This window comes from Pantoea sp. 18069, assembly GCF_902706035.1.
Lineage (GTDB): Bacteria > Pseudomonadota > Gammaproteobacteria > Burkholderiales > Burkholderiaceae_C > Comamonas.
In genome coordinates, this window is sequence record NZ_CACSJA010000015.1 from 56,369 (window position 1) to 113,051 (window position 56,683).

Annotated in this window: 49 protein-coding genes (2 of these 49 cut by a window edge); 23 read left to right on the plus strand and 26 right to left on the minus strand. The window is 66.5% G+C overall.

What is annotated here, in order from left to right; genetic code table 11:
• The 5 genes from GVL12_RS13615 to GVL12_RS13635 all read left to right on the plus strand — a co-directional run.
• Positions 1-666 carry the 3' portion of a glucarate dehydratase family protein gene (locus tag GVL12_RS13615; protein WP_159914832.1) on the plus strand. Its footprint begins 609 nt before the window's first position, so the window shows 666 of its 1,275 coding nt (coding positions 610-1,275); the start codon falls outside the window, past its left edge; it ends in the stop codon at positions 664-666.
• A gap of 994 nt (positions 667-1,660) precedes the next feature.
• Positions 1,661-2,647 (plus strand): tripartite tricarboxylate transporter substrate binding protein, encoded by a 987-nt coding sequence (locus tag GVL12_RS13620; protein WP_159914834.1) that lies wholly within the window; start codon positions 1,661-1,663, stop codon positions 2,645-2,647.
• Between the two features lie 5 nt (positions 2,648-2,652).
• Positions 2,653-2,817: a hypothetical protein gene (locus GVL12_RS13625; RefSeq protein WP_159914836.1), complete on the plus strand. Its 165-nt coding sequence runs from the start codon at positions 2,653-2,655 to the stop codon at positions 2,815-2,817.
• A 77-nt stretch (positions 2,818-2,894) separates the two neighbouring features.
• Complete coding sequence (locus GVL12_RS13630) at positions 2,895-3,662, plus strand: 2OG-Fe dioxygenase family protein (RefSeq protein ID WP_159914838.1); 768 nt, start codon at positions 2,895-2,897, stop codon at positions 3,660-3,662.
• A gap of 96 nt (positions 3,663-3,758) precedes the next feature.
• The gene (locus tag GVL12_RS13635) at positions 3,759-4,196 is read left to right on the plus strand and encodes a universal stress protein (RefSeq protein WP_159914840.1); all 438 of its coding nucleotides are present in this window, start codon (positions 3,759-3,761) and stop codon (positions 4,194-4,196) included.
• Positions 4,197-4,249: 53 nt separating this feature from the next.
• Here the strand turns inward: GVL12_RS13635 and GVL12_RS13640 are convergent, their stop codons facing one another.
• The 3 genes from GVL12_RS13640 to GVL12_RS13650 are packed head-to-tail and all read right to left on the minus strand — an operon-like array spanning position 4,250 to position 7,479.
• Positions 4,250-5,311: a porin gene (locus tag GVL12_RS13640; protein ID WP_159914842.1), complete on the minus strand. Its 1,062-nt coding sequence runs from the start codon at positions 5,309-5,311 to the stop codon at positions 4,250-4,252.
• Positions 5,312-5,353: 42 nt separating this feature from the next.
• A complete protein-coding gene (locus GVL12_RS13645) occupies positions 5,354-6,349 on the minus strand; it encodes a tripartite tricarboxylate transporter substrate binding protein (RefSeq protein ID WP_159914844.1) in 996 nt (331 codons plus the stop codon).
• A 38-nt stretch (positions 6,350-6,387) separates the two neighbouring features.
• On the minus strand, positions 6,388-7,479 hold the full coding sequence (locus GVL12_RS13650) for a 4-oxalomesaconate tautomerase (RefSeq protein WP_159914846.1): 1,092 nt from the start codon (positions 7,477-7,479) through the stop codon (positions 6,388-6,390).
• Positions 7,480-7,657: 178 nt separating this feature from the next.
• Between GVL12_RS13650 and GVL12_RS13655 the strand changes: the two genes are divergently transcribed.
• Positions 7,658-8,584 carry a LysR family transcriptional regulator gene (locus GVL12_RS13655; protein ID WP_159914848.1) on the plus strand — a complete coding sequence of 309 codons (927 nt, stop codon included), beginning with the start codon at positions 7,658-7,660 and terminating at the stop codon, positions 8,582-8,584.
• Between the two features lie 139 nt (positions 8,585-8,723).
• Here GVL12_RS13655 and GVL12_RS13660 read toward each other — a convergent pair whose 3' ends face one another.
• Complete coding sequence (locus GVL12_RS13660; RefSeq protein ID WP_159914850.1) at positions 8,724-9,443, minus strand: pirin family protein; 720 nt, start codon at positions 9,441-9,443, stop codon at positions 8,724-8,726.
• Positions 9,444-9,591: 148 nt separating this feature from the next.
• On the opposite strand from GVL12_RS13660, the gene GVL12_RS13665 reads away from it, so the two are divergent.
• The 4 genes from GVL12_RS13665 (at position 9,592) to GVL12_RS13680 (ending at position 13,400) form a co-directional block, all read left to right on the plus strand.
• Complete coding sequence (locus tag GVL12_RS13665; RefSeq protein ID WP_159914852.1) at positions 9,592-10,494, plus strand: LysR family transcriptional regulator; 903 nt, start codon at positions 9,592-9,594, stop codon at positions 10,492-10,494.
• Positions 10,495-10,642: 148 nt separating this feature from the next.
• Positions 10,643-10,966 (plus strand): helix-turn-helix transcriptional regulator, encoded by a 324-nt coding sequence (locus GVL12_RS13670; RefSeq protein ID WP_200843740.1) that lies wholly within the window; start codon positions 10,643-10,645, stop codon positions 10,964-10,966.
• A 17-nt stretch (positions 10,967-10,983) separates the two neighbouring features.
• Entirely contained in the window at positions 10,984-12,081 is a 1,098-nt protein-coding gene (locus GVL12_RS13675) for a carboxynorspermidine decarboxylase (protein WP_159914856.1), read from the plus strand.
• A 44-nt stretch (positions 12,082-12,125) separates the two neighbouring features.
• A complete protein-coding gene (locus GVL12_RS13680) occupies positions 12,126-13,400 on the plus strand; it encodes a saccharopine dehydrogenase family protein (RefSeq protein ID WP_159914858.1) in 1,275 nt (424 codons plus the stop codon).
• A gap of 104 nt (positions 13,401-13,504) precedes the next feature.
• Here GVL12_RS13680 and GVL12_RS13685 read toward each other — a convergent pair whose 3' ends face one another.
• The 12 genes from GVL12_RS13685 to gcvT all read right to left on the minus strand — a co-directional run bounded on the left by GVL12_RS13685 (position 13,505) and on the right by gcvT (position 28,381).
• Entirely contained in the window at positions 13,505-14,488 is a 984-nt protein-coding gene (locus GVL12_RS13685; RefSeq protein ID WP_159914860.1) for a tripartite tricarboxylate transporter substrate binding protein, read from the minus strand.
• 384 nt (positions 14,489-14,872) lie between these two features.
• Positions 14,873-15,631 (minus strand): SDR family NAD(P)-dependent oxidoreductase, encoded by a 759-nt coding sequence (locus GVL12_RS13690; protein ID WP_159914862.1) that lies wholly within the window; start codon positions 15,629-15,631, stop codon positions 14,873-14,875.
• 55 nt (positions 15,632-15,686) lie between these two features.
• A complete protein-coding gene (locus GVL12_RS13695) occupies positions 15,687-16,388 on the minus strand; it encodes an ABC transporter ATP-binding protein (RefSeq protein ID WP_159914864.1) in 702 nt (233 codons plus the stop codon).
• Positions 16,389-16,396: 8 nt separating this feature from the next.
• Positions 16,397-17,164, minus strand: a complete 768-nt coding sequence (livG, locus tag GVL12_RS13700; protein ID WP_159914866.1) for a high-affinity branched-chain amino acid ABC transporter ATP-binding protein LivG — start codon at positions 17,162-17,164, stop codon at positions 16,397-16,399.
• A complete protein-coding gene (locus GVL12_RS13705; protein ID WP_159914868.1) occupies positions 17,161-18,414 on the minus strand; it encodes a high-affinity branched-chain amino acid ABC transporter permease LivM in 1,254 nt (417 codons plus the stop codon). Before GVL12_RS13705 ends, livG begins: the two co-directional genes overlap by 4 nt.
• Positions 18,414-19,343: a high-affinity branched-chain amino acid ABC transporter permease LivH gene (livH, locus tag GVL12_RS13710; RefSeq protein WP_159914870.1), complete on the minus strand. Its 930-nt coding sequence runs from the start codon at positions 19,341-19,343 to the stop codon at positions 18,414-18,416. The genes GVL12_RS13705 and livH overlap by 1 nt, the downstream gene beginning before the upstream one ends.
• 84 nt (positions 19,344-19,427) lie before the next feature.
• Positions 19,428-20,552 carry a high-affinity branched-chain amino acid ABC transporter substrate-binding protein gene (locus tag GVL12_RS13715; RefSeq protein ID WP_159914872.1) on the minus strand — a complete coding sequence of 375 codons (1,125 nt, stop codon included), beginning with the start codon at positions 20,550-20,552 and terminating at the stop codon, positions 19,428-19,430.
• A gap of 152 nt (positions 20,553-20,704) precedes the next feature.
• Positions 20,705-21,367: an RluA family pseudouridine synthase gene (locus GVL12_RS13720; protein WP_200843741.1), complete on the minus strand. Its 663-nt coding sequence runs from the start codon at positions 21,365-21,367 to the stop codon at positions 20,705-20,707.
• 4 nt (positions 21,368-21,371) lie between these two features.
• Positions 21,372-23,567 (minus strand): PAS domain-containing sensor histidine kinase, encoded by a 2,196-nt coding sequence (locus GVL12_RS13725; protein WP_159914876.1) that lies wholly within the window; start codon positions 23,565-23,567, stop codon positions 21,372-21,374.
• A gap of 192 nt (positions 23,568-23,759) precedes the next feature.
• The gene (gene gcvP, locus GVL12_RS13730; RefSeq protein ID WP_200843745.1) at positions 23,760-26,660 is read right to left on the minus strand and encodes an aminomethyl-transferring glycine dehydrogenase; all 2,901 of its coding nucleotides are present in this window, start codon (positions 26,658-26,660) and stop codon (positions 23,760-23,762) included.
• Positions 26,661-26,751: 91 nt separating this feature from the next.
• A complete protein-coding gene (gene gcvH / locus GVL12_RS13735; protein ID WP_159914880.1) occupies positions 26,752-27,126 on the minus strand; it encodes a glycine cleavage system protein GcvH in 375 nt (124 codons plus the stop codon).
• Between the two features lie 91 nt (positions 27,127-27,217).
• Positions 27,218-28,381 carry a glycine cleavage system aminomethyltransferase GcvT gene (gene gcvT / locus GVL12_RS13740; protein ID WP_159914882.1) on the minus strand — a complete coding sequence of 388 codons (1,164 nt, stop codon included), beginning with the start codon at positions 28,379-28,381 and terminating at the stop codon, positions 27,218-27,220.
• 113 nt (positions 28,382-28,494) lie between these two features.
• Here gcvT and GVL12_RS13745 point away from each other — a divergent pair, with 113 nt between their 5' ends.
• Both GVL12_RS13745 and GVL12_RS13750 read left to right on the plus strand, forming a co-directional pair.
• Positions 28,495-30,084, plus strand: a complete 1,590-nt coding sequence (locus GVL12_RS13745) for a long-chain-fatty-acid--CoA ligase (protein ID WP_159914884.1) — start codon at positions 28,495-28,497, stop codon at positions 30,082-30,084.
• Between the two features lie 99 nt (positions 30,085-30,183).
• Positions 30,184-31,719, plus strand: a complete 1,536-nt coding sequence (locus tag GVL12_RS13750; RefSeq protein ID WP_159914886.1) for an amidohydrolase family protein — start codon at positions 30,184-30,186, stop codon at positions 31,717-31,719.
• 2 nt (positions 31,720-31,721) lie between these two features.
• Here GVL12_RS13750 and GVL12_RS13755 read toward each other — a convergent pair whose 3' ends face one another.
• The 7 genes from GVL12_RS13755 to GVL12_RS13785 all read right to left on the minus strand — a co-directional run bounded on the left by GVL12_RS13755 (position 31,722) and on the right by GVL12_RS13785 (position 42,182).
• A complete protein-coding gene (locus GVL12_RS13755) occupies positions 31,722-33,209 on the minus strand; it encodes an amino acid permease (protein ID WP_159914888.1) in 1,488 nt (495 codons plus the stop codon).
• A 266-nt stretch (positions 33,210-33,475) separates the two neighbouring features.
• A complete protein-coding gene (locus GVL12_RS13760) occupies positions 33,476-34,270 on the minus strand; it encodes an ABC transporter ATP-binding protein (RefSeq protein WP_159914890.1) in 795 nt (264 codons plus the stop codon).
• A gap of 16 nt (positions 34,271-34,286) precedes the next feature.
• Positions 34,287-35,177: an ABC transporter permease gene (locus GVL12_RS13765; protein ID WP_159914892.1), complete on the minus strand. Its 891-nt coding sequence runs from the start codon at positions 35,175-35,177 to the stop codon at positions 34,287-34,289.
• A 109-nt stretch (positions 35,178-35,286) separates the two neighbouring features.
• Positions 35,287-36,252 (minus strand): ABC transporter substrate-binding protein, encoded by a 966-nt coding sequence (locus GVL12_RS13770; protein ID WP_159914894.1) that lies wholly within the window; start codon positions 36,250-36,252, stop codon positions 35,287-35,289.
• A gap of 232 nt (positions 36,253-36,484) precedes the next feature.
• A complete protein-coding gene (locus GVL12_RS13775) occupies positions 36,485-37,573 on the minus strand; it encodes a PepSY domain-containing protein (RefSeq protein ID WP_159914896.1) in 1,089 nt (362 codons plus the stop codon).
• Between the two features lie 187 nt (positions 37,574-37,760).
• Positions 37,761-39,998 (minus strand): TonB-dependent siderophore receptor, encoded by a 2,238-nt coding sequence (locus GVL12_RS13780; protein WP_159914898.1) that lies wholly within the window; start codon positions 39,996-39,998, stop codon positions 37,761-37,763.
• A gap of 477 nt (positions 39,999-40,475) precedes the next feature.
• Positions 40,476-42,182 carry an electron transfer flavoprotein-ubiquinone oxidoreductase gene (locus GVL12_RS13785; protein ID WP_159914900.1) on the minus strand — a complete coding sequence of 569 codons (1,707 nt, stop codon included), beginning with the start codon at positions 42,180-42,182 and terminating at the stop codon, positions 40,476-40,478.
• Positions 42,183-42,383: 201 nt separating this feature from the next.
• Between GVL12_RS13785 and GVL12_RS13790 the strand changes: the two genes are divergently transcribed.
• Entirely contained in the window at positions 42,384-42,806 is a 423-nt protein-coding gene (locus tag GVL12_RS13790; RefSeq protein WP_159914902.1) for a thioesterase family protein, read from the plus strand.
• 41 nt (positions 42,807-42,847) lie between these two features.
• Here GVL12_RS13790 and GVL12_RS13795 read toward each other — a convergent pair whose 3' ends face one another.
• Complete coding sequence (locus tag GVL12_RS13795; RefSeq protein ID WP_159914904.1) at positions 42,848-43,852, minus strand: LysR family transcriptional regulator; 1,005 nt, start codon at positions 43,850-43,852, stop codon at positions 42,848-42,850.
• 143 nt (positions 43,853-43,995) lie between these two features.
• Between GVL12_RS13795 and GVL12_RS13800 the strand changes: the two genes are divergently transcribed.
• From GVL12_RS13800 to GVL12_RS13845, 10 genes are all read left to right on the plus strand, one after another.
• Complete coding sequence (locus GVL12_RS13800) at positions 43,996-45,183, plus strand: muconate/chloromuconate family cycloisomerase (protein ID WP_159914906.1); 1,188 nt, start codon at positions 43,996-43,998, stop codon at positions 45,181-45,183.
• A 58-nt stretch (positions 45,184-45,241) separates the two neighbouring features.
• Entirely contained in the window at positions 45,242-46,177 is a 936-nt protein-coding gene (gene catA / locus GVL12_RS13805) for a catechol 1,2-dioxygenase (protein WP_159914908.1), read from the plus strand.
• Between the two features lie 94 nt (positions 46,178-46,271).
• Entirely contained in the window at positions 46,272-47,636 is a 1,365-nt protein-coding gene (locus GVL12_RS13810) for a Rieske 2Fe-2S domain-containing protein (protein WP_159914910.1), read from the plus strand.
• Positions 47,633-48,124, plus strand: a complete 492-nt coding sequence (gene benB / locus GVL12_RS13815; RefSeq protein WP_159914912.1) for a benzoate 1,2-dioxygenase small subunit — start codon at positions 47,633-47,635, stop codon at positions 48,122-48,124. The genes GVL12_RS13810 and benB overlap by 4 nt, the downstream gene beginning before the upstream one ends.
• Before the next feature lie 16 nt (positions 48,125-48,140).
• The gene (benC, locus tag GVL12_RS13820; RefSeq protein WP_159914914.1) at positions 48,141-49,160 is read left to right on the plus strand and encodes a benzoate 1,2-dioxygenase electron transfer component BenC; all 1,020 of its coding nucleotides are present in this window, start codon (positions 48,141-48,143) and stop codon (positions 49,158-49,160) included.
• A gap of 12 nt (positions 49,161-49,172) precedes the next feature.
• Complete coding sequence (locus GVL12_RS13825) at positions 49,173-49,946, plus strand: 1,6-dihydroxycyclohexa-2,4-diene-1-carboxylate dehydrogenase (RefSeq protein ID WP_159914916.1); 774 nt, start codon at positions 49,173-49,175, stop codon at positions 49,944-49,946.
• A 46-nt stretch (positions 49,947-49,992) separates the two neighbouring features.
• Complete coding sequence (locus GVL12_RS13830; protein ID WP_159914918.1) at positions 49,993-51,354, plus strand: MFS transporter; 1,362 nt, start codon at positions 49,993-49,995, stop codon at positions 51,352-51,354.
• A gap of 21 nt (positions 51,355-51,375) precedes the next feature.
• Positions 51,376-52,575 carry a benzoate/H(+) symporter BenE family transporter gene (locus tag GVL12_RS13835; RefSeq protein ID WP_159914920.1) on the plus strand — a complete coding sequence of 400 codons (1,200 nt, stop codon included), beginning with the start codon at positions 51,376-51,378 and terminating at the stop codon, positions 52,573-52,575.
• Positions 52,572-53,843, plus strand: a complete 1,272-nt coding sequence (locus tag GVL12_RS13840) for a GTPase (RefSeq protein ID WP_159914922.1) — start codon at positions 52,572-52,574, stop codon at positions 53,841-53,843. Before GVL12_RS13835 ends, GVL12_RS13840 begins: the two co-directional genes overlap by 4 nt.
• Entirely contained in the window at positions 53,840-55,426 is a 1,587-nt protein-coding gene (locus GVL12_RS13845; RefSeq protein WP_159914924.1) for a GTPase, read from the plus strand. The genes GVL12_RS13840 and GVL12_RS13845 overlap by 4 nt, the downstream gene beginning before the upstream one ends.
• A 54-nt stretch (positions 55,427-55,480) precedes the next feature.
• On the opposite strand, the gene GVL12_RS13850 is transcribed toward GVL12_RS13845, so the two are convergent.
• Both GVL12_RS13850 and GVL12_RS13855 read right to left on the minus strand, forming a co-directional pair.
• A complete protein-coding gene (locus GVL12_RS13850) occupies positions 55,481-56,071 on the minus strand; it encodes a peroxidase-related enzyme (protein ID WP_159914926.1) in 591 nt (196 codons plus the stop codon).
• A gap of 149 nt (positions 56,072-56,220) precedes the next feature.
• Positions 56,221-56,683: the final stretch of a catalase gene (locus tag GVL12_RS13855; RefSeq protein WP_159914928.1), read on the minus strand. It continues 983 nt past the right edge of the window; only the last 463 of its 1,446 coding nucleotides appear in the window; its start codon lies off the right edge, out of view; its stop codon occupies positions 56,221-56,223.

Below are 56,683 nucleotides of genomic sequence, written 5' to 3' on the forward strand. Positions count from 1 at the left end.
GAGGTGGCCTGCATGCAGGCGCTGGCCAAGGCCTTTCCCGGCCTGCCACTGCGCCTGGACCCGAACGCCAACTGGTCGCTGGCCGCGAGCATCGCGGCCGCGCCCGCGCTCGACGAAATCCTCGAGTACTACGAGGACCCGACGCCTGGGCTCGAAGGCATGGCGGAACTGGCAAAGCACACCCGCCTGCCCCTGGCGACCAACATGGTGATCACCACCATGGAGGATTTCCGCAAGGGCTGCGAGATGGGCTCGGTCAAGGTGTTGCTGTCCGACCACCACTACTGGGGCGGCCTGCGCGCGACCCAGACGCTGGCGCGCATGTGCCGGCTCTGGGGGCTGGGCATGTCCATGCATTCGAACTCGCACCTGGGCATCAGCCTGATGGCCATGACCCATGTCGCGGCCAGCGTGCCCAATCTGACCTATGCCTGCGATACCCATTACCCGTGGCAGGAGGAAGAGGTGGTCAAGGGCGGCCGTATCCGCTTTGAGCAGGGCGCGGTGGCCGTGCCGACCACGCCTGGCCTGGGCGTGGAGCTGGACCGCGAGGCGCTGGCCAGGCTGCACGCCCAGCACCTTGAATGCGGCGTGCGCAACCGCGACGACCTCACGCAGATGCGCCGCTACGACCCGTCGTTCACGGGCAGGACGCCGCGCTTCTGATCTGGCGCTGGCGTTGCGCGCTCGGGCTTGCACACTGTGGGCACTTGCGTTGGCGCTGGCGCAAAAGCATTAACTCATGGGGAAAGCCAGCGCGCTGGCGCGTGCAAGCGCGTTCTTTGCGGGCGCTGCGCAAAATCAATGATTATTTGCGTGGTGGATAATCGACGGCAATGGGTGCGCTATTCTGTTTCCAGAAAAATGCTGCATTGCAGGGGGGCGTGCATTTTTGCGCAAATGATATTCTTTGATGCGTTGAGACTTCTCAAGCCCATGGCATTGGCGCGAGGAGTGGTTCATCTGCAAAAGCAATGGCGGGCTGAAAATGGCAATCAGGCGGCCGGGAGATTTGACGACGGACCAGGGAAAATGTCCGGCGTGGCCTGCCGGGCAGCTATGGACCGACGGCCATGGCTGCGGGCCGGATGACCGACTGTTGTTTTGACAGCGAGGGCGGTTTGTGGAGGGCGCGGGTGCGCGCCGCTGCCATTGCGCGTCTCGACGGGCAGGGGCGGCAGCCCTCCAGGATCGAACTGCCGCTCGCGCCTCCGAGCGCCCTGTGCCGCCTGCCCTCGAGAGCCTCTGCATCAACCGCCCGAGCCCTTGCTGCCAACGGGCGCCCACCGCGCTGGCACGCAATCGCCGTCGGGAATACTGCAATTTTCGCAGTTCATATCTGCGATATTCTAAGTACTGAATTCTGGTGGTACCACTAGAATTTGATGGTCCTTTTGGCAGATATTTTGCGAAAAAGGCATGAACTCCATGGGGATTCGATTTTCTTGCAAAGCATGCGGTGATTTTGCGTGCGTATTGTTTTGTCGACTCCTTTGGCTTGTGAATATCCGGAAATAGTCGGGTCATGCAGGCTGGATTATTCATTTTCTCTGATGGGGTTTTGCGGGCCATCAAGTGTTTGTCCGCCAGCGCAGCGGTTCCAGTCATTTGTGTGGGTCTGATACTTTCGATTTATAAAGAATAGAAACAGGAGACATATATGAACGAGATCTTGCTCAAGCGCCGCACTGTCTTGATGAGCAGCTTGTTGCTGGGCTCGGGCGTCAAGGCCCAGGCCGCGCTCGACAACTGGCCTGCGCGTTCGATCCGCATCGTGGTCGCCGGATCGGCGGGTGCCGGTGGCGATATCTTTGCCCGGCTGATCGCCGCGCCATTGCAGGAAATTCTCAAGCAGCCGGTGGTGGTGGAGCCCAAGCCCGGAGCCAACGGGCTGATCGCCTGCGATACCGTGGCCAAGGCGGCGGGTGATGGCTATACGTTGTTGTTTGCGCCGTCCTCGGCCATTCTCATCAACCCGGTCATTCACGACAAGATGCCTTACAACACGGAAAAGGATCTGACCCCCATCATCCAGGTCGGCGCCGCAGGGATACTGCTGGTGGCCAATCCTGCGACCGGGTTCAAGAACCTTGCCGACATGGTGGCCTATGCCAGGGCCCACCCGGGAAAGCTCGCCTACGGCTCCTGGGGCAATGGATCTTCCGGCCACTTGACCATGGAAGGCATCAAGGCCCATTACGGCCTGGATATGCCGCATGTGCCCTACAGGGCGCTGTCTACCGAAGTGTCCGACCTGCTGGGCAACAACATCAGCGTGGGATTTACCGACATCGCTTCACCTATTCCCCATATGCGCAACGGCAAGCTGGTCGCGCTGGGCACCACCGGCTCGCAGCGCTGGCCGGCCACGCAGGACGTGGCGAGCTTGACGGAGCAGGGCTACAAGTTCGATGCCGATGGCTGGTATGGCGTGTTTGCCCCCTCGAGCACGCCGCGCAAGATCATCGACTACCTCAATGAAGAGATCAACCGCGTGCAGAAAACCACGGAAGTGCGCCAGAAGATCGAAGGCCAGAACATGAACGTCCCGGTGGGCCAAAGCGCCAGGCAGTTTGCCGAAGCGATCAAGGCCGATGCCGCCATCTGGCAGGGCCTGGCCAATACGACCAATCTGAAAAGCAAATAAGCGGCTTGCTGCGCGCGCATGCGCGCGTCCAAGGCCGGCGCATCGGCTACCCGACGGACATCGTGAATACCGTGGTCTTTCTGGCCCGCGATGCGTTCGCTTGCGTCAACGGGCAGGACAGCGTTGTGGGTGGCGTATTTCTGAACGCCTCGCTGGCCAACCTGTACTGACGCCAGCCGGAGGCGTTTGCAAAAAAGTGCGCGGCCTGGGCCTTCGGGGCCAGGCCGCGGCGTTAAGCTTGGAATCTATGACGCACGTCACTTTTTCACCCCCGTATATCCACCCCGACCAGGCCGCAAGCCAGCTGCGCAGCCAGGGGTATGCCGTTTTATCGCCTGCCGACGTGGCAGCCTGGATAGGTGCGACGCCCGCGCAATTGCGCACGCTCGCCGACGACTGGTCCGACCTGCCGCCCGACGAGCACCTCAAGGACGGCGGCCGCTACCGGCGCCGGCGGCATTCGTGCTTCATCGCCGAGGACGGGAACTTGCAGCAGGTCGCGCACCGCGCGCACTGGCAGCCCGTGGAGTACAACGCGCTGCACGGCGGCATGCTGCGGCTGTTCGCACCCATGCACGACCATGTCGTGGCCCAGCCTGCGTGGCGCAAGCTGTTGATCCAGCTGGGTCATCTGTCCGACCAGGTGTTCCGGTTGCATGCGCCGCCCGCGCCCTGGTTCATCGAATCGCACCAGTTCCGCATCGACACCAAGCAGGGCATTGGCCGACCGACGCCCGAAGGCGCGCACCGCGATGGCGTCGATCTGGTGGCCGTGTTTCTGGTCGGGCGCGAGAATGTGAAGGGCGGCGAAACGCGCGTGTTCGAAGCTTCGGGCCCGCAGGGACAACGCTTCACGCTGACCGAGCCGTGGTCGCTGATGCTGCTTGACGACGCGCGCATGATCCACGAAACCACGCCCATCCAGCCCGTGGCCGAAGGCGGCTACCGTGATACGCTGGTGGTCACCTGCCGCCGCAATGGTTTTCAGGGCGCGGAATTCGACGAGCCCGCATAACTTGACAACTATCAAGGCCTGCGGCCGTGTGGCGTGCCACACTGCAGTCATGGGGCCCCAATGCGGCCTGTCGTGTTCATCTAGAGGAGAGACATCATGTTCAAGCACATTCTGGTTCCGGTCGATGGCTCGTCCACATCGCTGCTCGCGGTATCCAAGGCCGCCGAACTGGCCAAGGTCTTCGGCAGCAGCGTGACGGCGGTCTATGTGGTCGACCCCTATCCTTTCACCGGCGTCGGCGCCGACTTCGCTTACGGCCAGGCCCAGTACCTGAGCGCCGCCACGACCGAAGCGAATACCGCGCTCGAGGCCGTGCGCAAGATCATGGAAGAGGCCGGCCACCCGGTGAACACCGTGGTCGGCGAGGGCCATGCCGTGCACGAAGGCATTGTGCGCGTGGTGGACAGCATTGGCGCCGACCTGATCGTCATGGGCTCGCACGGCCGCCGCGGCCTCGAGAAGCTGATGCTGGGCAGCGTCACCGCACGCGTGCTGCGCTCGGTGCATGTGCCGGTGCTGGTCGTGCGCCCCTGACGCCTGCGCCGCAATCACAGAAAAAGCCGCTGGTGACAGCGGCTTTTTTTGAATCAGAACGAATGCACCACGCCTGCCGACAGGCCCGTCGCGCGCGCCTTGTTGGCCGCGCCCTGGAAGCCATTGCGCCAGCGCGTGTTGTCCAATTCGGCGTAGACCTTGGTGCGGCGCGAGAGCTTGTATTCGGCAAAGGCCACGAGGCGGCCATAGCCGTCGTCGGCCGCACCGGTGCGCGTGCGGTCCACCTTGTAGTAGGCGGCTGTCAGGTCGGACTGCGGGGTCAGGGCCCAGGTGGCGCCCGCCGACAGCATGCGCTGCACGGTGTTCCGGTCGGCGGCGGTTTCGGCCTTGCTGCGCCCGGCGTTGGCCGCGAGGCGCACCTTGCCCCATTGGTAGGCCGCGCCCAGGGTGGCGCCGTCGAGCGTGCGCTGGTTGGCGTCCTTGAAGGTCTGGAATGCGCCGGACAGCGTCAAGGCCCTGGCCGCATAGGCCAGCCCCAGCCCGCGCGACGACAGCGCGCCGCCTTGGTCCGCGACTTCGCCCAGGCCCCACATCGCGCGCGCCGTCAGGCCGCCCCAGCGGCCGGTGAACTTGAGCGCGTTGTCGAGCCGGTACGACCCCGAAGTCGACCCCGCACTGCCGAACTGCATGCCCAGGCCGTGCTGGCTCAGTCCCGCGACGCCTATGCTGGGGTTGAAGCTCGCAAAGCGCATGCCCAGCGGGTCCACGGGCGAGACCGCATCGGCCAGCGTGCTCGTCTGCCGGCCCAGGGCCAGCGTGGCCCAGCCGCTTTGCAGGGCTAGCCAGGCAGCGCGGTCAAAGTACTTGCCGGCGTTGGCCGATGCCCCGGTATCGGCGTTGAGGCCGCTCTCGAGCTGGAACAGCGCCTTGGCACCGCCGCCCAGGTCTTCGCTGGCGCGAATTCCCCAGCGGCTGGTGGTGTGGATGCCGCTGCCCAGGCTGCGGGTCGAGCCGGCCGCGGGCGCGTTGGCGGCAGTGAGGCCGCTGCCATGGCGCGCGCCCAGGTCCACGGTGCCGTAGAGCGTGACGCTGCTGGTTTGCGCTGCCGCGCAGGCGCTGGCCAGCGCGGCGCAAAGCATTGCCATTGTTTTCATGCTTGTCTCCCTCTTATGGAATTTTGAAACTGCGCAGCGTGCTCAATCCGCCGTGAGCTGGGCCTTGAGCACAACGCCTTTCCACTTGGCGATCTCCTGGCGCACGGTCAGCCCCAACTGCTCGGGCGTGCTGGTGTCGACCACCGCGCCTTGTTCCTCGATGCGCCGCACCACGTCCTTGTCGGCCAGCGCAGTGTTCAAGGCCTTGTTGAGCTGATCGACCACGGGCCGCGGCGTCTTGCCCGGGGCAAACATGGCGTACCACTGGGTGACCTCGACGCCCTTGACGCCGGCCTCTTCGAGCGTGGGCACATCGGGCAGCAGCGTCGAGCGCTTGGGGCCGGCGAGCGCCAGCGCGCGCAGCTTGCCGCTCCTGACATGCGTGTAGGCCGAAAACAGGCTGGGGAACATGACCTGGGTCTGGCCGGCCATGGTGTCGTTCATCGCCGGCGCGGCGCCGCGGTAGGGCACATGGGCCATTTGCGCGCCGCTCTCGAGCTTGAAGATTTCGGCCGTGAAATGCGGGGCCGTGCCGTTGCCTGCGGACGCGTAGTTGAAGTCCTGCGGCCTGGCCTTGGACAGCGCCACCAGATCGGCCACGGTATTGGCCGCCACCTTGGGGTTGACCACCATCAGCGTGGCCGAATAGCTGACCATGCCTATGGGCTCGAACTGCGCGATCGGGTCATAGCGCAGCTTCTGCAGCGCCGGGCTCATGCCGTGCGTGCCGATGTAGCCGAAAAGAATGGTGTGGCCGTCGGGCGCGGCGCGCGCCACATATTCGGCCGCGATGGCACCGTTGGCGCCGGCCTTGTTCTCGACAATGACCTGTTGGCCCAGCAGGCCGGACATCTTGATCGCCACGACGCGGGCCATGGCGTCGTTGCCGCCGCCGGCGGCCGTGGGCACGACCAGCGTGATGGGCTTGTCGGGATAGGCGCCGTGGGCCGACGGGGTCAGGAAAGGCGCGCAGACGGCGATGAGCGCGGCCGAGGCGAGCAGTGAGCGGCGTGCGGGGCGAGCGGTTGAAAGTTTCATTTTTTTGTCTCCTGTCATGAAAAGTCCTGGTTTTGAAATCAGTCGGTCAATGCGTTTTCCGAAACGTACAGCGTGCCCTCCAGAATCTTGCGCGCGGTGCGCACCAGCGCGGCCTGCACGAGCTTGAAGTGGCCATCCACTTCGGTGAGTTCGACGTCGACGTGGATGCGGCCCGCGGGGTGCAGCACCTCGATGCGGCGCGTGCCTGCTGCTGCGGCCTCGAAGGTGTCGGTGATCACCGTGCCCGGCAGTACATGGGCCGCGGCCACGCCGATCGCGCCGGTCACGGCATGGGAGCGGTGGCAGCGCAGCGGTGTGAAGTAGCGCGAGACCACGCTGCCCGCATGCGCACCTGCGGACACGATCACGGGCTTGGGCAGCACGCTGTTCGAGACGTCGCCCATGCCCATGCGCCGCCCCGCCTCGCGCCGCAGCGATTCGAGCCGGCGCAGCAAGCCGGTATCGGCGTCGAGCTGCGCCGGGCTCTCGTCGCCGCGCAGACCCAGATCCGCGGCGCGCACCAGCACCATCACCTGCGCGGCGTCGATGCAGGTGACCTGCAGGCCGTCGATGGTGTCTATGCGCCGGCCCGTGGGAAAGATCTGGCCCGTGACCGCGCCCCAGGCGTCGAGGAAGTTCATCAGCACCGGCGCTGCCGTGCCCTGCACGCCGTCGATATGCACATTGCCTTCGTAGCGCACCTGGCCGGCGGCGGTGCAGACCTGTACATCGATCCTGGAGCGGGTGTTGACGTTGTAGACCCGCACCGTGGTGGTGTGGCCTTCGGCCGCGGCCGGCACCAGTCCCTGCTCGATCGCAAACGGCCCGACGCCGGCGAGCATGTTGCCGCAGTTGGGCCGCGTGTCGACGCGGGCTTCCTCGACGCTGACCTGGGCGAAAAGGTAGTCGACGTCGCAGTCGGCATGCACCGATTTCGAGACGATGGCCACCTTGCTGGTCAGCGAGTTGCCGCCGCCCAGGCCATCGATCTGCAATTCATGGGGCGAGCCCAGCGCCGCGATCAGCGTGCGGTCACGCGCCGCAGGGTCGTGCGGCAGCCAGTCGGCCAGGAAGAACGGACCCCGGGAGGTGCCGCCACGCATCAGTACGCAAGGAATTTTGTAGCTCATGGGTCGGCATGGTGCGACGCCTGCGCTATTCTGTGAATTGCATTGTTGGCAATGATTGATGCATGCAACGCAATAGGCTGTGGAGCCATTTACATGCTGGAATAGCTTGCGTGAATTGCAATGTTGCTAACGTTTGATGCACGCCGTGCAACAGACAAATGTCTTGAAAGCGCCCGCCATGAACAACAAATTCGACCTCGGCGACATCCAGGCCTTCGCGGCCGTGGCCGAGCTGCAGAGCTTTCGCGCCGCGGCCGAGTCCATCCATCTTTCGCAGCCCGCGTTCAGCCGCCGCATAGACAAGCTCGAGGAAGCGCTGGGCGTGCGCCTGCTCGACCGCACCACGCGCCGCGTGACGCTCACGGCCGTGGGGCGCGACTTCGCGCGCAAGACGCGCATCTGGCTCGACGACCTCGACGGCATGCTCATGGGCCTGGGCGATGTGGCCGCGCGGCGCATGGGCGAGGTGACGATTGCCTGCGTGCCTTCGGCCGTGTATTACTTCCTGCCGCAGGTGGTCAAGCGCTACCACGAGCGTTTTCCCAAGATCCGCGTGAAAGTGCACGACGCGAGCGCCAACGAGGTGCTGGTCGCCGTGGCGCAGGGTGACGCCGACTTCGGCCTCAACTTCATCGGCAGCCAGGAGGCCGAGATCGAGTTCAAGCCGGTGCTGGCCGAGCGCTTCGTCGCCGCCTGCCGCCGCGACCATGTGCTGGCCCGGCGCAAGAAGGTCACCTGGGCCGAGCTGGGCCAGCACGACTTCATGTCGGTGGGCAAGACTTCGGGCAACCGCCTGCTGATGGACCTGGCGCTGGCCAACGTGCCCGACCGCCCCCAGTGCCTGTACGAAGCCAAGCATGTGACCACGCTGCTGGGCCTGGTCGAAGCGGGCCTGGGCGTGGCGGCCGTGCCCAGCCTGGCCATGCCGGGCAAGGACCACCCGACGCTGGTGAGCATCCCACTGGTCGAGCCCATCGTCACGCGGCAGATGGGCCTGATCAAACGCCGGGGCAGATCGCTGTCGCCCGCGGCCCAGCAGCTGTACGACCTGCTGGTGGCCACGCGTTCGGCGCGCATTCGCCGGGCGCCAAGGCCCGCTGAATGACGCCGCCGCCGGCTGCTCGGCGCGGCTTGCGCCTGGCCGGCGCAGCGTCTGCTGCAGGCGCGACCGGGATCGATTGCCTACCCGTGGTCCACGAACCGGCCAGCACGATGATCGGGCCGCTGGATGGGACAAATGGGCCTCACATGCCTGGCAGCTCGTTGGGGCGCAGGTCGAATACCAGCACTTCGGCGTTCTCGCCGTGGTCGAAGCGCAGCGATCCAGCGTCGCGGATGCGCGCGCCGTCGCCTTCGGCCAGGCGCTCGCCGTTGACTTCAAGGCTGCCGCGGGCCACATGCACATAGACATGGCGATTGGGGCCGATATCGAGCGTCGCGGCTTCGTTGCCGTCGAACAGGCCCGCGTAGACCCGTGCGTCCTGGCGCACCGCCAGCGCGCCGTCCTCGCCCCGGGGCGCGATGATCAGGCGCAGGCGGCCGCGCTTGTCGGCTTCCTCGAAGTGCACCTGCTGGTAGCGGGGCTCGGCGCCGCGTTCGTTCGGCACGATCCAGATCTGCAGGAAATGCACGGGTTCCTGCGCCGAGTGGTTGAACTCGCTGTGCTGCACGCCGCTGCCGGCGCTCATCATCTGCACGTCGCCGGGGCGGATCACCGAGCCCGTGCCCATCGAGTCCTTGTGCGCCAGCGCACCTTCGAGCACATAGGAGAAGATTTCCATGTCGCGGTGGCCGTGCGTGCCAAAGCCCTGGGCCGCGGCGACGCGGTCGTCGTTGATCACCAGCAGGTCGGAGAAACCCTGCTGGCGCGCATCGTGGTAGTTGCCGAACGAAAACGTGTGGCGCGATTGCAGCCAGCCGTGGTTGGCGCGGCCCCGGTGGTCGGCTTTGCGGATGTCGAGCATGGTGTGTCCTTTGCAGGTTCGATGAAATTCAATCTTTGCAAGATGCGCGGGGTTTTCCTGTGTTTCTTGCGGCGGTGAAGCCAGTTTCGCGCGTTTGGCAGGCTTGCAGATGGAAGGTTTTGGTGGTTCATCATCGATAATTTCGAACATGCTCAAACTGTCTCTCGAAGCCATGGAAATCGTCGACGCGATTGCCCGCCACGGCTCGTTCGCCGCCGCCGCCGAGCGGCTGCACAAGGTGCCGTCGACGATCTCCTACGCGGTCTCCAAGCTCGAAGAGCAGCTGGGCCTGGCGCTGTTCGTGCGCCGCGGCCCACGCGTCACGCTCACGCCCGCGGGCCAGGAGCTGCTCAAGGAAGGGCGCTGGCTGCTCGCGGCCGCGCGCCAGCTCGAGTCGCGCATGCGGCAGATTGCGACGGGCTTCGAGTCGGAGCTGCGGCTGGTGCATGACTCGCTGATTCCCACCAGCGCCTTCAACCCCGATATCTGCGCGTTCGAGGACCTGGACTGCGGCACGCGCCTGCGCATAGGCAGCGAAGCGCTGACCGGTCCCTGGGAAATGCTGCGCGAAGGCCGCGCCGATCTGATCGTCGCCGCGGGCGAGGGCCCGCCCGGGGGCGGCTACAAGGCCGTCGCGGTGGGCAGCCTGGAGTTCGCCTTCTGCGTCACGCCCACGCACCCGCTGGCGCGCCTTGCGCGGCCGCTGGTGCGCGACGACCTGCTGGAGCACACGGCCATCGTCGTCGGGGATGGCGCGCGTTCATCGGTCGAGCGCACCGTCGGGCTGCTGATGGGGCAGCGGCGCGTCACCGTGCCGAACATGCAGGCCAAGATCGCGGCCCAGACGGCGGGGCTGGGCCATGGATATCTGCCGCGTGCCTGCGTGCGCGCCGACCTGGAGCAAGGCGTGCTCGTCGAGCTGCAGGTCGGGCAGCCGCGCCCGCCCGAGACCTTCTGGCTGGCCTGGAGCGCCGAGCGCATGGGCGAGGCGCTCAAATGGTGGATTCAGCGGCTGGACCGGCCGCTGCTGCCGGGCATCCTGCCGTTCTGATCCGCGCGGCCTGGATGCCCAGGAGCATAAAGCCGCACATTCCGTGCCGCTATTGCCTGCAGGATATGCATTGCTGACCATATGTGGTTAAAGTCATATTCCGAGTCCGTTCCGGACTTCAAGGAATTGCAATATGGCGACCAAGCGTATGCCTGATACCGCAAAGCGGGCGGCGAATGCGCCGCTGCCGTTGGTCCGGCTCAAAGACCTGCGCAAGGGCGCGGGCAAGACCCAGGAAGACCTCGCGGCCGCGCTGGGCGTGGGCCAGGACACGATCTCCCGGCTCGAGAAACGCAGCGACATGCTGCTGTCCACGCTGCGGCATTACGTGGAAAGCGTGGGCGGCCAGCTGTCGCTCGTCGCCCGCTTTTCCGACCGGCCCACGGTGGTCATAGATCACCTGGGCAAAGACCGGCAGGCTTCGCGCGCGCGCAAGCGCGACCTGATGCCCGCCGAAGAAGGCGAACCCTAGCGTTAGCGACGACTGAAATGATCCCCACCCCTTACTATCTGATCGACAAATCCGCGCTGCTGCGCAACCTGCAGGCCATGGACTATGTGCGCGCGCATTCGGGCGCCAAGGTGCTGCTGGCACTCAAGTGCTTTGCGACCTGGTCGGTGTTCGACCTGATGCGCGAACACATGGACGGCACCACGTCGTCCTCGCTTTACGAGGTCAAGCTGGGCCAGCAGAAGTTCGGCGGCGAGACGCATGCCTACAGCGTCGCCTTTGCCGACCACGAGATCGAGGAAGTCGTGGCCCACAGCGACAAGATCATCTTCAACTCCATCGCCCAGCTCGAGCGCTTCGCGCCGGCGGCGCGCGCTTTGCCCCGGGGCCTGCGGCTCAACCCCGGCGTGAGCTGCGCGGGCTTCGATCTCGCCGACCCGGCGCGGCCTTTCAGCCGGCTCGGCGAGTCCGATCCGGCGCGCATCCTGTCCGTGATCGACGCCATCGATGGCGTGATGATCCACAACAACTGCGAGAACCAGGACTTCGCGCGTTTCGACGCCTTGCTGACCGATGTCGAGCAGCGCTACGGCGAGATCCTGGGCCGGCTCAAATGGGTGAGCCTGGGCGGCGGCATACGCTTTACCGCGCCCGGTTACCCGCTTGACGCCTTTTGCGCGCGCCTGCGCCGCTTCGCGCAGGCGCATGGTGTCCAGGTCTATCTCGAGCCCGGCGAAGCCACGGTGCGCGAGACCACGACGCTAGAAGTCAGCGTGCTCGACGTGGGCTTCAACGGCAAGGCGCTGGCCGTCGTCGACAGCTCGACCGAAGCGCACATGCTCGATCTGCTGATCTACCGTGAAACCGCGGCGATCGGCTCCGGCGAGGGCGAGCATGTCTACCAGGTCTGCGGCAAGACCTGCCTGGCCGGCGATATTTTCGGCGACGCCCGGTTTGCCCAGCCGCTGCAGGTGGGCGACCGGCTGTCGATCGCCGACGCCGGCGCCTACACCATGGTCAAGAAGAACTGGTTCAACGGCATCCACATGCCGGCCATTGCCGTTCGCGAACTCGACGGCAGCGAGCGGGTGGTGCGCCAATTCACCTTTGAGGATTACGTCGCCAGCCTGTCCTGAGGCTGGCGACGCAACGATGTGAACGAAAGAGAGGGAGTGATTCAATGAAGCGTAATGTTCTGATTATCGGCGCGGGAGGAGTGGCACAGGTCGTGGCGCACAAATGCGCGCAAAACAATGCCCTGCTTGGCCATATCCACATTGCCTCGCGCACGCTGGGCAAATGCCAGGCGATCATCGACTCGATCCACGCCAAGAACAGCCTGCAGCAGCCGGGCACGCTGCAGGCGCATGCACTCGATGCGATGGATGTGGAAGCGACCAAGTTCCTGATCCGCGCAACCCACAGCCAGATCGTGATCAATGTCGGTTCGCCGTTTCTCAACATGTCGGTGCTCGCGGCCTGCCTGGAGACCGGCGCGGCCTATCTCGACACCGCGATCCACGAGGACCCGCTCAAGGTCTGCGAGACGCCGCCCTGGTACGCCAACCACGAATGGAAGCGCCGCCAAGCCTGCCGCGATGCGGGCGTGACCGCGATCCTGGGCGTGGGGTTCGATCCGGGCGTGGTCAATGCCTATGCGCGCTATGCGCTGGACCACTGTTTCGACCGGGTCGATTCGATCGACATCATCGACATCAATGCGGGCAGCCACGGCCGCTACTTCGCGACCAATTTCGACCCGGAAATCAACTTCCGCGAGTTCGTCTCCACCGTCTGGTCCTGGGAAGACCGGGCCTGGAAGGCCAACGCGATGTTCGAGCACCGGCGCGACTGGGACATGCCGGTCACGGGCGTGAGCACGACCTACCTCACGGGCCACGACGAACTGCACTCGCTGTCGCAGCACCTGGACGTGCCCAATATCCGCTTCTGGATGGGCTTCAGCGCGCATTACATCAACGTCTTCACGGTGCTCAAGAACCTGGGCCTGCTGTCGGAGCAGCCGGTGCGCACGGCGCGCGGGCTCGAGGTGGTGCCGCTCGAAGTGGTCAAGGCCGTGCTGCCCGACCCGGCGTCGCTGGCGCCAGACTACCAGGGCAAGACCTGCATAGGCGACCTGCTCAAGGGCGAAAGGAACGGGCAGCCGCACGAAGTGCTGATCTACAACAGCTGCGACCATGGCGAGAGCTTCACCGAAGTCGGCAGCCAGGCGATTTCCTATACCGCGGGCGTGCCGGCCGTCGCCGCTGCGCTGCTGATCGCCAATGGCATCTGGGACGTGGGCCAGATGGCCAATGTCGAGGAACTCGACCCGGTGCCGTTCATCGCGCTGATGAACCGCATGGGCCTGCAGACCCGCATCCGCGATGCGCAGGGCGACCGCCTGCTCGATGTGCGGCTGCCCGAGGAAAAGCTGCGCGCCAACGCCCGCTGAGGCAGTGCCGGGCGCCTCTGCGTCGGGCGCCGCAGCGCGCTCCCCAATGCAAAGCGCCCTGGCCCCCGTCAAGGGGCAGGGCGCTGCAGCGCAATTCCGGGGTCTTACTGGATCTTCGCGCCCGAGTCTTCGACGAGCTGCTTGGACGCCTTGAAGTCGGCCTTGAACATCTTGTCGAAGTTGGCCACGCTCATTGCCTGGGGCTCTGCGCCCTGGGCCAGGATGGCGTCGCGGATTTCAGGCATGGTCAGCAGCTGGTTGACTTCGGCATTGACCTTGGAGACGATGGCCGCAGGCGTGCCCGCGGGCATGAACAGGCCGTACCAGGTGCTGACGTCGAAGCCCTTGATGCCGCTTTCGGCGAGGGTGGGAACGTCGGGCAGCGAAGTCGAGCGCTTGGCCGAAGTCACGGCCAGGGCACGCAGCTTGCCGGCCTTGATCTGGGCGATGGCCGAAGGCACGGACGACACCAGCAGGTCCACATTGCCCGCGAGCGCATCCATCAGCGCGGGGTTGGAGCCCTTGTAGGGCACGTGGGTCAGCTGCACCGACGCGGCCTTTTCAAGCAGCACGCCCGCGATATGGATGCTCGTGCCATTGCCGGGCGAGCCATAGGTGATCTTGCCGGGATCGGCCTTGGCCGCGGCGATCACATCGGCCACGGTCTTGTAGGGCGAGTTCACGCTGGTGGCGATCACGACGGGCGTGTAGGCCACATGGGCGACGGGCGTCAGGTCGCGCACCGGGTCCCAGGGCAGGTTCTTGTACAGGTACGGGCCCAGCACCAGGTTGTCCTTCTGGCCCATGACCATGTCATAGCCCGTGGGCGCGGACTTGGCGGCATCGGTGATGCCTATGGTGCCGCCGGCGCCGGCCTTGTTCTCGGGCACCACGGTCCACTTCGTGACTTCGGTGAGCTTGTTGGCCACGACGCGGGCCAGGATGTCGGTGCCGCCGCCCGGAGGAAACGGAATGACCATGCGTATGGCCTTGTTCGGGTAGTCGGCAGCGGGCTGCTGGGCGGCGGCGGTGAAACTCGCCGTGAAGGCGCAGGCCACGACGGTGGCGGTGATCAGTGGGCGAAACATGGAACAACAAACTCCGGTGACGGATCGAAAGGAACAGCGGGCCGGACACGCGCGACGGCTGGTGGCAGTCGGGCGTCGCAGCCGCTTGCTGAAACAAAATGGGCAAGATTCGATGATCGGGGAGGGTGTTTCCGCCATCAATGGGTGTTTGTCTCTAGGTCGTAGAGGAACGGCAAGGCGCAAGGCCTTCACCGTCTCACAGCCCGTGCCATGCACAGCGGGGTTGCCGACTGTGCGATCACCGGCAGCGCCGCCGATCTGGTGCACTGCCCTGTGTGGCCCACGGGACGCGGGCTGGGAACAGGAGCTTACTGCATTTTGTTACCCCGGCGGCCGAGTGCACGGGGTAGCAGGACGCGTCAACGGGCCATTGGCCGTGGCGCGTCAGGCCTGACGCACATCCGCTATGGGTTCCGCGCCAAAATCCGCGCGCCGCAGCCAGGCCAGCACCTGGGCCGCGGCTTCATCGGGTGACGCCAGTTGATCGTGGGCCTTGAGATCAGTAAAACGCTGCAGGTCGGGAAATGCTGCCGGGTCGGCATTGCGCAATTGCACCTGCATATCGGTATCGATCACGCCGGGCGCCAGCGAACAGATCCTGGCGCCATGCGGCTTGAGCGCTTCCTCCAGCGCCACGCAGCGCGTGAAATGGTCCATGCCGGCCTTGGCCGCGCAGTAGGCGGCCTGCGAGGCCATCGCGCGCCGGCCCAGGCCCGACGAGATATTGAGCACCTTGCGCCTGGCGGGCCAGTGCTCGGTCGCGCCGAGAAACGCGGCCGTGAGCAGCATCGGCGCCTCGAAGCCCACGCGCAAGGCGGGCGACAGCTGCGCGGGCGTGAGCGAGGACAGCGGCGCGATCGGCGGCATGGCGCCGGCGTTGTTGATCAGCGTGACCTGCGGGTACCGGCCCGAAGGCTGCTGCCTGAGCCAGTCGCTCAACCGGGCCGCGGCTTCGGCCGGGGCTGCGAGGTCGACCTGCCATTGCTCCAGGGGCGCGCCCGCGGCCGCAGCGGCGTCGGCGAGGGCGTCATTGCGATGGCGCGCCAGGCAGATCAGCGTGTGGTCGGGGTGCAGCAACTGCCGCGCCATGGCCAGGCCCATGCCGCGCGAGCCGCCGGTGAGGAAAATCAGATGGGATGTCATATGCCTATGGTAATGGCCTGGGGCAGGGGGCAATGGAGTGACGCATGCCACATGGCTACGCCCCCAGATACGCCGCGCGCACCGCGTCATTGCGCAGCAGGTTGGCGCCCGTGTCGTGCAGCACCACGCGCCCGGTCTCGAGCACATAGCCGCGGTCGGCGATCTGCAGCGCGCGGTTCGCGTTCTGCTCGACGAGAAACACCGTGACGCCGGCCGCGCGAATCGTCTGGATGATCTCGAAGATCTGCGCGATGATCAGCGGCGCCAGGCCCAGCGTGGGCTCGTCCATGAGCAGCAGCCGGGGCCGGCTCATCAGCGCCCGGCCTATGGCCAGCATCTGCTGCTCGCCGCCCGACATGGTCGCGCCGCGCTGGCGCGCACGCTCGCGCAGCCGGGGAAACAGTCCGAACACATGCTCCATGCCGTCGCGGATCTCCTCCTTGCCCTGAAAGAAGCCGCCCATCATCAGGTTTTCGGTCACGGTGAGGTGGGGGAACACGCGCCGCCCTTCGGGCGAGATCGCAATCCCCTTGCGCATGATCAGGTGGGTGGGCAGCAGCGTGATGTCTTCGCCGTCGAAGACCACGCGGCCGCTGCTCGCGCGCGGCGTGCCGCACAGCGTCATCAGCAGCGAGGTCTTGCCCGCGCCGTTGCTGCCGATCAGCGTCACGATCTCGCCCGCGTGGACTTCGAGGCTCACGTCGTTGACCGCGCAGATCGCGCCGTAGTGGGTGGACACGTTTTTGAATTGCAGCATCGCCGCCATCAGGCCTCTCCCAGATAGGCCTTGATGACCCGTTCGTCGTGGCGAATGGCTTCGGGCGTGCCCGTGGCGATCGGCTTGCCGTACTCCATGACCAGGATGCGCTCCGAGACGCCCATCACCAGACCCATGTCGTGCTCGATCAGCAGCACGGCCACGTCATGCTGCTGGCGCAGCTGGTCTATGAGCTGCTGCAGGTCCTTCTTTTCCTGCGGATTGAGGCCTGCGGCCGGCTCGTCGAGCATCAGCACCTGGGGCCGGGTGATCATGCAGCGCGCGATCTCGAGCCGGCGCTGGTGGCCATAGGCGAGATTGCCCGCGGGCCGGTTGGCGTAGGCGCGCAGGCCCATGTAGTCGAGCCAGTGCAGCGCGTTGTCCAGCGCCTGCTGCTCGGCGCGCCGGTAGCCCGCGGTATTGAACAGCCCGGCGAGAAACGAGGTGCGCATCTGGCGGTGCTGGGCGACCAGCAGGTTCTCCAGCGCGGTCATCGACTTGAACAGCCGCACGTTCTGGAACGTGCGCACCACGCCGCGGCGCGCGACGTTGTGGCTGCCCAGGCCGGCGATGCTGCGCCCGGCCAGCGAAATGCGGCCCGCGCTGGGCTGGTAGAAGCCGCTGATGCAGTTGAACACCGTGGTCTTGCCCGCGCCGTTGGGGCCGATGATGGCAAACACTTCGCGCGGGTGCAGCGAGAACCCCACCGTGTCGACGGCCAGCAGGCCGCCAAAGCGCATGCTCAGCGCCTCGACTTCGAGCAGGGCCGCGCTCATGGGCCGACCTCCAGATGGGGGCGCTTCATAGGCAGCAGGCCTTGCGGGCGCCAGACCATCATCAGAATCATCACCAGGCCGAAGATCAGCATGCGGTACTCGGAAAACTCGCGCGCGAGCTCGGGCAGCACCGTGAGCAGGATGGCGGCGATGATCACGCCCAGCTGCGAGCCCATGCCGCCGAGCACGACGATCGCCAAAATCAGGGCCGACTCGATGAAAGTGAACGATTCGGGGCTGACGATGCCCTGGCGCGCGGCGAAGAACGCGCCGCCCAGGCCGGCGAACATCGCGCCCAGCGTGAACGCCGACAGCTTGATCTTCATAGGGTGCAGGCCCAGCGAGCGGCTGGCGATCTCGTCCTCGCGCAGCGCTTCCCAGGCCCGGCCTATGGGCATGCGGATCAGCCGGTTCGAAATCCACAGCGTGATCAGCGCCAGCGCGAGCGCCATCAGGTACAGCGCGATCACCATGTGCAGCGACTGGAACTCTATGCCGAAGAACTGGTGGAAGGTGGTGGCGCCTTCGGTGCTGGCGCTGCGCGTGAGTTCGAGCCCGAACACCGTGGGCTTGGGGATCCCCGAGATGCCGTCGGGTCCGCCGGTCAGGCTCGTGAGGTTGATCAGCAGCAGCCGGATGATTTCGCCAAAGCCCAGCGTCACGATCGCGAGGTAGTCGCCGCGCAGGCGCAGCACCGGAAAGCCGAGAACGAAGCCGAACATCGCGGCCATGGCCCCGGCCAGCGGCAGGGCTTCCCAGAAGCTCCATCCGGCCCAGTGGAACAGCAGCGCATAGGTGTAGGCGCCGACCGCGTAGAAGCCGACAAAGCCCAGGTCGAGCAGGCCCGCGAAGCCGACGACGATGTTCAGGCCCAGGCCCAGCATCACGTAGATCATCGCCAGCGTCGCGATGTCGACCGCATTGCGGCCCGCGAAGAACGGCCAGGAGACCGCGATCAGCAGCGCGGCGAGCATCAGGCCCTGGCGCTGGCGGTCGCCTACGGCCGGCAGCGCCGGGCGCGGCAGGCGCGGCATGCGCGCAAAACCGCGCGCCAGCCAGGGGCGCAGCAACTGCACCACGAACACCAGGGCGCAGGCCCAGGCCACCGTGCCCCAGTGCGGCACGATGATGGTGCGCGTGCCCGCGCGCTCGAGGTGCAGGCCGAAGATGGGCAGTGTGACCAGCGCCGTGAGCACGCTGGCGATCAGCGCGTCGCGCAGATTGTGTCGCAGCAGGGAGGCGGCCGTCATTAGACTTTCTCCACTTCAGGTTTGCCGAGAAGGCCCGTGGGGCGCACGAGCAGGATCAATACCAGCAGCGAGAACGCCACGATGTCCTTGTATTCCGAGGAAATGTAGGCTGCGGCCAGCGTCTCGGCCACGCCCAGCAGCACGCCGCCGAGCATGGCGCCGGGAATGCTGCCTATGCCGCCGAGCACGGCCGCGGTGAAGGCCTTGATGCCGGCGAGAAAGCCGATGAACGGGTTGAGCTTGCCCACGGCCAGCGCGATCAGCACCCCGCCCACGGCCGCGAGCACCGCGCCGAGAATGAAGGTGAACGAGATCACGCGGTGGGTGTTGATGCCCAGCAGGTTGGCCATGTGCATGTCCTGGGCGCAGGCGCGCGAGGCCCGGCCCATGCGCGAGTGGCGGATGTAGAGCGTGAGCAGCACCATCAGCACCACCGCGACCACGATGATCATGATGCGCGTATAGGGGATGAAGATCTCGAAGCTGCCGTTGGCGCCACCGAACTGCAGCGCGCCGGGCAAGAGCGAAGGCACGGCCATGTCGCGCGCGCCCTGGCCGAGCGCGACCCAGTTCTGCAGGAAGATCGACATGCCGATCGCCGAGATCAGCGCCACCAGCCGCGGGCTGTTGCGTATCGGCTTGTAGGCCACCTGTTCGACGACGAAACCGTAGACGCCGGTGATGATCGCGGCCACGACCAGCATCAGGCCTATCACCAGCCAGATCGGCACGCCGCCCTGCGTGCCCACGGCCGACAGCGTGACCAGGCCCACATAGGCGCCGATCATGTAGATGTCGCCATGCGCGAAGTTGATCATGCCGATGATGCCGTAGACCATCGTGTAGCCGATGGCGATCAGCGCATAGATCGCGCCCAGCGAGAGCCCGTTGAACAGCTGCTGCAGCAGCTGGGGCAGGAAATCTTCCATCGGTCACCACCTTCCGCCAGAAATGACATCTGCACCGGAGGTGGACAGCGTTGCTGCACACCCCCGATGCGCGCGGAGCAGGCCTTACTTGACGGCCGCTGTCTTGCTGCCGTCCTTATGCCATTCAAAGACCTGGAAGTCAAAGGCGTTGAGGTCACCCTGCTTGTTCCAGCCCACGGTGCCCAGCGCCGTGTCGAAGCTGGACTTGTGCATGTGGTCGGCGACCTTGGCGGGGTTGTCGCCCACGGCCTTGATGCTCTCGAGCAGCACTTGCACCGCCGCATAGGACGTCAGCTGGAACGCGCCCGAGGGGTTGCGCTTCTTGTCCTGGAAGGCCTTGACCACGGCGGCATTCTTGGGATTGGCCGCGAAGTCGGCGGGCAGGGTCACGAGCATGCCTTCGACCGCATCGCCGGCAATGGCGTTGACTTCGGGGTTGCCCACGCCTTCGGGGCCCATCATGCGCACCTTGAGCCCCTGCTCGGCGGCCTGGCGCAGCAGCAGGCCCATTTCGGGGTGGTAGCCGCCGTAGTAGACGAAGTCCACCCCATTGCTCTTGAGCTTGGTGATCACGGCCGAATAGTCGCTGTCGCCGGCGTTGATGCCTTCGAACAGCGCGACGTTGATGCCGGCCTTTCTCAGTGCGTCGCGCACCGAGGTCGCGATGCCCTGGCCGTACGACTGCTTGTCGTGCACCACCGCGACCTTCTTGGGCTTGGCCGTGCCGATGATGAATTTCGCGGCCGACGGGCCTTGCTGGTCGTCGCGGCCGATGGTGCGGAAGATGTAGTGGAAGTTCTTGCCGTCGGTCAGCGCGGGCGAGGTCGCCGAAGGGGTCACGACGACCACGCCCTCATTGTTGTAGATTGGCGCGGCGGCAATGGCCGCGCCCGAGCACACGGGCCCGACCACATAGCCGATCTTGGCGTTGACCACGCGGTTGGCCGCGACCGGGCCCTGCTTGGGCTCGCAGGCGTCATCGACGGGCACGAGCTCGATGTTCTTGCCCTGGATGCCGCCCGCGGCATTGGCCATTTCTACGGCCGTGGACGCACCTTCCTTGACCATGTCGCCATATTGGGTCAACGCGCCCGTGGTCGGGATGACCATGGCGATGCGGATGTTCTGCGCATGGGCCAGGGGCAGCAGGCCCGCGGCGGCCAGGCCCAGCGCGGCGACCAGGACAGACAGGCGAAAAGGTTTTTGCATGGCGATCTCCTTGAATGGCGGGGGTTACGAGCCGTAGGAGTCCCAGCTTATGCCGGCCTGCAAAGGCCGCAATAGGGTATATGCCAGGGGACGGGCTGCGGCGCGCGCTGTTCAGGGTGCAGCGGCGCGCAGCGGGGTTGTTTCAGGCCGTTTCAGAACGGCGCGGGCAGGTCGAATGCGCGCCAGTCGCCCGTTTGCGGGTGGGCCAGTGCGAGATGCTCGGCATGCAGCATCAGGCGCGGCGCGGCAGCGGCAATGGCCTCGCTCGCGTAGAGCGCGTCGCCCAGGATAGGGTGGCCCAGATGGGCCAGGTGCAGGCGCAGCTGGTGGGTGCGGCCGGTGAGGGGCTCGAGCGCCACGCGTGTGCAGCCGGGCCAGCCCGGCGGGTTGTGGGCCAGCACGCGCCAGCGCGTCTGGCTGGGCTTGCCGGCGGCGTCAATGATGCGCAGCGGCCGGCGCGGCCAGTCGGCCGCGATCGGTGCGTCTATGGTCTGCCATGTGTCGTTCGCCTCGCCTTCGGGCATCAACAGCCCGTGAACGATGGCCACATAGCGCTTGTGCACCGCGCGCTGCTCGAACGCCAGGCTCAGCTGGCGCTGCACCGGCGGCGACAGCGCCATCAGCACCAGGCCCGACGTCGCCATGTCGAGCCGGTGCACGACCAGCGCCTGAGGCCACAGCGCCTGGACGCGCGCGCTCAGGCAGTCCTGCTTGTCTTCGCCGCGGCCGGGCACGCACAGCAGGCCCGGGGGTTTGCCCAGCACCAGCAGCGCGTCATCGGCCGCGATGCAGCGCAGTGCTTGGTCGGCGGCCATCATGTCAGTCGCGCAGCGGCTGGTTCATGAGCTGGTCGACGGTGGTGCACAGCTCCTCGACGTCGTTGGGCTTGTGGATCAGCGCCCGCGCGCCCGCAGCCAGGGCCTCGGCTTCGATCTCGGTCGTGACGTAGCCCGAGGCCAGCGCCACCGGCAGGCCGGGGCGGGTGGCGAGGGCCGCGCGCACCAGGTCCACGCCGCAGAAACCGGGCATGTTGTAGTCGGTGACCAGCAGGTCGTAATGCGCGGGCGCGGCCTCGAGCGCGGCCATGGCTTCGCGCGGATCGGTGAAGCCGCTGACGTCGTAGCCGCGTCGGCGCAGCAGCCGCTGCACCAGGAACACCAGCGCCTGGTCGTCATCGACGTACATCACATGCCTGCGCGGCGCGCCGTCGGGCGCGGCGCCGTCCGCAGGCGGGGCGTCGAGCGCGGGGCGGCGCGCGATCGGCGCGGCGATCACCGGCGCCGAGCCGCTGGCCACGGGGAAGTAGAGCGTGAACCGGCTGCCTTCGCCCAGCGTGCTCGTGACGTCGACCGCACCGCCATGGGTGCGCATCACGCCATGCACCACGGCCAGGCCCAGGCCCGTGCCCTGGCCCACGGGCTTGGTCGTGAAGAAGGGCTCGAAAATGCGCTGCAGCGTCGCGGCGTCGATTCCCGGGCCGTTGTCCTGCACGCTCAGCGCGACATAGTTGGCCAGGGGCAGGCCCAGGCGGTCGCTCAGGCGCTGGTCGGCAAGCGCGAGGCTGGCCGTGACCTGCACCATGCCGCGCGCGTCGCCGATCGCATGCACGGCATTCGTGGTCAGGTTGAACAGTGCCTGCTCGACCTGGGTCGCATCGGCGAGCAGCGCGGGCAACTGGGGTGCTATATGCGAGTGCAGCGCGATCGCCGGCGGCAGCGTCACGCGCAGCAGGCGCTCGGTATCGCGTATCACTTCGGCGGCCTGCACGGCGCAGCGCTTGGGCGGCTCGTTGCGGCTGAACGTCAGGATCTGGCGCACCAGGTCGCGCGCGCGCCGGCCGGCCTTCTCGATTTCAAGCAGGCTCTCGAGCAGCGTCGAGCCCTCGGGGCAGTCGGCGCGCGCGAGTTCGACATTGCCCAGGATCGCGCCGACGATGTTGTTGAAGTCGTGGGCGATGCCGCCGGCCATGGTGCCCACGGCCTGCATCTTGTGGGATTCGCGCAGCTGGGCCTCGAGCTCGCTGCGGTGGGCTTCGGCTTTCTTGCGGCTGCTCAGATCGCGCGCGAACACCGTGGTCGTGGTTTCCCCGCCACCATGCTGCTCGAAGGCCAGGCTGACTTCGACGGCGAGCTGCTTGCCGCTGGCCGTGCGCGCTTCCATCTCGCCGAGCACGGCCTGCGTGGTGAGTGCGGCGAACTCGAGCGCGCTCGCGGCGTCGGGCAGGAAGCGCTCGAGCGGGCTGCCCAGCGCATCTTCGGCCGCGCAGGTGAACAAGGCCGCGGCCGTGGGGTTGAAGACCGTGATGCGTTGCGCGTTGTCCACGCAGAGGATGGCGTCGAGGCTCGAATTGATCACCGATTCGAGCCGGCGCTCGCTCGCAAACAGCTGCTTGTTGCGTTCCTGCAGCGTCAGCCGCTCGGCAAGCAAAGGCCCCTGGTCGACCACGGCACACAGAAACTGGGCGATCGGCGGCCCTTTCTTCTGCGGTATTTCAATGCAGGCGATGTGCAGGTCGCCGCAGAGATGGACTTCGTCGCTGATGGTGAAGACCACTTCATGGACTTCGCTGCCGCCGCGCTCGCGCGCTTCCATGAAAGCTTCGCAGACGCGGTCGGCATGCGCTTCGCTGACCAGCGGCATGAACGACACGAGGATGCGGTCGCGTTCGGTCGGCTGGAAGGCGTTGTGCGCCATGGCGTTGGCCTGGATCACCATGTCGTGCTCGTCGAGCACCAGCAGCGGCAGCGGGATGCTCGCGAACAGCGCCTCGAAGCGCTCGGACGCGCTTTCGGCCACGGCCTGGCTGTAGTCGAGGACCTTGTTCTGGATCTCCAGCTCGTGCTGGTAGTTGCGCAGCTCGGCGACCAGCGCGGCCAGCGGCTCCTCGGCCACGGGCTCGACCACTTCCTGCGGCCACGGCAGGGGCGTCACGTCGTGGGGCTCGGGCCCCATCAGGGCGTGCAGGCCCTGGGGATCGTCTTTGCGCAGGAGAAAGGACAGGTCGGGACGGCTCATGAAAGGTGGTGCATTGGCCGTACGGCAGAGGCTCCGCAGACGCCGCGAGTTTAAGCGGCAGCCCCCGGCGCCACAAGCCTGAAGCCAAGTGGACCGGCAGTTGACTCAGTTATCCATTGCGCAGTTGGCATTCGCTGCGCTTGAATCCGGCATGTTCCCGCTCGCAGGCACCCGCACAAGGGCTGCCCAGGCTCAGTGCGTGTAGGAATCCAGGGGAATGCAGCTGCAGTGCAGGTTGCGGTCGCCGTGCACGTTGTCTATGCGCGCCACGGGCGGCCAGTACTTCGCGTGGCGCAGGCCGGGCTGCGGAAATGCCGCCTGTTCGCGGCTGTGCGGGTGGGGCCAGTCGGCGGCGAGCAGCGCGGCCGCGGTGTGCGGCGCGTTCTTCAGAACGTTGTCGGTACGCGACACTGCCCCCGACTCGATCTCGCGGATTTCCGCGCGGATCGCGATCATCGCCGCAATGAAGCGTTCGATTTCGGCCAATGGCTCGCTTTCCGTGGGCTCGACCATCAGCGTGTTGGGCACGGGAAAGGACAGCGTCGGCGCATGCAGGCCGTAGTCGATCAGCCGCTTGGCCACGTCTTCGGCCGTCACGCCGCTCGTGGCCTTGAAGCCGCGCAGGTCGAGAATGCACTCATGGCCCACGCGCGCGCGCTGGCCCGCGGCCCCGGCACTCGCATAGAGCGTCGGGTAGTGCGCCTGCAGCCGGCAGCTGATGTAGTTGGCGCTGAGGATGGCGGTCTCGCTCGCGCGCTGCAGGCCCTCGGCGCCCATCATGCGCATGTACATCCAGCTGATCGGCAGCACCGCGGCATTGCCCAGCGGCGCGGCGCTCACCGCGCCCACGCCCGACACGAGGCCCGTGGTCGCATGGCCGGGCAGGAAGGGCACGAGGTCCTCGACCACGCAGACCGGGCCCACGCCCGGGCCGCCGCCGCCGTGCGGAATGCAGAACGTCTTGTGCAGGTTCAGGTGGCTCACGTCGCCGCCGAACGCCCCGGGCGCGGCAATGCCCACCAGCGCGTTCATGTTCGCGCCGTCGACGTAGACACGCCCGCCGTGGCGGTGCACCAGCGCGCACAGCTCCTCGACGCGGGACTCGAACACGCCGTGTGTGCTCGGGTAGGTGATCATCACGCACGACAGGCGCTCGCTGTACTGCGCGCATTTGTCGGCGAGGTCGGCGAGGTCCACATTGCCCTGGGCATCGCAGGCCGTGACCACGACTTCGAGCCCGGCCATCTGCGCGCTGGCCGGGTTGGTGCCATGCGCGCTCGACGGGATCAGGCAGATGTCGCGCTGGCCCTGGCCGTTTGCCGCATGGTAGGCGTGGATGGCCAGCAGGCCCGCGTATTCGCCCTGCGAGCCCGCATTGGGCTGCAGGCTGATGCCCGCATAGCCCGTGGCTTCGCAAAGCCAGGCGCGCAGCTCGGCGTCGAGCTGCTGGTAGCCCGCGAGCTGCTCGGGCGGCGCGAACGGGTGGATCTGCGCGAACGCGGGCCAGGTGATGGGAATCATCTCGCTGGTCGCGTTGAGCTTCATGGTGCACGAGCCCAGCGGAATCATCGTGCGGTCGAGCGCGAGGTCCTTGTCCGACAGCGCGCGGATATAGCGCAGCATCGCGGTCTCGGCATGGTGGACGTTGAACACCGGGTGCGTGAGAAAGCGGCTGGCGCGGCGCAGCGCCGCGGGAATGCGCAGCGCGGTGCCGGCTTCGAGCGCCGCGACATCGGGCAGCGCCTGCCCGGGCGCGGCAAAGATCTGCCACAGCAGCGCAATGTCGGCGCGCGTCGTGGTTTCATCGAGCGCGATGCCCAGCGCCTCGCGCGAATGGCGACGCAGGTTGGCGCCCAGGGCGACGGCGCGCTGCGCGAGCGCGTCGGTGGCCGCGCCGGTGTGCACCAGCAAGGTGTCGAAACTGCCGTGCCCGGCGACCTCGTGGCCCAGCTGCGCCAGGCCCTGGGCGAGGATGGCGCAGTAGCGCGCCACGCGCAGCGCGATGCGCGTGAGGCCTTCGGGGCCGTGGTAGACCGCGTACATGCTCGCGACGACCGCGGGCAGCACCTGGGCGGTGCAGATATTGCTCGTGGCCTTTTCGCGCCGGATATGCTGCTCGCGCGTCTGCAGCGCGAGGCGGTACGCGGGCTGGCCCTGGGCGTCGCGGCTCACGCCGACGATGCGCCCGGGCAGCGCGCGCTTGTAGGCATCGCGGCAGGCCATGAACGCCGCGTGCGGGCCGCCCGCGCCCATGGGCATGCCCAGGCGCTGGCTGCTGCCGACCACGATGTCCGCGCCCCATTCGCCGGGCGGCGTGAGCAGCGTCAGGGCCAGCAGGTCGGTGGCGACGATGAACGCCGCCTGGCGCGAATGCGCCAGCGCCGCGTCGGCGCCGAGGTAGCTGATACGGCCGTCGGTCGCGGGATACTGCGCGAGCGCCGCGAAATAGTCGCCTTCGAGCGCCTGCTGCCAGGCCGAGGGCGAATCGGGCACCAGCACTTCTATGCCCAGCGGCCGCGCGCGCGTCTGTATGACTTCCATGGTCTGCGGGTGGGTGCCGGCCGAGACCACGAAACGCCGGCTCGCAGACTGCGTCATGCGCAGCGCCAGCGTCATGGCTTCGGCCGCGGCCGTGGCCTCGTCGAGCAGCGAGGCATTGGCGATGGGCATGGCCGTCAGGTCGCAGACCATGGTCTGGAAATTGATCAGCGCTTCCATCCGGCCCTGGGAAATCTCCGCCTGGTAGGGCGTATAGGCCGTGTACCAGGCCGGGTTCTCGAGCACGTTGCGCAGGATCACGCCCGGCGTATGCGTGCCGTAATAGCCCTGGCCGATGAAGCTCCTGAGCTGCTGGTTGCGCGCGGCCAGCCGCTGCAGCTCGGCCAGCGCCTGGGCTTCGCCCACGGCTGGCGGCAGTTGCATGGCCGTGCGCCGCGCAATGCCGGGCGGCACGATCTCGGCGATCAGCGCGGCGCGCGAGGCGGCGCCGACCATCGACAGCATCAGTGCTTCGTCTTCCTCGCCGGGCCCGATATGCCGGGCGACGAACTCGTCGGGGTTTTCAAGGGAATGCAGCGCGGGAACATGGGGCATCGTCATGGCAGGACCTAGGGAGAAGTCGAAAGCAATGGGATCTGCCGGGCACATTCCCGTGCCTGGCGCAGGCGCCTGGGCGCCTATACGCTTACGCGCTCTGCGCGAAGGCGGTGTAGGCCGCTTCGTCGAGCAGGCCTTCGAGCTGCGCGGGGTCGCTGAGCTTGATCTTGAAGAACCAGCCGCCCGCCAGCGGGTCGGAGTTGGCCAGCGACGGGTCGTCGCGCAGCGCTTCGTTGACTTCGACGATCTCGCCGCTCACCGGCATGTAGATGTCGGCCGCGGCCTTGACGGACTCGACGACGCCCGCGACCTCACCCTGGGCAAACGTCTTGCCGACTTCGGGCAGGTCGACGAACACCACATCGCCCAGCGCATCCTGCGCGTGCACGGTGATGCCCACCACGGCTGCGGCCGGGTCGGTGGCGTTGATCCACTCGTGGTCTTTGGAAAATTGAACGCTCATGAGAACTCCAGGAAAAACAAAAAAGAAAAACGCAAAGCGGTACCCCTCACTGTATCCCGTTGGCGGCACGCCGCGTGCCAGATACGACGCTTCATCCGCGGTAATAGCGGCTCGCGACGAAAGGCATGGCCGTGACTTCCATGGGCACGGGCTTGCCGCGCACCAGGGCCTGCAGGCGCGTGCCGGGCGCGGCGCTGGCCGTTTCCACATAGGCCTGGGCAATGGGCTGGTTCAGCGTGGGCGACAGCAGGCCGCTCGTGACCTGGCCGACCTGCCGGCCGCCGGCATCGTGCAGCGCAGCGGGCTCGCGCACCGGCACGCGCTCGAGCGCGCGCAGGCCCACGCGCTGGCGGGTGCGCAGCGCGGGCTCGGCGATCTGCGCGAGCAGGCGCTCGGCGCCGGGGAATCCGCCGGCGCGCGCGCCGCCCGCGCGGCGCACTTTCTGCACCGCCCAGAGCAGGCCGGCTTCGGCGGGCGTGGTCGTGGTGTCGAGTTCATTGCCATAAAGGCACAGTCCGGCTTCGAGGCGCAGCGAATTGCGCGCGCCCAGGCCCGCGGGCGCGACTTCGGGGTGGTGCAGCAGCGCGCGCGCGAAGGCTTCGGCCAGCGGGCCGGGCAGCGAGATTTCAAAGCCGTCTTCCCCTGTATAGCCGCTGCGCGTGATGTACAGCTCGCTGCCTTCCCAGACAAAGGCCGCGCCGTCCATGAACAGCAGTTGCTCGACGCCGGGCACCAGGCGCTGCAGCGCGTCCACCGCCAGCGGGCCCTGCAGCGCGAGCAGCGCGTGCTCGCTCAAAGGCGTGATCTCGCAGCGCTCGCCTATGCGCGCCTGCAGATGGGCCAGGTCGGTGTGCTTGCAGGCGCCGTTGACGACCAGCAGGAAATCGTTGCCGCGCTGGACCAGCATCAGGTCGTCGAGTACCCCGGCGTCGTCGTTGAGCAGCAGGCCGTAGCGCTGGCGGTGCAGGGCCAGGTCCAGCAGGTCCATGGGCATCAGCGACTCGAGCGCGCCCGCGGTGTCGGCGCCGACCAGGCGCAGCTGGCCCATGTGCGAGACATCGAACAGGCTCGCTGCCGCGCGTGTGTGCAGGTGTTCGGCCAGCAGGCCCTGGGGATATTGCACGGGCAGGTGGTAGCCCGCGAAGTCGACCATGCGCGCACCGAGCTCGAGGTGCAGCGAGTGCAGCGGCGTGTGCAGCAGTTCGCCGGGAGCGGCGTGGGGGAAATGGGGCGGGGGGCTGGGCACGGTGGTCATGGCGGTCTCCGGTCAGTCAGGCGGTGCGGCGCAGCACCATATGCAAATTGCCGATAGCGATAAGGCGAAGCCTACACTCGCCGGCAAGATTCGTGAATTCCCGGAGATTTTCAATGCAACTCACCCTGGGCGATACCCTGTCATGGCCTGCGCGCTACCTGCCCCACAAGGAGGCGCTCGTGGCCTGGGACGGCGGCCAGCGCCATGCCTGGACCTATGCGCAGCTCGACGCCGAAGTCAATCGCCATGCCCATGGCCTGCTGGCGCTGGGCATAGCGCGCGGTGATGTGGTCGCGGCCTTGCTCTACAACACGCCGGCCTTCGTGTTCACGCTGCTGGCCGCGGCGCGCATAGGCGCGGTGTTCAATCCGGTCAACTACAGGCTCGCGCCGCAGGAGCTGGCGTTCATCCTGCAGGACGGCGAGGCGCGCGCGCTGGTCTTCGAGCGCGAAGTCGCCGATGTCGTGGCACGCACCCAGGCCTTGCTCGCCGAGGGCAGCGCAGGCCCCGCGCACTGGATCTATGCCGACGAAGGCCAGGCCGACGCCACGCCCGCGGGCGCAAGCGCGCGCCTGAGCGATCTGGCCGCGGGGCGCGCCAGCGATGCGCCGCTGGTAGCGCTGGATGAGACCGACCCCTGCATCCTGATGTACACCAGCGGCACCACGGGCCGCCCCAAGGGCGTGCTGCACACCCACCGCAGCAAGCTGGCGCACAACGCGCTGATGCACCAGGTGATGCAGTTGCGGCGCGAGGACGTGGGCCTGTCGGTGGCGCCGCTCAACCATACGGCCGAGCTGCACACCAGCTTCCTGCCGCGCCTGCAGGTTGGTGCGACGCTGGTGCTGCAGCGGCGCTTTGACGCGGCCGAGGCCTGGCGGCTGGTCGAGGCGGAAAAAGTCACGTTCTTCTTCGCCGCGCCGACCATGGTCGCCATGCTGCTGCACGAGCCCACGCTGGCCGCGCGCGACACGCAAAGCCTGCGCCTGGTCGAATACGGCGGCGCCTCGATGGCACCGCACCTGATACGCGAATGGACGCGCCAGGTCGGCTCGGGCCTGGTGCAGGTGTTCGGCACCACTGAGATGGGGCCGTGCATGTCGGTGCTCTATCCGCACGAGCAGCTGTCGCACGCGGGCTCGGCCGGCCTGCCGGCGCTGAGCCACGACCTGATCGTCGCGCGCATTCCCGCCGACGGCAGCCCGACCGATCCGGCCGCGCGCTGCGCCGTCGGCGAAGTCGGCGAAATCCTGGTGCGCGGCCCGTGCATGATGGCCGGCTACCTGCACCGTCCCGACGCCAACGCGCGCGCGCTGGCCCATGGCTGGTACCACACGGGCGACATGGGCCACCTCGACGCCGACGGCTATCTGTGGATACGCGATCGCATGGATTACATGATCAACTCGGGCGCCGAGAACGTCTATCCGCGCGAAGTCGAGGACGCGCTGGTCGAGCACCCGGGCGTGCTCGAAGTGGCCGTGGTCGGCGAGGCCGACGAGCGCTGGGGCCAGGTGGTCGTGGCGCATGTGGTGCGCAAGGCAGCGGCGGATGCCGCCGATGCGGCCCAGCTCGACGCCTTCCTGGTCCACGGCGATCGCCTCGCGGCCTACAAGCGCCCGCGCCGCTACCATTTCGTCGACTCCCTGCCCAAGACCACCAGCGGCAAGATCCAGAAGCACCTGCTGCGACAACCCCGCTGAGGTTCAGGGACTGCAATACCCGGATGAAAGGCCCCTGCATTGCCTGCAGGGGCCTTTTTTTCGCTGTAATGAGGGCAGATCAGGCAAGAGACCATTGTCATGCAACTGCCCGCACGCATCTTTGATTTGCACACGCATCTGTTCAATGCGCGCTATGTGCCGCTGGCCAGCGTCATTGCCCATGCGATGGGCCGCGACGCGAGCGCGCTGGCGCGCCAGGTCGCGCGGCTGCTGCAGGCATTGACGGGCTCGGCCTACGCGGATGTGCCTGTCGAAGCCGTGTTTTCGCAGGCCGCGGGCGACACGCTGGAGCTCGAATGCCTGGAGCATATCTGGCACATGGTGGAGTACGAACTGCTGCTGGGCACGGGCTCGCTCGACGCCGTGGAGCAGGGCGCGCTGCCCCAGCTCGAGCAGTCGCTGGCGGCGCCCGTCTTCGACCGTCTGCGCGCGTCGCAGCTCATGGACATCCTGCTGACCCTCGACCAGATCGACTACGCGGCCGAAGGCTGGCCTGGCCCGCGTTCGCCCGAAGCGCAGGAAACGCCGGAAACGCCAGCGCAGCAAAATCCGGAAATGGCCGCGAGTTTTTCGACTTTCCTGCACTGGGCCGAACGCGTGGTGCGCAAGGCGCTGTGGGTCGTGACGCGGCTCATGGACCCCAGGGCCTGGGGCGAAGTCGTCAACTATCCGGCCTTTTTCCTGACCCTGCTGCATTCGGAAGAGCAACTGCTGCAAAAGCTCTTCGCCGGCTACGGCGCGGGCCTGCCGCCGCTGCAGGCCGCGCACTCCCTGCTCGACATGCAGATGGCGTTCCCCGGGCAGGAGGCGCCGTTCTACCCTTTGCAGCCGGTGCAGGAGGACCGCATGCAGGCCTTGCAGCGCGCGCATCCGGCGCGGATCTTCGGCTTCAGCGCCTTCGATCCACGGCGCGAGGACTGGCACGCGCGCGCGCTGCACTCGCTGGGCAAGGGGTTTGCGGGTTTCAAGTTCTATCCGGCCATGGGTTTCAAGCCCCAGGGCAATGACCCGGCCATCCAGGCCCGCGTCGATGCCTTCTTCGATTTCTGCATCGCGCGCGACCTGCCGGTGTTCGCCCATTGCACGCCCATGGGCTTCCAGACCCGGCTGCGGCTGGGCGCCTATGCCCATCCACGCCACTGGCGCGCGCTGCTCGAGCAGCCGCGCTGGCACGCGCTGCGCCTGTGCCTGGGCCATGCGGGCGGCGGGCAGTTGCGCAACGGCCCGCTGCATTCGCCGGGCTGGCTCGCGCGCTCGGACGAAGAATGGCAGCACGAGGACAATTTCGCGCGCATCGTGAGCGAACTCTGCACCACCTATCCCCGCGTCTATTGCGAGGTCGGCTCCCTGACCGAGCTGCTGCAGGGCGACGGGCTCGCGCGCTTCGAGGCCAATCTGCAGCGCGCGCGCCAGGCGGCGAAGGCGGCGGGCCGGCCTTTCGAGCTGCTCGACAAGATGGCCTATGGCTCGGACTGGCACATGCCCGAAGTGGTCACACGCACGCGCCGCTATCTGGACCTCTTCCTGGCGTTGATGAACCGGCCGGGGTATGCGGCGTATCGCGAGGCGTTCTTCTGGAAGAACGCCTATCGGTATTTGCGGCTGCCGATGTGAACTCAGTAAGGCTCCGCCTTGACCCGCATTTCGCCATAGGGAACGATGCGCGAACCCTTGAGCAGCCGGTAGCCTAGCCAGATCAGCAGGAACAGCGGCAGGCCGATATAGGTCGCGACCACGCCGGCCCAGTCGATGCGGTCCTGGGTGAAAGCCTGGTAGTTCTGGCCCAGCGTGATGGTCAGGCACAGCACGAACGCGAAGATCGGGCCGAATGGAAAGCCGGCCGCGCGGTAGGGCAGCGTGGCCAGGTCCAGGCCCTGGGCTTCATAGCCCTTGCGAAAGCGGTAATGGCTGATCGCGATGCCCAGCCAGGCGATGAAGCCCGTCATTCCCGACAGGTTCAGCAGCCAGATGTAGACCGCCTGGGGGCTGAAGATATTGGTCAGGAAGCACAGCCCGGCCACGGCCGTCGTGGCCAGCAGCGCCAGCATAGGCACGCCGTGGCGGTTGACGCGCGCGAAGATCCGCGGCGCCATGCGCTGGCAGGCCAGCGTGTAGAGCATGCGCGTGGAGGCATACATGCCCGAGTTGCCCGCCGACAGCACCGAGGTCAGCACCACGGCATTCATGATGGCCGCGGCCGACAGCAGGCCGGCGCGCTCGAACACCAGCGTGAACGGGCTGACGCTGATGTCGCTGACATCGTTGCGCAGCAGTTGCGGGTCGTTGTAGGGCAGCAGCAGGCTGATGACCAGGATGGCGAACACATAGAACAGCAAAATCCGCCAGAACACCTTGCGCACCGCGCGCGGCACGTTGCGTGCCGGGTCTTCGGATTCCCCGGCGGCGATGCCTATCAGCTCCGTGCCCTGGAACGAAAAGCCGACGATCATGGCCACGCCGATCAGCGCCGCGAAGCCGCCGGCGAAAGGCGCGTCGCCCACGGTCCAGTTCGCGAGATTGCCCCAGAGGCCTTCGGGCGAGCCGCCTTGCAGTATGCCCAGCACCATCGCCAGGCCCAGCGCGATGAAGATGATCACGGTGACCACCTTGATGGCTGCGAACCAGTATTCGGCTTCGCCGAAGCCTTTGACCGAGATCGCATTCAGGCCGAACATCAGGCCCAGGAACAGCGCGCTCCAGACCATGCCGTTGACGTCGGGAACCCAGTAGGCCATGACCAGTTGCGCCGCGACCAGGTCGACGGCAATCGTCACGGCCCAGTTGTACCAGTAGTTCCAGCCGAGCGCGAAGCCGAAGCCTTCATCGACATAGCGCGCGCCATAGGTCGCAAACGAGCCCGAGACCGGCAGGTGGGCGGCCATCTCGCCCAGGCTGGTCATGAGGAAATAGACCATCAGCCCGATGATCATGTAGGCGAGCAGCGCGCCGCCCGGGCCGGCCTGGGAAATCGTCGCGCCCGAAGCCACGAACAGGCCCGTGCCTATCGAGCCGCCGATGGCGATCATCGACAGGTGGCGCGCCTTGAGGCTGCGGCGCAGGCCGGTCTCGACCGGGCTGCTGGAGGGGGAAGCGTTGTCGCTCATCGGTTCTGTTCCTGTGTTCCTGACACTGCGCGCGCACCTGCGCGGCAACGCAAAAGGCCGCGCTGGCGCGGCCTGGAAAAGCGGCATTGTGCGTGATTTGCCGCGCAACAGTGCTTCATGCTCCAAAACCCTTAACGGGCTTAAGAGGAATGGAAGAACCGTCCACTTCGTTTACCTCTCGCAGGCCCTTCGACAGGCCCAGGGTGAGCGGCGAGAGGGGGAGCGGGTGGGGCGCGGCAGGGCGTCGAAAGTGCGCAGCGGGGCGTTCAGCCCAGCAGCAATGCGTCGTCGGACAGCTTTTCGCCGCGCACCTTCTCGAACATCTTGAGCAGGTCGGGCACATCGAGGCGCTTGCGTTCCTCGCCGCTCACGTCGAGCACCACCTGGCCCTGGTGCAACATGATGGTGCGGTCGCCCACGTCGAGCGCCTGGCGCATGCTGTGCGTGACCATCATCGTGGTGAGCTTCTTCTCGGCGACGATGCGTGCCGTGAGCTGCAGCACGAAGTCGGCGGTGCGCGGGTCCAGCGCGGCCGTGTGCTCGTCGAGCAGCAGGATACGCGAAGGCTGCAGCGCCGCCATCAGCAGGCTCACGGCCTGGCGCTGGCCGCCAGACAGCAGGCCGATGCGGTCGGAGAGGCGCTTTTCCAGGCCCAGGCCCAGCGTCGCGAGGCGTTCCTGGAACACTTCGCGCATCGACGGCTGCACGGCGCGCGTGAGCCGGCGGGGCGCGCCGCGGCGCTGGGCCAGCGCCATGTTTTCCTCTATGGTCAGGTCTTCGCAGGTGCCGGCCATAGGGTCCTGGAAGACCCGGGCCACGCGCTCGGCGCGTGCCCAGACGGGCAGCGCGGTTACGTCCTGGCCGTCGATCACGATGGAGCCGCCGTCGACGCGCTGGTCGCCCGAGACGGCGTTGAGGAAGGTGGACTTGCCCGCGCCGTTGGAGCCGATCACGGTCACGAACTGGCCGGCCGGAATCTCCAGGGACAGGCCGCGCAGCGCGCGGGTTTCAATCGGCGTGCCGGGGTTGAAAGTAAGAACGATGTCTTTTGCACTCAGCATGGAATCTCCGGCCGACTTATCGCGGCTTGCGCTTGGACAGCTTCTGCTTGAGCTGCGGGATGACGAGGGCGACGGTCACGAGCACGGCGGTGACCAGGTTCAGGTCCTGCGCCTTGAGGCCTATGAAGTCGCTGTTGAGCGCTGCCGCAATGAAAAAGCGGTAGACGATGGCGCCCAGCACCACGGCCAGCGTTGCATAGACGATGCGCCGCGAAGGCAGCAGGCTTTCTCCGACGATCACGGCCGCCAGGCCGATGACGATGGTGCCGATGCCCATCGAGATGTCGGAGCCGCCCTGGGTCTGCACGAACAGCGCGCCGCCCAGGCCCACCAGGCCGTTGGAGACCGCCATGCCCAGCAGGATCATGCCGCCGGTGTTCACGCCCTGGGAGCGCGCCATGCGGGCATTGGAGCCCGTGGCGCGGATCGCCAGGCCGCGCTCGGTCGCGAAGAACCAGTCCATCGCGAGCTTGGCGATCAGCACGATCACGGCCAGGATCAGCGGGCGCGCGACGTAGTCGGGCATGCCTTCAGGCTGCAGCAGCGTGAACAGCGTGGGGTCGTTGATCAGCGGCACGTTGGGGCCGCCCATGATGCGCAGGTTGACCGAGTACAGCGCGATCATCATCAGGATGGACGCGAGCAGGTCCATGATCTTGAGCTTGACGTTGAGCCAGCCGGTGAGCATGCCCGCGGCCGCGCCCGCGGCCGTCGCGGCCAGCGTCGCGAGCCAGGGGTTGGTGCCCGTGGAAATCAGGATGGCGCAGACCGCGCCGCCGAGCGGAAAGCTGCCGTCCACCGTGAGGTCGGGAAAGCGCAGCAGCCGAAACGAGATGAAGACGCCCAGCGCCACCAGGCTGAAGATCAGACCGATCTCGATGGCGCCAAGAAATGAGAAAAATGACATGGGGAGTGCGGTTGCGCCCGCAGGCTGGGTAAAAACAATGGCAGGTCCGTGCATCGTACGGTACCTGCCATATGGAAGCCCCTACCGGGCTATATACCCGGTTGGTGGTTTACTGGATCACCTGGGCGGCAGACTTGATCAGCGCGTCGGACAGCGTCACGCCTTGCTTTTGCGCCGCGCCCGGGTTCACGAACAGCTCCATCTTGGTGCTCACCTCGGGCTTGATGTCGCCGGGCTTTTCGCCATTGAGGATGCGCGCCACCATGCGGCCGGTCTGCTCGCCCAGATCACGGTAGTTGATGCCGTAGGCCGCGACCGCGCCGCGCTTGACGGAGTCGGTGTCGGAGGCAACCAGCGGGATTTTCGCATCCTGGCCGACCTTGACCAGCGCTTCGTAGGCCGAAACCACGTTGTTGTCGGTGTTGGTATAGATCACGTCGACCTTGCCGACCAGGCTGCGCGCGGCGCTGCTGACGTCGACCGAGCGCGGGGCCGCGGCTTCGACCAGGGTCAGGCCCAGGGTCGGCAGCAGCTTTTGCATTTCCTTGACCACGACCACCGAGTTCGCTTCACCCGGGTTGTAGACGATGCCCACGCGCTTGGCGTTGGGCGCGACCTGCTTGACGAGCTCCATCTGCTTGTCGAGCGCGAGCAGGTCGGAGACACCGGTCACGTTGCCCTTGCTCGGCTCCCAGCTCGCGACCAGCTTGGCGGCCACGGGATCGGTCACGGCCGAGAACACGACGGGCACGGCCTTGGTCGCGGCGACGACGGCCTGGGCCGAAGGCGTGGCGATGGCGACGATGGCGTCGGGCTTGTCACCGATGAACTTGCGCGCGATCTGCGCGGCGGTGCCGGTGTTGCCCTGGGCGCTCTGGTATTGCCACTTGAGGTTCTTGCCGGCTTCGAAGCCCGCTTCCTTGAGCGCGGCCTGCACGCCGTCACGCACGGCGTCGAGCGCGGGGTGTTCGACGATGGCCGTCACGGCCACCGACTTCTGCTGTGCATGCACCGAAGTCATCGATGCCAGGGCCAGGGCCACGGCGCCCAGGGGCGCCAAAGACAGGAATTTCATTTGTATCTCCACCGCTGAATGAATGTTGTGCTCCGGACCAGGCGCGGCACTGCGCGCCACGCCTTCGTCATGCGAAGCCTGTCTTCGAAGTCTACTGCAGCGCAGGCGGCTTGCGAACGAGTCGGACCCCCGGGGTTTCCACGGCGGATGCCCGATGCCCGATGTCCGCTGGCGCAGGGCGCAAACGTCGAAAGGCCGAAAGCCGGACGGCATGCACACCGCCCGGCTTTCTTCAGGCTTGCCGCGCTTTTCTTCGCCGCCACCACAGCCATATGCCCGTGATGCCCAGCATTCCCAAGATGAGTCCGCTCACTGCGAACACGAGCTCAAGCCAGAGGCCGCCCAGCACACCGGTGTGCAGGGGGTAGATGACGGCCACCGCCCGCGCACCCGGGTCGAGCGCGTTCCAGCGATGCACGGCCAGCACATCTCCCGTGACGGGATGGAGCCAGACAGAGGTCAGTCCGTTGGGGTGCGGGTCATCGGGCAGCATGAGGCGTATTCGTACCGGCCTGTCGGCCTGGGCGGGTACCTGGATGTAACCGACTGGCGTGCCGGGGAATTGCTCCCGCGCTTTCGCCACCAGCGTGTCGAGCGTGCGCGGTTGACCGGGCGGCGTTGAGGCCTTGGGCACGGAGGGCGGCTTGACCGGGGTGGCCCCGCTCATCCAGGTAATGGCGCCGCCCAGGGGACGCCAGGCCATGTAGGCACCGCTGGCGACCGACACCGCAATCACCAATCCCATCACGACACCACCGACGCGATGCAGGTCGAACAGGGCGCGCAGGACGCCTCGTCCTAATTCGACTTTCCAGGAGGGCGGCCAGCGCCTGGGCCACCATAGGATCAGCCCCGTGACGAGCAGCAGCAGGTAGACAAGCGCCACCCAGGCAAGAATCGCCTTGCCGGTCCCCTGCAGCAGCAACGAACTGTGCAGCTTGAAGAGCGTGTTGACAAAACCTTGCGTTTCGCCGCGGCGCCCCTGCTCTCGGCCACTGACCGGATCGAAGTAGACCGTACCGTTCCACGGGCCTCGCACCAACACCCACAGCGTATCCGTTGACTCGCGGGCGGGCCGCAGCGTGAAGCTGGTTTGCGGCCCGAATTCGGCCCTCAATGGAAGCAGGACCTGCTCGAGCGCAACGGATGCACCTGCGGCCTCGTGACCGGGGGCCTTGAAAAACGCGGGGTGCAGCCAGCGGTCCAACGGCTGCGCCGCCACCAGCAAGGCGCCCGTCAGCCCCGAGAGAATCAGGATCCAGCCGATTCCAAGCGCTGCCCACCGATGAGTGCGCAGCCAAAGCTGTCGGAGCCTGGGCATTCAGCGACCGCCCGTGTCGCGAGTGCAGTGGCGCTTGCACGCGCCTGTGGCGCCCCGCAACACCGGCGCAACAGCGGCTGCGCCCGGGGCCAGCCTATGGGCGGGCAAGAGAGCATTGATCTTGATGGTCATGACTGCACGCGTACCCAGGCCGGCCGCGGGGAAAGGTCCTTGAAAGGGATGGCGCTTAGAACGCGATCGTGCCTTGCACGTACAGCGTGCGTGGCATGCCCACATATTTGCCGCCACCGTTGCTGTCGGTGGAGCGGGTGAAGTAGCGGCGGTCCAACACGTTCTTCATGCCCACGGTGAGCCGCAGGTTGTGCAAGTCCTTGCCGCCCTGGTAGCTGGCGCGCAGACCCAGGGTGGAAAAGCCCGGGATGTCGCCGAGGTTGCCGTTGGCGTCTTCCTGCGTGACGTAGGGCTTGGGTGCAATGGTGGTGCCGGGTGTGCCGGGCGAGCGCTGCCTGGATTGGGCATTCAGCTCGGCATTGAAGGTCCAGCGCTCGATGGCGTAGCGGGCCGACAGCGCGGCCGTATGGCGCGAGTACAGCGGCAGATCGCGACCGGCAAAGTCGCCCGCCTGGTTGACCGCCTGGGTGAAGGTGTAGGTCATGCCCAGCGACAAGCCCTTGAATGCGGGGTGGCTCTTGCCAAGGTCATACCGCAGCGCCGACTCCAGGCCCCGGTGGCGGGTGGCGCCCAGGTCGGTCCAGACGCCTGTGCCGCTGCCGTCAGGCCGGTCCAGGAACAGTTCCTTGTCGAAGTCGATGTTGAACAGCGTCAGCTCGCCACTCCAGCTGTCGCTCTTGAAGTGCGTGCCCAGCTCATACGTCTTGGCGGACTCGGGGTGCAACTGGTTGCCCGACGACTGGGCCAGCTGCGCGTACTGTTGCGGACCGAACGACTTGCCGGCATTGGCAAACACCGACCAGTTGTCGTTCATGCGGTAGAGCGCCGACAGCGTGGGCAGCCATTCGTTGGCCTCAGCCTTAGGGGAGCTGGCAACGCCGGTGGGGCCCCGGTAGTCCACCACATTGTTGAAGGAGCGGATGCGCTCGTAGCGTACGCCGGGCGTGATGGTCCAGTTGCCCCAGTCGATGCGGTTGTCGATGTAGAAGGCATTGGCCGTGGTGCCGCCCTGGCTGGTCTGGGTGGTGCCCAGAGGCAGGGCCATGGCATCGACCTGGCCCGGCGCATAGAAGGCCGTGACCTGGGCTGTTTCCGAACTCTTTTCCTTCAAGTGGCGGTAGCCCACGCTGACTTCCTGAACCACCGGGCCGGTCTCGAAGATGCGCGAGTAGCGTGGCTCTATGCCGTAGTAGCTGTAGCTGCGTGGCGCGCCATTGAGGCTGCGCCTGCCGGCGTTGGCGCCGGTGCCGTCGCGCTCCAGGTAGCTGCCGCGGAAGGAGTCCACGTAGTAGCCCAGCACCTCGAAGCTGTTGCGCCCATCCTCGTAGCTGTACTTGAGCGAACCGTCCGTGCGCCGGCCGGTGAACTGGTCGTAGCTGCGGGTGCTTTGGAACGGGTCGGCCGCGTACTGCGCCGACGTCAGGCCACCGGGCATCAGGCCCTTGCCTTCAAAGTGGTGCAGCGAAGCGCTCAGACCGCTGTTCGGGGAGAGCCGGTAGCTGCTCTTGACCAGTACGTCGTCGATATCGGTCTTGTCATTGCTGCCGCGCCAGCCCTTGCCGTGTGTGCCCGAGTACAGCACGGCCAGGCCCAGGCCGGCCTCGTTGGTGCCGCCCACAAAGAAGCTGGGCGTGGTCTTGACGTTGCCGCCTTGGCCGTAGATTTCGGTGCCAACGGAGACTTCGCCCGCAAAGTCCTTGGGAATGGCGCGGGTGACGAAGTTGATGATGCCGCCCACATTCTGGGGACCATAACGCACCGAGCCGGCGCCGCGCACCACGTCCACCGATTCCAGGTTGCCCAGGGCCACAGGCGCCAGCGACAGCTGGGGCTGGCCGTAGGGCGCGTAGGAGACAGGCACGCCATCTTGCAGTACATACGAGCGCGGCGACAGACGCGCGGTCAGGCCACGCACGCCCAGGTTCAGCGAGACGTCGCTGCCACCGGTTCCATTGCTGTCCTGCACCTGTACGCCCGGCACCAGGCGCAGCGCCTCACGCAGGCTGGCCGAGCCGCTTTCCTGGATACGCTGGCGGTCCACGATGGTGCGGGCGCCCGCATGCTCCAGCACTTTTTCGGCATTGGAGGCAGCGCCGCTCAACCAGTTGCCGGTGACCGTCACGGCGGACAGGCCGGTCGCGGCAGGCTCGGCCGCATGCGGGTCCGAAGCGGTTTGCGCCAGGCTGGGCAAGGCAAAGAGGGCGGCGGCAACGGCCGCTGCCGCGGCGGCGCACTGGGTGAGGGCGCTGACCGTTGTAGCCGGTCCTTGGACCGGGCGATGAGACAAAACCATGGTGTTTCCTGGGCCTGATGACGTTGCGAAGGTTCATGCACTCGGCTCCATTGGCGGTCTTCGAGGCACGGCGAACGTTCCCGGACGGGGCTGGCAGGTGGGGTCGGCGCCAATGCGCGGGGCGCCGCACCGAATGCAGCGCAGATTGTAAATAAGAATTATTACGTTGATTGCTGATCGTGCCGAGGCGACGGACAACAGGCTCTTCCTCCCGGCCATTCCTGTGTCCCGCGTTGCTGCTACACCACAGATTGTGCGGGAATCCACGATGATGGGAGGGGCGCTGCGGGCGGTTCTGGCACTTGAGGTCAGGGCGGCCTTGGCGCCACGGCCGGTGGAAGTGCGCCTGGCCCGCGTGCCCCGCTGCGCTTCACTCATTGCGAGCCGCTTGTGGCCCCTGCCGGGCGCACTGGAAAAAAAGGGCCTGCGTCGCAGGCCCTGAGCGGGGAGTGTGGGGCTTAGATCGTGAACACGTTCTTACATGCCCGAGTAGTTCGGGCCGCCGCCGCCTTCGGGGGTCACCCAGACGATGTTCTGCATCGGGTCCTTGATGTCGCAGGTCTTGCAGTGCACGCAGTTCTGCGCGTTGATCTGCAGGCGCTGGGCGGCGCCGCCCGTGCTTTCGTCGGGCACGAATTCATAGACGCCGGCCGGGCAGTAGCGGCTCTCGGGCCCCGCATAGCGCGTGAGGTTGACGCTGACCGGAATGCTCGCGTCCTTGAGCGTCAGGTGGGCCGGCTGGTCTTCGGCATGGTTGGTGTTGCTGATGAACACGCTCGACAGGCGGTCGAACGTCAGCTTGCCATCGGGTTTGGGATAGACGATGGGCTTGCACTCGGCCGCGGGCTTGAGGTAGGCATGGTCGGGCTTGTCGCGGTGCAGCGTCCAGGGGATGTTGCCGCGCAGCACGAACTGCTCCAGGCCGTTCATGATGGTGGCCGTGGTCAGGCCCTTCTTGAACCAGGCCTTGAAGTTGCGGCTCTTGTTGAGTTCCTCGTAGAGCCAGCTGTTTTCAAAGGCCGTCACATAGGCGCCAAGTTCGTCGCCCTGGCGGCCGGCCTGCACGGCCTCGAAAGCCGCTTCGGCGGCCAGCATGCCGGTCTTGATCGCGGCGTGGCTGCCCTTGATGCGGCTGACATTGAGAAAGCCCGCTTCGCAGCCGACCAGCGCACCGCCGGGAAACACGAACTTGGGCAGCGACATCAGGCCGCCGGCCGTGATCGCGCGCGCGCCGTAGCCTATGCGCTTGGCGGGCTTGATGCCCTTGGATTCGTCGCCTTCGAGGTAGTAGCGGATGTTGGGGTGGGTCTTCCAACGCTGCATTTCCTCGAACGGGCTCAGATACGGGTTCGAGTAGTCGAGGCCGGTGATGAAGCCCAGCGTGACCTTGTTGTCTTCCATGTGGTATAGGAAGGCGCCGCCGTAGGTGTCGGCCTTCATGGGCCAGCCCGCGGTGTGCAGCACGAAGCCCGGCTGGTGGCGCGCCGGGTCGATTTCCCAGAGTTCCTTGACGCCCAGGCCATAGGTCTGGGGATCGCGCCCTTCATCGAGCTTGAAGCGGGAGATCAGCTGGCGGCCCAGGTGGCCGCGCGCGCCTTCGGCGAAGATCGTGTACTTGCCGTGCAGCTCCATGCCCAGCTGGAAGTCGCCCGTGGGCTCGCCGTCCTTGCCTATGCCCATATTGCCCGTGGCCACGCCCTTGACGGAGCCGTCTTCGTTGTAGAGCACTTCGGCCGCGGGGAAGCCGGGGAAGATTTCTACGCCCAGGCCTTCGGCCTGCTCGGCGAGCCAGCGCACGACGTTGCCCAGGCTGACGATGTAGTTGCCATGGTTCTGGAAGCAGCCCGGCAGCAGGAAGTTGGGCGTGCGCAGCGACGACTTCTCGCCCAGGAACACCATCGCGTCGTCGGTCACGGGCTGGTTCAGCGGCGCGCCGAGTTCCTTCCAGTTGGGAATCAGCTCGGTCAGGGCCTTGGGGTCCATGATCGCGCCCGAGAGGATGTGGGCACCGGGCTCCGAGCCCTTTTCGAGCACCACGACCGACAGCTCCTGGCCTTTTTCCGCAGCCAGCTGTTTGAGGCGGATGGCGGTGGACAGGCCGCCCGGGCCGCCGCCGACCACGACCACGTCGTATTCCATGGCCTCGCGGGGGCCGTACTGGGCCAGGATTTCATCATTTGTCATCGGGCGTCTCTTTTTGATTCGGATGGAAAGGTAACGTGGCGCACCTTGGCCGGGCGCGCTCCAGCAGCGGCTGATTCTATGCGCAGCGACCCCGCGTTCAAGTCACCTCGGATTTTTTCTGCGGCCGCTGTCGCCTGTGCGGCGGCGCATCGCCGCCATCCCTGCGATGCTCGGCGGCATGGCGAATACCGAGGGTGACCGATGAAAATTGAAATTCCGCAGGCCAAGAAGCGGGTCCATGAAATGCGTTTTCCCGTCCGCTGGGGCGACATGGACGCGATGGGCCATGTCAACAACAGTCAGTATTTTCGCTATATGGAGACGGCGCGCATAGAGTGGATGTGCGCCATCGGCTGTCAGCCGGCGACGCAAGGCCAGGGGCCGGTGATCGTCAATGCCTTTTGCAATTTCTACCACCAGCTGGCCCATCCCGACCAGCTCTTGCTCACCACCTATGTCAGCGATCCGGGCCGTTGCACGTTCGAGAGCTGGTGCACGATGGAGCGCGAAAGCCAGCCGGGCGTGATTTGCGCGGCCGGCGGCGCGACCGTGATCTGGGTCGATACGGCGCTGCAAAAGGCCAGCCCGCTGCCCGACTGGATGCGCGCGCAGGTGAGCGGCTGAGCGTCCATGGCGGCGGGCCCGGGCAGGCAAGGCCCAGGGCTTCAGAGGGCGTCTTTTTTCCTGCCGCGCCCCTTGACCGGGCCCGCAGGGGGACGTTCCTGGCCTGCGGTGGGCGCCGGCTTGGCGCTGGGGAAGGCGTTGGTCTGGAAATCCAGCCAGGGCGGATTCTGCGTGTACATCTGCGCAATCAGTTGCTTGATCGCCGGGATGTACCAGGAGTCGTCGTTGAGGCGGTAGCTCATGATGATGGGCGAGGTGGCCTGCTCGTCTTCAATCAGGCGGTACACCAGGTCGGAGCGCAGCCGTGCCGCCGCAGGCACGATGCACACGCCCATCTCGCAAGCCACCAGCCCGAGTGCGGCCTGCAGTTCACGCACTTCATGCACTTGCGCCAGAGGCACGCCCTGCTCGTGCAGCAGCCCGAGCACGTGATCGGCATAGCTAGGACGCGGCTCCTTCGGAAACACAATCAGGCGCTGATTCTCGACTTCGCACAGGCGCACCGGGCCGCTGCGGGCCGCCAGCGGTGAACTCGGTGGCAGCGCGAGCACCAGCTTTTCCTCGCGCAGGATCGAACGCGCGACGGACGTGTCGCGGGTCCTGATTCTTCCGAATCCCAGGTCGATGCGGCCCGACTTGAGCTCGGTGATCTGCTGCACCGAGCTCAGATCCACCAGGTGCACGTCCGTGTCCGGGTAATTCTGCCGGAACAACCGCACCAGCATAGGCAGGCCGCCATACAGCGTAGAGCCCACATAGCCTATGGAGATCGACTGGCGCAGGTTGCGGCCCGCCTGGCGCACGCCGGTTTTCATCTGCTCGACGCGTTGGAGCACCTGCAGGGACTGCTCGTAGAACAGCCTGCCGGCCTCGGTCAGTGCCACCGGCCGGCTGTTGCGCAGTACCAGCTGCACGCCCAGTTCCTCTTCCAGCAACTGGATCTGGCGGCTCAGCGGTGGCTGGGCGATATGCATCTGCTCCGCGGCGCGCGTGAAATTGCGCGTGGTGGCGACCGCGACGAAATAGCGCAACTGGCGTAAATCCATAAGGGTAAACGATATGAATCGTTGGTTTTTGCTTCATAAGTCATTGTTTTGCAATGAATGCTCTGTGGATTATATGAAAAAGGTATCGAACTAGATCGATTTGGTGTTGGCGTCCCACGGGGTGGGCGGATTCCAATACGGTCATGCAACATTCCTTCCGCTCCTCGCAGCCAGCCGCTGTCGCTGCCGCGCCCGTGGTCATCGAAAAGGTGGAGACCATGCTGGTCGACCTGCCGACCATCCGTCCCCACAAGCTCTCGATGGCCGTGATGAGCGGCCAGACCCTGATGCTGGTGCGCATCCACTGCGCGGACGGCACGGTCGGTGTGGGTGAAGGCACGACGATTGGCGGCCTGGCCTATGGCGGCGAGTCCCCCGAAGGGATGAAGCTGGCGATCGATACCTATTTCACGCCCCAGTTGCTCGGCGCCAACGCCAATCGCGTGGCGGCCGTGATGGCCGGGCTCGACAAGGGCATACGCGAGAACCGCTTCGCCAAGTGCGCCGTGGAAACGGCGCTGTTCGACGCGCTGGGCCAGCGCGTGGGCCTGCCTGTCTCCGAGCTGCTGGGTGGCCGTCTGCGGGACCAGCTGCCCGTCGCCTGGACGCTGGCTTCCGGGGATACGGCAAAGGACATAGACGAAGCCCAGCGCATGCTGGCGCAGCGCCGCCACCGGATCTTCAAGCTCAAGATCGGACGCAAGGCGGTGCGCGAGGACGTCGCGCATGTGGCCGCGATCAAGAAGGCGCTGGGCGACCAGGCCGTGGTGCGGGTCGATGTGAACATGGCCTGGACCGAGCTGCAGGCCCAGTACGGCCTGGCAGGCCTGGTGGATGCCGGCTGCGAGCTGGCCGAGCAACCCGTGGCCAGCGCCGAGGCGCTGGCCCGCCTCAAGGGGAAGTACCCGATCGCGATCATGGCCGACGAATCGCTGATGGGCCCGGCGACGGCTTTTTCCCTGGCGCGCAGCGCCGCCGCCGACGTGTTTGCCATCAAGACCGAGCAGTCCGGCGGCCTGCAGGCGGCGCAGCAGGTTGCGGCCATCGCCGATGCGGCGCAGATCGAGCTGTACGGCGGCACCATGCTCGAAGGCGCATTCGGCACCATTGCTTCGGCCCATGTGTTTTCCACATTCCGCGCGCTGCAGTGGGGGACCGAGCTGTTCGGCCCGCTGCTGCTGACCGAGGAGATCCTGGCGCGGCCGCTGGAATACAAGGACTTCCACCTGACGCTTCCCGCAGGCCCGGGGCTGGGAATCGCCCTGGACGAAGACCGCGTGCGCCATTTCCGCCGCGACCGCACGCGCGTCAGCGTCCCCACCTTTGCCTGAAGCCGCAGGCAGGGCAAAGCCTTTCAGATCACAACAAACCCACGTCCAGGAGACACCGATGAGCACCCACATCTTTCATACCCCCGAAGTCCAGGACTTTCTGCGACTGGCCAGCGGCCTCGACCAGGAGGGCGGCAATCCACGCACCAAGGCCATCACCCACCGCATCCTCAGCGATCTGTTCAAGACCATCGAGGAGCTGGACATCACCCCCGACGAGTACTGGGCCGGCATTGCCTATCTGAACCAGCTGGGCGCACGCAGCGAAGCCGGTCTGCTGTCGCCCGGACTGGGCCTGGACCGCTACTTCGACATGCGCATGGATGCCGAAGACGCGGCACTGGGCGTGGCCGGCGGCACGCCGCGCACCATCGAAGGGCCGCTGTATGTCGCCGGCGCACCGGTGGAGCAGGGCTTTGCGCGCCTGGACGACGGCAGCGACGCGAATGGCCACACGCTGATCATGCATGGCACCGTGCACGGCGCCGACGGCAAGCCCCTGCCCGGCGCCACGGTGGAAGTCTGGCACGCGAACACCAAGGGCTTCTATTCCCACTTCGACCCCACCGGCGAGCAAAAGCCGTTCAACATGCGCCGCACCATCGTCACCGATGCGCAAGGCCGCTACCGCTTCCAGAGCATTGTTCCCGTGGGCTATGGCTGCCCGCCCGACGGCCCGACCCAGGCGCTGCTCAACCAGCTCGGTCGCCATGGCAACCGTCCGGCGCATATCCATTTCTTCGTCAGCGCCGAGGGCCACCGCAAGCTGACCACGCAGATCAACATCGACGGTGATCCGCTGGTGTATGACGACTTTGCCTATGCCACGCGCGAAGGCCTGGTGCCGGCACTGGTCGAGCGCAGCGATGAAGAGAGCATCCAGCGCAACGGCCTGAGCGGCCCGTTTGCCGAGATCGCGTTCGACATGACGCTCAGCGCGCTGGTCAACGGCGTCGACAACCAGATCGTCGAGCGCGCGCGCCTGGCGGCCTGACGCCCATTTGATAAAGCCCCCTCGCGGGGCCCTCCTGCAGCCACCGGACCGCGATGGGCATCGCGGCGGATGAACTCACCCCAAGGAAATTCCCATGAACACGACCGCATCGGCAGATCGCTACGGTGACGTCGAAAAACTGCTGGACTCGGCCCTGCAGGATGACAAGGACAGCGGTGTCTATCGCTGCCGCCGCGACATCTTCACCGACCCCGCGCTTTTCGAGCTGGAGATGAAACACATCTTCGAAGGCAACTGGGTCTATCTCGCGCACGAGAGCCAGATCCCCGAGATCAACGATTACTTCACCACCACCATCGGCCGCCAGCCGGTGGTCATCACCCGTGGCAAGGATGGCAAGCTCAACGCCGTGATCAATGCCTGCGCCCATCGCGGCGCGATGCTGTGCCGCAAGAAGCATGGCAACAAGGGCAGCTTCACCTGTCCCTTCCATGGCTGGACCTTCAGCAACACCGGCAAGCTGCTCAAGGTCAAGGACGAGAAGACCACCGAGTACCCGGTGCAGTTCAACACGCAAGGCTCGCACGACCTGAAGAAGGTGGCGCGCTTCGAAAGCTACAAGGGCTTTCTCTTCGGCAGCCTGAACGCCGATGTGCTGCCGCTGGCCGATTATCTGGGCGAGACCCGGGTCATCATCGACCAGATCGTGGACCAGGCGCCCGAGGGCCTGGAAGTGCTGCGCGGCAATTCCAGCTACACCTATGACGGCAACTGGAAGCTGCAGATGGAAAACGGCAGTGACGGCTACCACGTCAGCTCGGTGCACTGGAACTACGCCGCGACCATGGGCCGGCGCAAGGATGGCGGCACCAAGGCGGTCGATGCCAATGGCTGGAGCAAGAGCGTAGGCGGCGTCTACGGCTTCGAGCACGGCCACATCCTGCTGTGGACCCAAACCATGAACCCCGAAGTGCGTCCGGTCTACCAGCGCCGCGAGGAACTCCAGCAGCGCCTGGGCGAAGACACGGCGGACTTCATCGTCAGCCAGACGCGCAATCTGTGCCTGTATCCCAATGTCTACCTGATGGACCAGTTCTCCACGCAGATCCGGGTCACGCGCCCGATCAGCGTAGACAAGACCGAGATCACCATCTACTGCTTTGCCCCCAAGGGCGAAAGCGCCGAGGATCGCGCCCTGCGCATCCGCCAGTACGAGGACTTCTTCAACGTCTCGGGCATGGGAACGGCCGACGATCTGGAAGAGTTCCGCTCCTGCCAGACCGGCTATGCGGGCAAGGCAGCGCCGTGGAACGATCTGAGCCGCGGCGCGCCGCTGTGGGTCCAGGGGCCTGACGAGAACGCCCGGCGCATGGGAATGAAGCCGCTGATCAGCGGTGGGCGCAGCGAGGACGAGGGGCTGTTCGTGTGCCAGCACGACTACTGGGCCGACGCCATGCGCCGCGCGGTGCAGTGCGAACGCGAAGGAGGCCGGCCATGAGCGCGGACCACGCCAGCATCTGCGCCTTCCTCTACCGGGAAGCACGCCACCTCGACGACCGCGAATGGGAGCCATGGCTGGCGCTGTACGCGCCCGAAGCCGAATACTGGATGCCTGCCTGGGACGACGACGACCGGTTGACCGAGGACCCGCACAGCCAGATCTCGCTGATCTACTACCCGAACCGCAACGGTCTGGAGGACCGGGTCTTTCGCATCCAGACCGAGCGCTCGAGCGCGTCCATGCCCGAGCCGCGCACCAGCCACATGCTGAGCAACGTGGAGGTGCTGCAGGACCGCGGCGAGCTGGTCGACGTGCGCTACAACTTCCATACGTTGAGCCACCGCTACAAGGTGACCGACCAGTTTTTCGGCACCATCTTCGCGACCTTGAAGAAGGCCGAGGACGGCAGCTATCTGATCCTGCGCAAGAAGATCGTCCTCAAGGACGACTACATCCGCCAGGTCATCGACATCTATCACATCTGACGGGGAGGGATTGACGATGACCAGCTATCGCATTGCCCTGAATTTCGAGGACGGCGTCACGCGCTTCATCGACTGCGGCGCCAACGAGAAGGTGCTTGATTCGGCGTTTCGCAACCGCATCAACCTGCCCATGGACTGCTCGGACGGCGTCTGCGGCACCTGCAAGTGCCGCGCCGAGGCGGGCAGCTATGACCTGGGAGACGAGTACATAGACGAGGCGTTGACGCAGGAGGAGGCCGGCGCGGGCCTGGTGCTGACCTGCCAGATGGTGCCGCGCTCCGACTGCGTGATCTCGGTGCCCATGTCGTCTACGGCCTGCAAGACCGCGACCGCGCAGTTCGCGGCATCGGTGGCGCAGGTGGCGCGCCTGGGCGACGCGGCCTACGAGCTGGTGCTGGATGTGCCGGGTGCGGCGCCGGTGTTTCTGCCCGGGCAGTACGTCAACATCGGCGTGCCGGGAAGTGCCCAGCACCGTTCCTATTCGTTCAGCTCCCTGCCGGGCGAAGGCCGCATGGGCTTTCTGGTCAAGCAGGTGCCGGGCGGGCTGATGAGCTCCTGGCTGGACGCCGCCCGGCCCGGGCAGGCGCTGGAGATGACCGGGCCGCTGGGCAGCTTCTATCTGCGCGCCGTGACACGGCCGCTGCTGCTGCTGGCGGGAGGCACCGGCCTGGCGCCGTTTCTCTCCATGCTCGAAGTCCTGGCCCGGCAGGGCACGGCCCAGCCCGTGCACCTGATCTACGGCGTCACGCGCGACCAGGATCTGGTGCTGGTGGACAGGCTCGTCGAATACGCGGGCCGCATCCCCGGTTTCACGTTCAGCACCTGCGTGGCCGATGCCGCGACCACGCACGAGCGCCAGGGCTATGTGACCCAGCACATGCCGGCGGCGGTGCTGCACGGCGGCAATGTCGATGTCTACCTGTGCGGCCCGCCGCCCATGGTGGATGCGGTGCACAAGCACTTCAAGTCCGCGGGCATCACGCCGGCGAATTTCCACTACGAAAAATTCACGCCCACCCAGGCGGTCGCGGCCTGAACGGAGACAGTCATGAAGACATTTGAAGGCAAGGTGATGCTGGTCACCGGCGCGGCGCAGGGCATAGGCGAGCGCGTGGCCGAGCTGGCCGCGCAGCAGGGCGCGCGGCTGGCGTTGGTCGACCGTTCGCCGCTGGTGCAGGAAGTGCGCGCCCGGCTCGAGGCCGTCACCGAAGTGCTGGCCATGGAGATCGACCTCGAGCAGTTCGAGGGCGCGCAGCAGGCGGCGCAGCGCACCCACGCGAAGTTCGGCCGCATCGACATCCTGGTCAACAACGTGGGCGGAACGATCTGGGCCAAGCCCTATGAGGAATACGCTGCGCAGGAGATCGAAGCCGAGGTGCGGCGCTCCCTGTTTCCCACGCTCTGGGGCTGCCGGGCGGTGCTGCCGTACATGCTAGAGCAGCAGCAGGGCGCCATCGTCAATGTCTCGTCTATTGCCACGCGCGGCGTCAACCGCGTGCCGTACGGCGCGGCCAAGGGCGGCGTGAACGCGCTGACGGCCTGCCTGGCGTTCGAGAACGGCGAGCGCGGCATACGCATCAATGCGGTCGCGCCCGGCGGCACCGAGGCGCCGCCGCGCCGGATTGCGCGCAACGCGGCCGAGCAGACGCCGGCGGAAAAGACCTGGTACCAGCAGATCGTCGACCAGACCGTGTCCAGCAGCCTGATGAAGCGCTATGGCTCGCTGGACGAGCAGGCCGCGGCCATTCTCTTTCTGGCGTCCGACCAGGCTTCCTACATCACGGGAACGGTGCTGCCCGTCGGTGGTGGCGACCAGGGATGACGCGCCAGTGCTGCGAACGACAACAACCAAGACAACAGGAGACAACATGAAGACACTGGATGTGAACGAGGTGATTGACAACGCGCGCTTCACGCGCTTTCACTGGACGGTGATGTGGCTGTGCGCCACGCTGCTGATTTTCGATGGCTACGATCTTTTCATCTACGGCGTGGTGCTGCCCACGCTGATGCAGCATTGGCAACTCACGCCGGTGCAGGCGGGTGCGCTGGGCAGCTATGCGCTGTTCGGCATGATGTTCGGCGCCTTCATCTTCGGCCCGCTGGCCGACCGAATAGGCCGCAAGAAAGGCATTGCCATCAGCTTCGTGCTGTTCAGCCTGGCGACGTTTGCCAGCGGCTTCGCCTCGACCCCGACCGAGTTCGGCATCTTGCGCTTCATTGCCGGTCTGGGCTGCGGCGGCCTGATGCCCAATGCGGTGGCGCTGATGAACGAGTACGCGCCCAAGCGCTCCAGAAGCACGCTGGTGGCCATCATGTTCAGCGGCTACTCGCTGGGCGGCGTGCTGTGCGCCGGCCTGGGCATCTACATGCTGCCGCGATTCGGCTGGCAGTCGATGTTCTTTGCGGCCGCCGCGCCGCTGGTGATCCTGCCCATCGTGCTCTGGAAGCTGCCGGAATCGGTGGGCTTCATGCTGCGCCAGGGCCAGCACGACAAGGCCCGCGCCACGCTGCGCAAGATGGCGCCGCAACTGAAGCTGGATGCCGGCACGCAACTGGTGCAGTCCGGCAGCAAGGGCGCAGGCGCTCCCATGTTCGACCTGTTCAAGGAAAGTCGCAGTCTTGGCACGTTCTTGATCTGGCTGTCCTTCTTCTGCTGCCTGCTGATGGTGTACGCGCTGGGCTCCTGGCTGCCCAAGCTGATGGCCAACGCCGGCTACAGCCTGGGCTCCAGCCTGTCCTTTCTGCTGGCGCTCAATTTCGGCGGTGTGATCGGCGCCATTGCCGGCGGCTGGCTGGGTGACCGCTTCAGTCTGCCCAAGGTGATGGTCGGCTACTTCGCGCTGGGCACGGCATCGATTGCGCTGCTGGGCTTCAACAGCCCTATGCCGGTGCTCTATCTGCTGATCGTGATTGCCGGTGCAACGACCATAGGCACGCAGATCCTGCTGTATGCCAACGCCGCGCAGTTCTATCCGCTGGCGATCCGCTCGACCGGCATTGGCTGGGCTTCGGGCGTGGGCCGCATCGGTGCGATTGTCGGCCCGCTGCTGGGCGGCTCGCTCATGGCGGCAGCGCTGCCGCTGAAGATGAACTTCCTGGTGTTTGCCATTCCCGGTCTGGTGGCCGCGCTGGCGATAGCCGTGTTCATGCTGGTCTATCGCCAGCGCGCGAAACCGGCCACGGCGGCCGGCCTGGCGCCCGCGGCCGGCGCGCGCACGCTGGCCTGAAAACGCCGCCTTGCCCACGCCATGAGATTCAAGGACTTTTCCCTCAGCGCCTGGGTGGCCGGGGGGCTGGCGGTGCTGATTTCGTACTGCGGGCCGCTGGTGATCTTCATCCAGGCCGCGCAGGCCGGTGGCATGGGAGCGCAGATGCTGAGCTCGTGGATCTGGGCGATTTCCCTGGGCGCCGGGCTCAGCGGCCTGCTGCTGAGCGTCTGGCTCAGGCAGCCCATCATCACGGCCTGGTCGGCGCCGGGAACGGCCTTGCTGCTGAGCCTTTTTCCGCAGATCTCCATGGCCGAGGTGGTGGGGGCCTACCTGACGGCGGCAATGCTGGTCATCGCCATCGGGGTGAGCGGTTGCTTCGAGCGCATCGTCCAGCTGATTCCCAGAGGCATTGCGGCTGGAATGATGGCAGGCATCCTGTTCCAGTTCGGTGTCCAGGCGTTCCGGGCCAGCGCAGAACTTCCGCTGGTGGTGTTTGCCATGCTGGCGGCTTACCTGGTGGGGCGGCGCCTGTGGCCACGCTATGCCATCGTGCTGGTGGCCGGGGTCGGCCTTGCGGTGGCGACCCTGCTGGGGGAGACCCGGCTGCAGATGCTCGAGCCCGTGCTGGCCAGCCCGGTGTTCGTGGCGCCCGCCTTTGGCTGGAGCGCCTTCTTCAGCTTCACCGTGCCTTTGCTGCTGGTGAGCCTGACCGGGCAGTATCTTCCGGGCATGAGCCTGCTGCGGCTCGCGGGCTACCAGACACCGTCGCGCGCCGTGCTCGCCGGCACGGGCCTGGCTTCGCTGCTGGTGGCCTGCTTTGGCGGCATCTCCATCGTGCTGGCTTCCATCACTGCCGCGCTGTGCACCGGCAGCGACGCCCATCCCGATGCCCGCAGGCGCTATGTCGCCGGCATTGCCAACGGCATCTTCTATCTCGTCGGCGCGGCGTTTGCCGGCAGCATCGTGCTGTTGTTCAACGCTTTTCCTCCACCATTCATTGCCGCGCTTGCGGGTCTGGCGCTGATTGGCGCGATTGCCAGCAACCTCGATCTGCTGGCGCAGGAGCGCGGCACGCTCGAGGCTTCGGTGATTGCCTTTCTGGCCACGGCGTCCGGCATGTCGCTGTTCGGGCTGGGCGCCGCATTCTGGGGCGTGGTGCTGGGCATCGCCAGCCACCTGGCGCTGCGCCCGCGCGCCATCGGCGCAAGCCATGCTTCTTCCGAAAGCCAACGTAAATGACGCCATCCTTTCAGCGGCAGGACGCCGAACTTCAAATCCTGTGTGCGCTGCCCGGGCGTGCGCATGACCTGGCGCGCCTGGGCCTGCTGGCTGCGCCGGGGCGCGCGCCGGTGGTGACCGTGATCGGCAAGTACAACCATGGCAAGAGCCGCTTGCTCAACGAACTGATAGGCATGGCGGCGTTCAGCGTCGCGGACCGGCGCGAGACGCTGGTGCTCGGCGAGCGCTTGCATGCCGGCGTGTGCTGGCTGGATGCGCCCGGCCTGGATGCCGATGTCGACGCGGCCGATGACGGTCACGCGCTGCAGGCCGCGTGGCTGAAGTCGGATATCCGGCTGTTCGTGCATGCGGCCAAGGAGGGCGAACTCGATGCTGCCGAGCGCAGCCTGCTGGCCGCGCTGCGGTCCGACGCGCAGCGCTCGAAGCGGCAGACGCTGCTGGTCCTGACGCAGGTGGATCAACTGGTGGACGAGGCGCAGCAGCAAAAGGTCATGCAGGCGATCGCGCTGCAGACCGCCGCGATGGCGCTGCATGCGGTGTCGTCGACACGCTATCGCCAGGGCGTGGACGCGGGCAAGCGCCTGCTGCTCGAGCGCAGCGGCATTCCCGCATTGCAGTCGGCGCTCAAGCGCGCGCTCGAGGGCGTGGCGGAGGCGCGCTGGCACGAGGCCATGCTGCTGTTCAACGAGATCCAGGCCGAATTGCTGCAGTTGCAGGCGGCGCGGCAATCGGCCTTGCAAGGCCTGTGCCATGAGCAGGTACAGCAGCGCCTGCGCTTCGACACCGACCTCATCGCCGTGCTGGACAAGGTGGCCGAAAGCATGCGCGCCGTGCTGGCGGCCCCCGGCCCGGACCATTCGCTGACGCCGGACTCCTTTGCCAACCAGTTCAAGCTCACGCCTGGAAAGCTCGAACGCAACCGGCTGCAGGTGGCGTACTCGACAGCCTGTATTGAAATCAATGCCGTCCTGCTCAAGCATGGAGCGACCGAATTGCCGCTGGCGCAGCAAACCTCGGTTCGCAGCCTGGACAGCGTGATGGTCGCCGTGATGGGGGTCTACGTGAAGTACCGGCGGGATCTGGGCGAGATTTTCTGCCAGGTGCCCGGCCGCGAGCGCCTGCTGCACGAGTTCAGCCGCTATTACGAAGCTTCAGTGGATCGCGTCGCGCTGGCGCGTTCGGTGGCCGCTGCCGGGCAGGCGCTGCGCGCCGCGGATCAGGCCTTGGCCGCACATGTCCGCTGCACGCCGTCCCGGGAGGCACCATGATGCCCGCCGACAGCCTGGAGCGGCAGCTGATCGATGTGCTGGATGCCATTGCGCTGCACAGGCCCGATCCGGGCGCGGCGCAAGGCCGGATGGGGCGCTGGTTCAGCGAGCTGACCCAGGCCATGCGGACCCATAGCCTGCCAGGCCATGCCGCGCTGGGCGGTGATCATGCACTGGCGCAGCAGCGCGAAGCGCTCAATGCTGCGCTGACGTCCTGCATGGCCACCTGGGAGCGGCAGTGGCACAGGCTGGCGCCGGCGCAGGCGCTGGCGCAGTCGTTTGAAGATCACGTCATGCTGCTGGTCTTCGGCAAGTTCAACGCGGGCAAGAGTTCGCTGTGCAATCTGCTGGCCGAGCGCTTTGCGGCCCATGGCCGCAGCGTGCATTTCTTTCGTCTGAGCGGCGGGCGCGTCGAAGATGTGCGCGGGCCCTTGCCCGAGGGCGCCACGGAGACCACGGCCTGCGTGCAGGGCGTGCGTCTGGGCGAACGGCTGGTGTTGCTGGACACGCCTGGCCTGCATTCCGTCACGCCGGAAAATGCCGAACTCACGCAGTGCTTCACCGACAGCGCCGACGGCGTGCTGTGGCTCACCAGTTCCACCTCGCCGGGCCAGGTGCAGGAGCTCGGCGAGCTGGCGCGCGAGCTGCATCGCCACAAGCCCTTGCTGCCGTTGATCACGCGCAGCGACGTCATCGAGGAGGATGAGGTCGATGGCGAGATCGTGAAACGGCTGCGCAACAAGAGCGCCGCCAATCGCCGCCTGCAGCAAGAGGATGTGCAGGCGCGCGCGCAGCAGAAACTGCAGGCCATGGGCGTGGCGCCGGCGCTGCTCAAGCCCGCGGTGTCGCTGTCGGCCCATGTGATTCGTGCACAGGGGCAGACGCCGCAGGCCTTGAGCGAGGGAGGCTTGACGCGGCTGTATGCGGCGCTGCTTGAAATCGTCGAGGCGGCGCTGCGCTACAAGCAGCGCAAGCCCGCGGAAGTGCTGCTGCACCATCTGGAAGAAACCGTGTTGCACGCGCTGGAGCAGCAGCTGTGCCCAGGGCTGGCGCTGCTGGGCCGGGATATCGTGCAGGAGCGAGAGCGGCTGCGCGCACTGCAGCCGCGGCTGGTGCAGCAGGTACTGCGCCAGGTGCTGCTGCAGCTTGCCGCGCTGCTGCAGCGCTGGGAGGCGACGCAGGACCTGGCCGGGCTGTGCGGGGAGATCGACGCCCTCGCGCAATCGGCGCTGGGCGATGAAATCGCGGCACGACTTGGCGGCTATGCGTGCGCCGGCATGGCCCCGCCCGAGCCGCTGCGCAGCTGTCTTCCGCCAGGCCTGGGGTACGAGGTCTTTTATGCAGACCAGGCCCCGGCACATGGCTGCGCGCAGGGCGCGGCGCCCATGTTTATCGGGCATGCGAGCCTGCATGCTGCGCTGCAGGACCTGGTTGGCGAGCGCGTCGCGCGCCAATGTGCACTGGCCCTGGCGCGCTGCCATGAGGCGCTGGATCAGGTCGGCACGGGCGTGCGCAGTCTGGAGGATTGCCTGCTGCGCCAGCGCGCGCCCTTGCTGCAGATCAGGGATGAGCTGAGAACGTGAACACGTTCTGAGAACGGGCGCCCTCTGAAGGTCGCGGCACCCGCTGGGCGAAAGTCAGGCGCGCGCAGCGGCCTTGTCCTTGGGCACGCGCCCCATCAGATAGAACTCGGGGTTGGGCTGCATGCCGGCGAAGCTGGCCATGCGGTTGGACAGGCCGAAGAACGCGGTGATGGCCGCGATGTCCCAGAGGTCCTCGTCATCGAAGCCATGGGCGTGCAGCGCGGCGAAGTCGGCGTCCTCGATTTCGTGGCTGCGTTCGCTGACCTTCATCGCGAAGTCGAGCATTGCGCGCTGGCGCGGCGAGATCTGGGCCTTGCGGTAGTTGACCGCGAGCTGGTCGGCAAGCAGCGGCTTCTTCTCGTAGATGCGCACGATCGCGCCATGGGCCACGACGCAGTACAGGCATTGGTTGGCCGCGCTGGTGACGGTGACTATCATCTCGCGCTCGCCCTTGGTCAGCGAGCCTTCCTCCTTGAGCATCAGCGCATCGTGGTAGGCGAAGAACGCGCGCCATTCGGCGGGCCGGCGCGCGAAGGCAAGAAAGACGTTGGGAATGAAGCCGGCTTTTTCCTGGACTTCGAAAATGCGCGCACGGATGTCCTCGGGCAGGTCGTTGAGATCGGGGAAAGGGTAGCGGTTGGACATGGTCAGCGTTCTCCTGGAGATGCCCCAGCATAGTGCGTCGCGCGCGTCTTTGCCATGCGAACAATCCAGAATGGCCACCATGAAAAAGCCCCCGGCGGCGGGCGCCGATGGGGGCTTGAAGGCGCGAGGCCGGCCGCAGCCGGCGGCGATTACTGGCTTGCCTTGAGCGCCGCGATGGCCTGGGCCACGCCGGCGCCATAGGCCGGGTCGGCCTGGGTGCAGTGGGCGATGTGCTTTTGCACGATGTGCTCGGACACGCCAAAGATGTTGCGCGCCGTGTTGTCGAACAGGCGCTGCTGGGCGTCGGGCGTCAGCAGGCGGAACAGGTCGCCGGGCTGGGTGAAGTAGTCGTTGTCGTCTTCGCGATAGTTCCAGCGCGCGGCCGATCCGTTCAGGGCCAGCGGCGGTTCAGTGAAGTCGGGCTGCTCCTGCCATTCGCCCCTGGTGTTGGGCTCGTAGGCAATCGTCGCGCCGTAGTTGCCGTCGACGCGCATCGCGCCGTCACGGTGGTAGGAGTGCACGGGGCAGCGCGGCGCATTGACCGGGATGCTGTGGTGGTTCACACCCAGGCGGTAGCGCGCGGCATCGCCATAGGCGAACAGGCGCGACTGC

Bases quoted from the DNA above. Each gene is read 5' to 3' on its own strand.
- GVL12_RS13620 (WP_159914834.1), top strand. From the start codon at position 1,661: ATGAACGAGATCTTGCTCAAGCGCCGCACTGTCTTGATGAGCAGCTTG.
- GVL12_RS13630 (WP_159914838.1), top strand. From the start codon at position 2,895: ATGACGCACGTCACTTTTTCACCCCCGTATATCCACCCCGACCAGGCC.
- GVL12_RS13635 (WP_159914840.1), top strand. From the start codon at position 3,759: ATGTTCAAGCACATTCTGGTTCCGGTCGATGGCTCGTCCACATCGCTG.
- GVL12_RS13640 (WP_159914842.1), bottom strand. From the start codon at position 5,311: ATGAAAACAATGGCAATGCTTTGCGCCGCGCTGGCCAGCGCCTGCGCG.
- GVL12_RS13645 (WP_159914844.1), bottom strand. From the start codon at position 6,349: ATGAAACTTTCAACCGCTCGCCCCGCACGCCGCTCACTGCTCGCCTCG.
- GVL12_RS13650 (WP_159914846.1), bottom strand. From the start codon at position 7,479: ATGAGCTACAAAATTCCTTGCGTACTGATGCGTGGCGGCACCTCCCGG.
- GVL12_RS13655 (WP_159914848.1), top strand. From the start codon at position 7,658: ATGAACAACAAATTCGACCTCGGCGACATCCAGGCCTTCGCGGCCGTG.
- GVL12_RS13660 (WP_159914850.1), bottom strand. From the start codon at position 9,443: ATGCTCGACATCCGCAAAGCCGACCACCGGGGCCGCGCCAACCACGGC.
- GVL12_RS13665 (WP_159914852.1), top strand. From the start codon at position 9,592: ATGCTCAAACTGTCTCTCGAAGCCATGGAAATCGTCGACGCGATTGCC.
- GVL12_RS13670 (WP_200843740.1), top strand. From the start codon at position 10,643: ATGCCTGATACCGCAAAGCGGGCGGCGAATGCGCCGCTGCCGTTGGTC.
- GVL12_RS13675 (WP_159914856.1), top strand. From the start codon at position 10,984: ATGATCCCCACCCCTTACTATCTGATCGACAAATCCGCGCTGCTGCGC.
- GVL12_RS13680 (WP_159914858.1), top strand. From the start codon at position 12,126: ATGAAGCGTAATGTTCTGATTATCGGCGCGGGAGGAGTGGCACAGGTC.
- GVL12_RS13685 (WP_159914860.1), bottom strand. From the start codon at position 14,488: ATGTTTCGCCCACTGATCACCGCCACCGTCGTGGCCTGCGCCTTCACG.
- GVL12_RS13690 (WP_159914862.1), bottom strand. From the start codon at position 15,631: ATGACATCCCATCTGATTTTCCTCACCGGCGGCTCGCGCGGCATGGGC.
- GVL12_RS13695 (WP_159914864.1), bottom strand. From the start codon at position 16,388: ATGCTGCAATTCAAAAACGTGTCCACCCACTACGGCGCGATCTGCGCG.
- livG (WP_159914866.1), bottom strand. From the start codon at position 17,164: ATGAGCGCGGCCCTGCTCGAAGTCGAGGCGCTGAGCATGCGCTTTGGC.
- GVL12_RS13705 (WP_159914868.1), bottom strand. From the start codon at position 18,414: ATGACGGCCGCCTCCCTGCTGCGACACAATCTGCGCGACGCGCTGATC.
- livH (WP_159914870.1), bottom strand. From the start codon at position 19,343: ATGGAAGATTTCCTGCCCCAGCTGCTGCAGCAGCTGTTCAACGGGCTC.
- GVL12_RS13715 (WP_159914872.1), bottom strand. From the start codon at position 20,552: ATGCAAAAACCTTTTCGCCTGTCTGTCCTGGTCGCCGCGCTGGGCCTG.
- GVL12_RS13720 (WP_200843741.1), bottom strand. From the start codon at position 21,367: ATGGCCGCCGACCAAGCACTGCGCTGCATCGCGGCCGATGACGCGCTG.
- GVL12_RS13725 (WP_159914876.1), bottom strand. From the start codon at position 23,567: ATGAGCCGTCCCGACCTGTCCTTTCTCCTGCGCAAAGACGATCCCCAG.
- gcvP (WP_200843745.1), bottom strand. From the start codon at position 26,660: ATGCCCCATGTTCCCGCGCTGCATTCCCTTGAAAACCCCGACGAGTTC.
- gcvH (WP_159914880.1), bottom strand. From the start codon at position 27,126: ATGAGCGTTCAATTTTCCAAAGACCACGAGTGGATCAACGCCACCGAC.
- gcvT (WP_159914882.1), bottom strand. From the start codon at position 28,381: ATGACCACCGTGCCCAGCCCCCCGCCCCATTTCCCCCACGCCGCTCCC.
- GVL12_RS13745 (WP_159914884.1), top strand. From the start codon at position 28,495: ATGCAACTCACCCTGGGCGATACCCTGTCATGGCCTGCGCGCTACCTG.
- GVL12_RS13750 (WP_159914886.1), top strand. From the start codon at position 30,184: ATGCAACTGCCCGCACGCATCTTTGATTTGCACACGCATCTGTTCAAT.
- GVL12_RS13755 (WP_159914888.1), bottom strand. From the start codon at position 33,209: ATGAGCGACAACGCTTCCCCCTCCAGCAGCCCGGTCGAGACCGGCCTG.
- GVL12_RS13760 (WP_159914890.1), bottom strand. From the start codon at position 34,270: ATGCTGAGTGCAAAAGACATCGTTCTTACTTTCAACCCCGGCACGCCG.
- GVL12_RS13765 (WP_159914892.1), bottom strand. From the start codon at position 35,177: ATGTCATTTTTCTCATTTCTTGGCGCCATCGAGATCGGTCTGATCTTC.
- GVL12_RS13770 (WP_159914894.1), bottom strand. From the start codon at position 36,252: ATGAAATTCCTGTCTTTGGCGCCCCTGGGCGCCGTGGCCCTGGCCCTG.
- GVL12_RS13775 (WP_159914896.1), bottom strand. From the start codon at position 37,573: ATGCCCAGGCTCCGACAGCTTTGGCTGCGCACTCATCGGTGGGCAGCG.
- GVL12_RS13780 (WP_159914898.1), bottom strand. From the start codon at position 39,998: ATGGTTTTGTCTCATCGCCCGGTCCAAGGACCGGCTACAACGGTCAGC.
- GVL12_RS13785 (WP_159914900.1), bottom strand. From the start codon at position 42,182: ATGACAAATGATGAAATCCTGGCCCAGTACGGCCCCCGCGAGGCCATG.
- GVL12_RS13790 (WP_159914902.1), top strand. From the start codon at position 42,384: ATGAAAATTGAAATTCCGCAGGCCAAGAAGCGGGTCCATGAAATGCGT.
- GVL12_RS13795 (WP_159914904.1), bottom strand. From the start codon at position 43,852: ATGGATTTACGCCAGTTGCGCTATTTCGTCGCGGTCGCCACCACGCGC.
- GVL12_RS13800 (WP_159914906.1), top strand. From the start codon at position 43,996: ATGCAACATTCCTTCCGCTCCTCGCAGCCAGCCGCTGTCGCTGCCGCG.
- catA (WP_159914908.1), top strand. From the start codon at position 45,242: ATGAGCACCCACATCTTTCATACCCCCGAAGTCCAGGACTTTCTGCGA.
- GVL12_RS13810 (WP_159914910.1), top strand. From the start codon at position 46,272: ATGAACACGACCGCATCGGCAGATCGCTACGGTGACGTCGAAAAACTG.
- benB (WP_159914912.1), top strand. From the start codon at position 47,633: ATGAGCGCGGACCACGCCAGCATCTGCGCCTTCCTCTACCGGGAAGCA.
- benC (WP_159914914.1), top strand. From the start codon at position 48,141: ATGACCAGCTATCGCATTGCCCTGAATTTCGAGGACGGCGTCACGCGC.
- GVL12_RS13825 (WP_159914916.1), top strand. From the start codon at position 49,173: ATGAAGACATTTGAAGGCAAGGTGATGCTGGTCACCGGCGCGGCGCAG.
- GVL12_RS13830 (WP_159914918.1), top strand. From the start codon at position 49,993: ATGAAGACACTGGATGTGAACGAGGTGATTGACAACGCGCGCTTCACG.
- GVL12_RS13835 (WP_159914920.1), top strand. From the start codon at position 51,376: ATGAGATTCAAGGACTTTTCCCTCAGCGCCTGGGTGGCCGGGGGGCTG.
- GVL12_RS13840 (WP_159914922.1), top strand. From the start codon at position 52,572: ATGACGCCATCCTTTCAGCGGCAGGACGCCGAACTTCAAATCCTGTGT.
- GVL12_RS13845 (WP_159914924.1), top strand. From the start codon at position 53,840: ATGATGCCCGCCGACAGCCTGGAGCGGCAGCTGATCGATGTGCTGGAT.
- GVL12_RS13850 (WP_159914926.1), bottom strand. From the start codon at position 56,071: ATGTCCAACCGCTACCCTTTCCCCGATCTCAACGACCTGCCCGAGGAC.